Raw genomic sequence first — 57,671 nt, 5'->3', positions numbered from 1 at the left:
CAAGAAATTCTTCCTCAAATAAACACCGGACAAGCTAGTTTATTTGCTCAATTTCCACCCGGTACACCATTAGAAACTAACCAAAAAGTTATGCAAGTTGTAGATGACATTTTGCGTCAGCAACCAGAAACAGAATATGTCTTTTCTACAGTTGGTGGTTTTCTGTTTGGTGGTAATAGTAATCCTAATCCTTTGCGAAGTTCTAGTACCATTACCCTCAAACCAAACTCAGATATAGAGACTTATATTGAGCGTGTAACTAAAGAATTTAGCAAACTGAATTTAGTAGATATTCGACTGCGTTTAGCACCTGGAAGAGTGCGGGGTTTATTTCTTAATAACTCTCCTATTCGTGGTGCTGATGTTGATATAATTTTGCAGGGAAATGATACCAATACTTTAGAAAAAGCAGGACGAGAACTACTAGCAACTTTAGACGAGAAAATTACTTCAGTCAGATTCCGTCCAGATACAGATCCACGTCAACCTGAAATTCAGATTGTACCTGACTGGGAACGAGTGGCCAATGTGGGTTTAAATACTCAAGATATTGGCGAAACAATTAAAACCGCAATTACAGGTACTGTACCCACCCAATTACAACGGAATAACCGCTTGGTAGATGTGCGAGTAGAATTAAATGAAGAAGCGGTAAAAACAACTTCTCAGCTAGAAAGATTACCCTTATTTGTAGAAGGTAATCAACAAATTAGATTGAGTGATGTAGCGACAATTGTTGAAGGAAAAGCACCCGGAGAAATTCAAAGAATTAACCAGCGTCAAGTCTTTTTAATTGCAGGTAATTTAGCAGAAGGAGCAAGTCTGGGTCAAGCATTAGAGCAAGTAGATGAAGTAATTAAAAATGCCAATTTTCCTGAAGGTGTAAGTCCTTTACCCAGTGCAGCAGCAGAATCAAATCAACAATTACAAAACTCGTTGCAACTTCTAGGAGGGTTAGCAATATTTTTAGTTTTTGTAGTGATGGCTGTACAATATAATTCTCTTGTTGATCCTTTAGTAATTCTGTTTACTATTCCTCTTGCTTTAGCTGGGGGGATTTTTGGACTTTACATCACCGAAACTGCCATTGGTGCAACAGTAATTGTGGGTGCAGTTTTATTAGTAGGTATTGTGGTAAATAACGCCATTATCATGGTAGAATTAGCAAATCAAATTCAGGAACGCGAACAAGTTGATCGTCGCACCGCAATTTTAAAAGCTGCACCTCAACGTTTACGTCCGATTTTAATGACAACAATTACCACAGTTTTAGGGATGTTTCCCCTAGCTTTAGGAGTTGGGGAAGGTTCAGAATTTCTGCAACCATTAGGTGTAGTAGTCTTTTCCGGCTTGTCTTTAGCAACACTGCTCACCTTGTTTATTATTCCTTGTTTTTACACTCTATTGCATGATTTAATTGGTGGCAGTTGGGCAAAACCAGTATTTATCAAGTTGCGGATCTGGAAAAAAAATTTCAAGAAAGCATAATTCGTAATTTGTAGGAGAGAAAATATCCCCGATCTCTTTAAGAAGTCAGGGATCTAAATTTAACCCACATTCCGCACCCTAAACTGTCACACGACGAAGATTGGTCGTTTGGGGATTTGAGATTGGCGAACTGCTTGCAGCAGCGCTTCGCTATCGCCATCTAAGATTTCGACCTTTTTGTATCAAAATTATCCTCAACTTGGCTTAAAAACCGAAATTACCGATTGTGACACTGGGGGTGCGGAATGTGGGATTTAATGCAGTAGTTTGTAAGTAGGTCAACATAATTAAACGTAAAATAGGAAGTGGATAGATCCCCGACTTCTTTAACAAGTCGGGGGTCTGGGTATTACGTTTTTTTAGGTTGAGTTACTTAAGCATTCAAATTCTTGCTGACTGCTGAATGATTACACTAATTCTTGATACACGGCTAAAGTTTCTTGATGCACACGGGTAACATTGAGAGATTCTAAATTTTTCTGTGCGCGATATTTCCACATTTTCAAAGTATCTGCGTTACTTAATAAATTTGCTAATGCTTCAGCTAAAGCTAGACTATTTTGAGCAGGAACTAAAAGCCCAGCTTGTCCATGATCCAAAGCTTCTGGGATACCGTCTACCTGTGTAGCGACAATAGCAGTACCAGCTTCTCTAGCTTCTGAAATTACTAAAGGACATGGATCACGGTGAGAAGCAAGGACAAAAATATCACAAGCTAGAAGGTAGCGTTGCGGTTGTGGTTGAAAACCTTCAAAATGAATACGATCAGCTACGGTAGTTGATTTTGCTTGTTCTTCAAATATCTCTCTATCTGGACCATTTCCCACTAAATAAAGATGTGCTGTAGGAAAGTCTAAGGCAATTTTCTCAAAAGCAGTAATTAACTCAGTGATACCTTTACGTTTATACATTCCTGCTACAGTAGCGATCGCTGGATGTTGTAATTTTAAAGGTTGATAATCTGATATGTTACCAGTTCGTGGACTTCCCAAAGTTCCATTGCGTACTACCCGCAATTTATTTTCAGGTATACCACGTCGCACCATCGAAATTTGCACAGCTTTACTAACAGCTATTACCCTTTCAGATAAACCCATCAATAAACTAGCACTCTGGAATTCATTGTGTACAGTGGAAACTAAAGTATACTGATTTCTGAATTTCAAAATTCTTGCTAAAACTATTCCCGTCATCATGTGGGCATGAAGAATATCTGGATGGAATTCTTGCACAATTTTTCGATAACCCACGGCAGCTTTGAGAATATTTATCGGTTGGCGATTCTGGTCTAATTTGTAGTGTTTAACACCAAATTTTTCCAATAATGTTTCATATTCTCCTCCACCGGAAATTACTGCTACATCATATCCAGTTTTTGCTTGTAAACAAGCCAGATCCACAGCCACATTAACGATTCCATTTCCAATTTTCTGAACGTGATTTAATATATGTATAATCCTCATGAGCTTAAAAAATATTCAAATTTGACAGTTTTTTTTACACTGTGGGAGACAGCAGGAAAAGGAAACACAATAAACTCAATATCAATCCAGCATAGAGAATTCAAAAATCAATCTGAATTCATCAATAAAACAGGCTTAATGTTCCGTTTTTAATCTAAATTCTGTAATTCATGTCGCCACAATATATGAACAATACTATTTCTAGTGTTGATGCTCTGTTGTTTATAATTTTTATGTTCTGAACAGCGATATTTCTTCTCAACGATATACAGCATCATAAGATTTTTTATCTTTCCCCAGAAATATATTTTGATTAAATGCAAATTTCAGAGGATGTTTAAAAAAATGTGTTGCAATTCTAGATATTTTCTGCAAATAATGTCTCAAATTTACAAGGGGTCAGTAGGAGGCAGGGAAAGAAAAATTAATTTTTTTCTCCTGATAGGGCAGCTTGGCATCAGCCATACTTCTGATAGTGGAGCTTGGCTTAAGCCTGACTTCTGCCTTCTGACTGCTGACTCCCAGAAATTCTCACCAGGAACTTACATTAAATATCTGGACTATCAGGCAGTTATAGATTTATGATTGATGATCGTGGGTTTTTTTCAAAAAATAACTAGAATATGAACGTGCAAGAAGTAATCCGCTCTATAGAAGCGGAACACCTAAAATCCGATCTACCCGAAATTTATGTAGGTGATACAGTGCGGGTAGGAGTGAAAATTAAAGAAGGCGATAAATACCGAGTCCAACCATACGAGGGAGTGGTAATAGGTAAACGCAATGGCGGAATTAACGAAACAATTACCGTGCGTCGTGTATTTCAAGGTGTAGGCGTTGAGCGAGTATTTTTGCTGCACTCACCCCGCATTGATAACATCAAAGTAGTGCGTCGTGGTAAAGTCAGACGCGCTAAACTATACTACTTGCGTCAATTATCTGGTAAAGCTACCCGGATTAAACAACGGTTTGACCGCGCCCTGTGATGCAGTTAGTCCTGGGAAAAAACCAGGAAACTCAAGCCAAAAGCGGCATCTGCCGCTGACTTGACTTTCTGAAAAAATTAAGTTACACTAAAAAAGGAATTGTGTTAAACTAAAAAAAGTTCAGCGCAATCCCTGAAACAAAGATAGCTTGTGCGCTCTTAGTTCAGTTGGTAGAACGCAGGTCTCCAAAACCTGATGTCGGGGGTTCAAGTCCTCCAGGGCGCGCTCAAAAGCAAAAAATATAGCCCGAAACAAAAACGCATCTGCTAAAATAGCAGCCAGCGTTGATTATTTCGGGTCTAATTATTTTTTACTGATAGCTGAATTTGTTTACTGTAAATTGGGTCGAAGCTGTGAATAATTGTCAGCCTTGGTGCAAAATAACAAGGTGAAACGATGTAAGAAACGGGGGGTATAACGACCGTGGCCAAAAAAAACGAAGCAGAAATGCCAGAAGCAGGCAATGGTTTTAGCTTAAACAACTTCTTCCAAGGAACAAAAGAAGAACTGGACAAAGTAGTTTGGCCAAGTCGGAAGCAGTTGGTGAGTGAATCAGCAGCTGTGTTATTAATGGTGACACTTTCCGCGTCTTTGATATATTTGGTCGATGGATTGTTTGCTTGGGCAGCAAAACAGGTATTCTGATGACTTCTGCAACAGACGAACCACGGGATTTGCAGACAGAGGAAGCACTAGGAACAGCGCAAAAAGAAGCCCGCTGGTATGCAGTGCAAGTAGCCTCTGGCTGTGAGAAGCGCGTGAAAACAAATTTAGAGCAACGTATCCAAACTTTTGATGTAGCTGATAAAATTATCCAAGTGGAAATACCCCATACACCAACGGTAAAGATCCGCAAAGACGGGAAACGTCAGCCATCAGAAGAGAAGGTTTTTCCGGGTTATGTTTTAGTTCGGATGGTAATGAGTGACGATACATGGCAAGTGGTAAGAAACACAACCCATGTAATTAACTTTGTCGGTGCAGAGCAAAAACGAGGCAGCGGCCGTGGTCGTGGTCACGTCAAGCCAGTACCTTTAAGTCATTCAGAAGTAGAACGTATATTCAAACAAACGACAGAACAAGAACCAGTAGTCAAAATTGATATGGCTACAGGTGATAAGATAATGGTGCTTTCTGGTCCGTTCAAGGATTTTGAAGGCGAGGTGATCGAAGTTTCGCCAGAACGGAGTAAACTAAAAGCTCTACTCTCGATTTTCGGACGAGATACACCAGTAGAATTGGAATTTAATCAGGTACAAAAACAGAGCTAAATCCAAATGGCGAAGAAAGTAGTAGCGGTCATTAAATTGGCCTTAAACGCTGGAAAAGCCAACCCAGCACCACCAGTTGGTCCCGCACTGGGTCAACATGGTGTTAACATCATGATGTTCTGCAAAGAGTACAACGCTAAAACAGCAGACCAAGCTGGAATGGTGATTCCTGTAGAAATTTCCGTGTTTGAAGACCGGAGTTTTACATTTGTACTCAAAACACCCCCAGCATCAGTTTTAATTCGCAAGGCAGCGAAAATTGAACGCGGTTCTGAACAACCCAACAAGAAAAAAGTTGGCAGTATTACCAAAGCGCAGTTACGGGAAATCGCCCAAACTAAACTGCCTGACCTCAATGCTAACGACATTGATGCAGCAATGAATATTGTGGCTGGAACAGCCAAAAACATGGGTGTTACCATCACAGATTAATAGGTGACAGGTGACAGGTGACAGGTGACAGTAAAAAAGAGTAATGAAACCTGATAACTAGCAGCCGACCTATAACAAAATCTAAAATCCAAAATCTAAAATCTAAAATTGTATCGGGGGAGAAGTGAGAAACTTCGAGAACACCCCAGGAGCAAAAAATGGGCAAGAAAATATCACGCCGTTTACAGGCGTTGCTAGAAAAAGTAGAAGATAGGGATTACGCTCCCTTAGATGCGTTAGCTCTGTTAAAAGAAACAGCAACAGCAAAATTTCCCGAAGCCGCAGAAGCGCATATCCGGCTAGGGATTGACCCCAAGTATACAGACCAACAACTGCGGACAACGGTAGCACTGCCCAAAGGTACGGGTCAGGTAGTGCGTGTAGCAGTAATCGCCAGAGGCGAAAAAGTAACAGAAGCCACTAATGCTGGTGCGGATATCGCTGGTTCTGAAGAACTGATTGACGAGATTCAGAAAGGCATGATGGACTTTGACAAACTCATTGCTACTCCTGATGTAATGCCACAGGTAGCAAAACTGGGTAAATTGCTTGGTCCTCGTGGCTTGATGCCATCACCCAAAGGTGGTACAGTAACATTTGACGTTGCCAGTGCGATCGCCGAATTTAAAGCTGGTAAATTAGAATTTCGTGCTGATCGGACAGGCATTGTTCATGTTATGTTTGGTAAAGCATCATTTACCCCTGAAGATTTGTTAGTCAACCTCAAAGCATTGCAAGAGACAATTGATCGTAACCGTCCTTCAGGAGCAAAAGGCCGTTATTGGCGTACATTCTACGTCTCTGCTACAATGGGTCCTTCAATTAAAGTTGATATCAACGCCCTCAGAGATTTAAAAGTAACTGACGCTGCATAATTAGGTAATTGGTAATGGGTAATTGGGAATAGGTGAATATAAACCAATGACCAATGACTAAATACCAATGACCCTGAAACGAGACGCAAGCCCCTGACTTTTAGACATGGGGATAAGTCGATAGCGACCTTAGTCGCATTAAAACGATTGACTGGCTTTAGCCACAGTGGTATAATAGTGAAAAAGTGAGTAAAAAAACCATCTACGTGAAGAAACATCCTAGTGCGGAGAAATCCCGGCAACGGACATATCCAACTTGATTTGGAATAGTTAAAGGGCAAATAATGGCAGGATGTTGAGCGTACCTAACTGGCATTGTGATGGACTCACCAAAGCAAAAAAAAGTAAGCGCAATTGCAATACCTTTTGTCCTGGTAGTTGTTTTGAGCGTGTAGGGTGTTTTTGCCAGCACCATTGAAAGTCAGTTTATGGACTCTTCAAGAATCCCCCGGCTTTAGACGTGGGGAGTGTCAATAAAATTTAATAAAGCCGGAGACAGCAGGTGCTAATAGCTTAAATATCCTGCCGAGGTTGTAATTTTAAGTGACTGAAGTTTGCTCAAAAAAAGTTTGAGAACTACAGCATTAAAAATACTACTGTGAAACCCCGGCAAAGATAGCTGGGGTTTGTTGTTTTTGGCGCGTCAGTAAACAGGGGACTGGTGACTGGTGACTGGGGACTGGTGACTGGTGACTGGTGACTGGGGAGATAAGAAGATGAGGACATGGGGAGATGGGGAAGAAATATTGACCTTCTGACTCCTGACTCCTGACTCCTGACTCCTGCCTTTTGCCAATGTTCACTAATTAAGATTTTGCCCTTGGAGGTGAGATAAGCATGGGTAGAACGTTAGAAAACAAGAAAGAAATAGTAGCTGACCTGAAAGGGACTTTAAACGAGTCAACTTTAGCACTCGTAATTGACTACCAAGGTCTAACAGTTGCCGAAATTACAGACTTAAGGCGGCGTTTACGTCCTAGTGGCGCTGTTTGTAAGGTGACTAAAAACACCTTTATGGGCATTGCCATTCAGGAAGATGAGCAATGGAAACCAATGTCAGAACTGCTCAAAGGTTCTTCAGCCTTTGTGTTAGTTAAAGATGATTTATCAGCAATTAAAGCCTACCAGGAATTCCAAAAAGCCACCAAGAAGACAGAACTTCGTGGCGGTGTCATGGAAGGGCGCTTGTTGAAAGAAGCGGATGTCAAGGCCTTAGGAGACTTGCCATCTAAGGAACAACTTATGGCGCAAATTGCTGGAGCTATCAACGCTTTGGCTACCAAGGTGGCTGTGGGTATCAACGAAGTTCCAAGTTCTTTGGCTCGTGCTATTCAAGCTGTCTCTGATAAAGACAAAGACGGCGCTGAAGCTGCTGCTGAATAACAATTTTTCATTAGTTAAATGCTGTTAGTTAAAACCAGTATCTAATAACTAATGACAACTGACAAAAAACAAATCAAAATTCTTTAGGAGTTCTATCAATGTCTACTGCAACCGATCAAATTTTAGAACAGTTAAAATCTTTGACTTTATTAGAAGCTGCGGAATTAGTTAAGCAAATTGAAGAAGCTTTTGGTGTAAGTGCTGCTGCTCCTGCTGGCGGCATGATGATGATGGCTGCTCCTGGTGCTGCTGCTCCTGCTGAAGCTGTTGAAGAGAAGACCGAATTTGATGCTATTCTCGAATCTGTACCCGCTGACAAGAAAATTGCAGTTCTCAAGATTGTCCGTGAAATCACTGGTTTGGGTCTAAAAGAAGCTAAAGACTTAGTGGAAGCTGCTCCTAAACCCGTCAAAGAAGGTGTTAATAAGGAAGCTGCTGAAGACATCAAGAAACGCATTGCTGAAGCTGGTGGTACTGTAACCATCAAGTAATTTGTAATTGTAAATTATTTAGGGTGAGCTATTCTTTTAGCTTGCCCTAACAACTGGTTAAAAATTATTCTATGTTTTGTCTGTCAAAATTATTAGGCTGTTATTAATGTTCTTGCTTGCGTATAGTTAGGGTTTGCTGAAAAAGTTATCTGTGAAGGACCAGTGACAGGTGACAGGTGCTACGCCACGGTGACAGTTTCAATAGTTGGATAGGAACGATTTTTTCTTTAAGTAGGAATTAAGTGCAAGGTTTTTCAGTTGCCACCTCATAAAAGCTGGCACTTTTTGAAAGCACTTCGGCTTACTTCGACTTACTTCGACTGCGCCCTTCGACTGCGCCCTTCGACACCGCCCTTCGACACCGCCCTTCGACACCGCCCTTCGACACCGCCCTTCGACACCGCCCTTCGACACCGCCCTTCGACACCGCTCAGGACAGGCTCAGGACAGGCTCAGGACAGGCTCAGGACAGGCTCAGTACAAGTCGCTCAGTACAAGTCGCTCAGTACAAGTCAAAATAGCTAAAACCCTTTACCTGTAAAGTTTTCGGATTTATATGGCTAACGCCACGCTACGCTATCAGCAAACCCTACATAACCAACCATCATCAAGTAACATCCTGTAAATCCTCAAATCCTGGACATCCTAATTCTGGCAAAAAATTGAGAGTATTTTAGAGGTAATTGTTAAATTGGTTTAACATTGTTTAGCCGTTGCAGGATCAACAAAATCATGTAAATCTGCTTCCCAAACACTAATATAAATTGAATCGCAATTTTGCCTGATTATTTGCCCTTTAACTCCACCTTTTTTGAAGGTAAAATTGTCTGTCTGACGTTGTTGAATTTGTTGTAGTCCTTGTTGAATTTCTGCGGTTGCTTTTCCTGCTAATAAACCATTTAAAGTTGTTTGCATGATTTGATGATCTACAGTTCCCGCAAAACCGACTTCTGTTTGTCTGAGTCTACCAGTGTCACGGTCAAATAAATAACCCAGGTCTATTTTATCGGGTACTACTTCATAGATAACTGCACGGGTATTAGGCCATAATCCCCTTAAATCTCTTCTGGGTTTGCCTAATGCGGCTTCTACCGTGCTTCTGGATGTACCTGTAGTAAATATTGGTACACTTGTCCTGATATTGGTGGCATTTAATTGGCCTGTTGACTTAGGTTTATTCTTTTCGGGCTTTTTCTGGGTATCTGAAAATACCTCTGATTTGGGCAATACTTCTGGTTGAGTAGGCGGTTGTTCTGGCTGTTTCCGAGAATCAGATAATACCTCTGCTGAGGGAACTGCTTCTGGCTGTGGTTGCTGTTGTTGTATTTCCGCTTGGGGTGTGGATGTGACTGGAGGAATGGAAGTATTTTCAATTACAGGCTTATCCGCTGGTGGTGGTGTTATTTCTGGAGAAGAATTGCTTTCTGGTATGGGATTAGAAATGATTTCAGGTTGAATAGGGGGAGTTGGTGTAATTACTGGTGTGGGTGAAACTTCCAAAACCGGGGAATTTGTAGGTAAAACAGAGGGAGTTTGTGCTTCTGTTGTTACTGTGGAGTTGGTGGACGCTGAAGTTGAAGGTTGTGGCTGACGGTTAGAAGCTGTTACTAAACCAATTACAATACCAATTGCTACACCACCAAAAATGATAGCGGGTTTCTGCCAGTTATTAGGATTGTTGACTTGTTTGATAACTGGAGTTTTTGCGGGTGAATATGTGGGTTGAGTTGGCTGGTTAAGGATTTTTGTGGCGCTGGTGGTGGGAGAATGGGAGGGTTTGTAATTCTTATAATTATTTTGACCAGATTTTAAAGCATAGAGCATTTTACTGGCTGTGGTGTAGCGATCGCCAGGACGTGGTTCAATAGCTTGTGTAAGTATCTGTACCATTACTGGGGATATTCCCGCAGCATATTGTTGCCACAATATTTGCCCTGTTTGCGGGTGAGTTTCTAATTCTTGGGGGTGTTTACCTGTGAGTAAATAAATGGCAGTTAAGCCTAAACTATAAATATCAGTAGCATAAACTGGACGACCGATCGCTTGCTCACTGGGCATATAACCAGGAGTACCGATAACTATGGATTGTACAGGATTGCTTGAAGGATTGATCACGGTACGGATAGTTTCTTTCACTGCACCGAAATCAATTAACACTGGTTTATTATCCTGGGAGCGAAGGATGATATTATCTGGTTTTATATCTCGATGAATAATACCTTTGCTGTGGACATAATCTAAAACTGACAGCAAACTGACAAGAATTTCTCTAACAACTGTTTCATTTAACTTGCCTTTTGATTGGATAATATTGCTGAGGGTTTGTCCTTCAATCCATTCTTGCACTAAGTAAAATTTGCTATTTTCGGGAAAATAGGCGTAAAGTTTGGGAATTTGATCGCTGGTTTCCCCTAGATTTTCTAATATCGCGGCTTCTCTCTCAAATCTTTGTTGAATGAGTTGAGAAGTTCCAGGATCGTGGTTAATAGGTTTTAGTTCTTTAATGACGAAGCGACGACGGGAAGGAAGGTGGATGTCTTCTGCGAGGGAAGTTTCCCCAAACCCACCAGCACCGAGTACCTGGATAACTTGATAGCGGTTGTTTAACAGTTTTGTTGTCATGAAACGTTACACGCGAGATCCTTCCCAATGTATATCAGATACTTTGACGATGTAACTATAGGATGTTTCCTGAAGTCAGGAGTCAGGAGTCAGGAGTGAGGAGGGGTTGATTTAATTTCTGGTTAATTTTATTAATACAGCACTTTCCTTTGTAATGAGGTACACTCTGGGCGGGCAAGATGCCCACCTCACAGGGGTAGGTTTTTAATATTATCTGTGAAGGCAGGACAAGGAAGGCAAGGAGGGAAAGTAGACAAGGAAGATTTTAGACAAGAAATGTACTTCGGCTTCGCTCAGTACAAGGTCTGTTGAGCGTCAGTTTTTGTTACCAATCGTACATCATTTGTACGGCTTTCCTCCCTTGTCCACTGTCCTTCCTTGTCCCCCAAGTCTTGCCCTCACAACAATGTAAAATACCTACCCTTGTGAGAAGATGCCCACCCCACAAGAGTTTCATGATTATGATTTGTACCTCATAAGAATGAAATCTGCTGTATAACCGATTTATCTGAAATAGCGTAAATTGTTCTGATCTTGATATTGATTAATAAATTCTGCGTTTTCAACTTCTATTTTTGACAACAAATCAACAGGAAATTCTTGGGGTGAATATTGGGGATTATACCACGATTGCTGATTAAAATATGCTTGTAACTCAGGAGTATTAAACCTGCGTCCGTGAACTGCAAATATTGTGTTTCTCATAATATCTAATTCATAACCACTTTTACCAGATAAATCTGCTGCTGTCACCCGTCTTTGCGAAAGCCAAAAATAATTATTATTGATATTTGTGTTATTTACTGGTGATGTATCAGATATGGAAACCTTAAAAATTTCCTTGAAATATACACGATCAGGTGATGTATTAGCGTCTTTACTCGCAAGCACACAATAAGCATCTGAATTAACTTGTCCATAGGTTTTTAGAAAGTTGATACAATTCGTGCGATCGCTAAACCAATTTGCGTATACTTGATATAAACGCTTTCCTGATAGATTTGGATAATCTGGTATCCAAAACATTCCAGCTTGAGAATAACCTCTAACTTGTAAAGTTCTAACTTGTTGAGTAGCAGTTGGTAAATCTTTAAAGGCAGAATCAGCTACAAAATAAAATGAATTATTGACTACAGATTCATCTGCTAATGGGGGATTAACTTGAGTCTGTGTTGCGTCAGTAGATTGAGGTGAAGTATTTTTAGATGATTCTGTTTTTTGTTCTTCCTGAGTTGGTGATGAAGATTCTACTGAATTTTTATTTGAGGAAGATAGAGTTGTATTTGTGTTATTGGCAGATTCAACAGGTGGAGAAGATTTATTAATCGCCAATCCAATAATAATAGAACCACCTATCAAACTACTAGCGATAATACTAGGTAGAATCATTCCTGTTTGTTTATTATTCTGATTAACTGGTTGATTTGTATTCCCTGGACTAACTGTAACTGTATTTTGCAGTGGAGGAGCAATTATTGTTTGAGTAACTGGTGATTGACTATTAATAACTGACTTTATTTGCAAAGCATCCAACATTTCCTGAGCAGAAGTAAATCTTTCTCTGGGATGATAAGCAATAGATTTATCAATGACTTTTGCTAAATGAGGATTTATATTACTAGCAAAATTTTGCCAAATTATTTTCCCTGTTTGCGGATCTGTTTCCAAGGTTTGAGGCGGTTTACCAGTTAATAAATAAATTGCTGTTAAACCTAAACTATATAAATCACTAGAATAAACTGGTCTTCCTGCTGCTTGTTCACTGGACATAAATCCCGGTGTACCAATAATAATAGAACTGGTAGGATTTCCTTGCGAATTTAACACCGTTCCCATTGATTCACGCACTGCACCAAAATCAATTAAGACTGGTTTATTGTCATGATGACGAATAATAATATTATCAGGTTTAATATCCCGATGTACTATATGTTGGGAATGAATATACTTCAAAACAGGCAATATATTAACTAATAATTCCTCAATAGCATTTTCAGTAAATAATCCCTGCTTTTGCATTTTCGCTGTTAAAGTATCTCCTTCTATCCACTCCTGAACTAAGTAAAATTCACCCCCTGTAGAAAAATAAGCATATAAAGCAGGAATTTGATCAGATGCACTACCAAGGGTTTCTAAAATAGCTGCTTCTCGTTGGAATCTTTCTTGTACTATTTGATAAATTTGTGGATTATTGTGAATTGGTTTTAATTGTTTTACCACACAAAGGCGCTGTGATGGCATATTGGTATCTTGAGCGAGAAAGGTTTCACCAAACCCACCAGATCCCAGGGTGCGAATGACTTGATAGCGGTTGTTTAGCAGCATTGTTTTTATTAATGATTAAGTACGATATCTCTAATACCCATATTTTCGTTTTTTATTTGCAGATTGACTAGCTCTTGATTCTAAGGTAAATACTGGTATTTCCTCTAATTCATCTTCAGTTAAATTATACTGTTCACAAACTAAACTGAGGCGATTTCCAGGAGTTTTCACAGCGTTAACAGAATGGGTTAAATCTCCTTGAAAGTAAACCAGGGTATTAGTTTGAGGTTTAACTTGTCCCACTTGGCGTTTAGTTGATTTTAACACCAATTCTCCCCCTTCCATGTTTTCTGGTACTCGCACATAAAGAACACTAACTAGGTTGGGTGGTTCAATTGTTTTACAATAAGAACGCAAAGAACGATCTATGTGTGGATCAACGCGAGAACCTTCTTTTAATAGTAAGGGATTGAGATAAAAAGCATTACAATTAGGTTGCAATGCTAAATCTAAATAAGGTTTAAAAAAGGGAAACTTTTCTATAACTTTGGGTAATCCCTGACGCTGAAAAACCACAGAAAATCCTTTGGTGTTGATAAAATCACGATTAAGATTGTTGATAGCAAAGTAAGGACTAGATTGAATTTCACCCCACAAGTCATTGAGGTAATTATTAGGTAAAACGTTGGTTTGTAGTTGATAGTATTTCATGTTTTTAGTTCATAATTTTATTTGATAAATTAACTACCCAGATACCCGAACTATAAATTATAACTTATAAATTATAAATTATGAGTAATTTACAAAATAAACAAAAAGTCGGGTATCTTATTTTTAAATTTACAAATTCTGCAAAATTCGCTCAATCATCCCGTTTGCTTGGGAAGCATAACCACCACCAAATAAATTAAAATGATTTAAAATGTGATATAAATTATAAAGGGTTTTCCGTTGTTCATAACCCTGATCTAAAGGTAATATTTCTTGATAACCTTGATAAAAAGCTGGTGGAAAACCACCAAATAATTCTGTCATGGCAATATCAACTTCGCGATCGCCAAAGTAAGTTGCTGGATCAAAAATTACCGGTTCACCATCAACTGTAAATCCGGCATTTCCTCCCCATAAATCACCGTGTACTAAAGCTGGTTCAACATGATGATTTGCTAATAATTCGGGAATAGCTGCTAATAATTTTTCTGCTAAAGGAAATCTTCCTCCCTTTCTTTTTGCTAGTTGAAATTGATAACCTAAACGATGTTCTGTATAAAATTCTCTCCAGTCAGATTTCCAAGTATTAATTTGGGGTGTAGAACCAATAGTATTATTCAGATCCCAACCGAAACCTTTTTTACTAATGGTTTTGTGCATTTCTGCTAGGTTTCGTCCCATTTGTTGCCAAGATTTGTTATTACCACCGTTCATTTCTAGCCATTCTAATACTATATAACTAGAATTATTTGTATTTCCCCAACATACAGGTTTAGGAACACGGATAGTTTTGGTTTCATACATTTGTTGTAAACCCAGCATTTCTGCTGCAAACATTTCTCCCTGAGTAGCTTTGTTGAGTTTCACGAAGTAGGTGATTTTATCATTACTAATGGCATAACCTTGATTAATACAACCACCGCTTACAGATGAATGTTGAGAGGTTTGAAATTTTTGTCCTGTTACTTGACTTATATGGTGATCTATTTCTTGCCAAATCATGGTTTTTTATTGGTTATAGGTTATAGGTTATTAGTTACGCAAAAGGCAACGAAAGTAGGGGTAATACCCTTCGGGAAGCAAGCTACATGAATTACCCCTACGCAAGAATAAGGTTTTTAGTCATATCTTGCGTAAGTCCTATAGGTATTGGTTATTAGTAAGAAGTAAAAGTTATAGAATAGTATATTACCAATTACCAATCACCAATTACCCATGACTAATTTGGTTTGATGACAACTACACCATAAGCTGAGGGTGAAAGATATTTTTGTGCAGCTTGCATTAAATGATTTTCGTCTTGGTTTTGGATATATTGGGGATAATTAAATGCTGGTTCTAACTCACCTATTAAAGATTGATAATAACCATATAAACCAGAGCGATCGCTTGGTGTTTCATTGCCAAATATAAACCTATTTGCTACTCGTCTTTGCACACGAGCAATTTCTGATTCTTTAACTAATTCTGTGTGTAGTTTTTCCAAATGTTCAATGATTGCTGTTTCTACTGCTGGTAAATTTTCTACATCACATTTAGCAGAAATAGTAAATACTCCTTGGAGTTTATAATTACTATTACTCACAGAAATTGAAGAAACTAAACCTCTTTCTTCCCGCAGATCATGGACTAATCTAGATGTCCTTCCATGTCCTAAAATTCCCGCTATCACATCTAAAGCATAAGTGTCATTTAAATCAATCAATCCAGGTACTCGCCATAATATTATTAACCGGGCTTGTTGCAGACTTTCATCAATAAATTCCCGACGCACAATTTCTGTAAATGCTGGTTCTGTAACACCTGTTAAATGTTGATTTTTTGATGTTAAGCTTTTTGATGTTAAGCTTTGTGATTTTTGACTGTTTTTTTCAAATCCCTCAGCGACAATTTCTATTAATTCTTCCACTGGTAAATTACCCACAGCAACCGCAGTTATGGAAGATGGTTGATACCAAGTTTGATGAAATTCTCGCATCTGTTGGGGTGTAACTTGGGATATTACCGCTTCTGGACCGAGTACCGGACGACGATAGGGTAAAACATCAAAAGCGGTTTCCATTGTGTGCCGATAAATGCGCCTTCTGGGATTATCTTCTGAACGTCTAATTTCTTCTAAAACTACTAATCTTTCTCTTTCAAAAGCTTCTTTAGGAATGCTAGGATTACACACTACATCTATTTGCAGTGGTGCTAATTCTGCAAAATCTTTAGGGGCGGTAGTGATATAAAAATGTGTATAATCTTGGCTGGTAGCCGCATTTGTTACTGCACCTCTTTCTTCAATGCGACGTTCAAACTCACCACTGGCTAATTGTTCTGTACCTTTAAATACAATGTGTTCTAAAAAGTGAGCCATGCCGTTGATAGCATCTGACTCCACAGCAGAACCGATTTTTACCCATACATTCAGGTTAACTGCTTCTACGGGCATTTGCTCGGCAATAATGGTTAAACCGTTGGGTAGAGGATGCACCTTGGGCGCGTGAAGGCGTGGAGATTTTAACAGAGTTGATGTCATTGGTGGTGAGGGCTATGTTACTGCTTATATCTTACAATGCCTTTGATGGTGTTAGCAGTGGTCTGGGTTGTGGAAGTTGTGGGGGATGTTTTTATCTAAATAAATCTAATTGTCAAATTTAAGCAATTAATATAAATCATCAATGCGAGCAAATTTAGCATAACTTTGACTGCGTTTACTTATTTCTTTAATCATATCTATTGCTTCTGAAATCTCTAAATGGTGAGCAAGGTAAGGAATAATATAAAAAAGAGCAAAAGCACTATATTCTTTATCTAATTTACAATATTCTTTCAGTATATCTATTGCCTCTTGATTACCATCTGTAGCATATTTCAGGAATATTAATAATTTTTTCACCTGATCACTCCGATGTTCCCTTAAATCTTTTCTATTAAGTTCAAATATTTCTTCAACAACTTTTCCACGTCCATCTTTTCCATAAATACTAGCTAATTTAGTATTCGCATCCCAATAAAAATCAAGATGTTGATATATATCAGAATTTTCATCCGTAGGATCAATTAATAAGGGAGCATCATCACAATCTAAAGGAAATTTTTCTCCTTTATGTCGCTTATTATTGCAAACTTCACAAGAGTAGAGAAAATTATTCCAGTCAAAAGTTAAATTAACATATTGAGATTTAGGTTTAAAATGCTCAATATGTCCTGTTGAAATCTCAACTTTGCGTTCACAGAAAGCACATTTACCAGCAAACATATCATACAGTGGTTGCTTAACGGGATTTATCCCACTTTTTTTGTCTTTACCTGGATTATATTTATTTTGGGCATTTTCTACTTTTTTCTGTGCTGCTTGAATGTCTTGGGGGTTTGGTTTAGGATTACTTTTGACTTGTTCAAGATTAGTAATTGCTGCTTGTAGTTCTTTTAACCATGTCTGAGATTTTTGTTTCAGAATATTTGGTTCATTTGTTCTTTGTACTGGAATCATTTAAGATTTTCCTCTAAAAACCTATTAATTTTATCGTCTAAACTACCGGGTTCTGGTTTACCTCCTATTGGTTTAAATTCTTTCATAAATTGTCTTAATTCTTCGTATTCTTGTATTTCTTCTACCGTTAAATTATTTCTCTGGCCTGTAAGATAATCATAACGATCAATTTTATCTTGTACATCTGGAGAATGTGTTGAAACCAAACCAAAAGCAGGACTTCTTAAAATATAATCAAAATCATAAGCTGCTATGTTCTTAACTTCCTCTATTTGAACTTCTCCATTGATCATTTTTAGTTTTAGAGTCAGTGCATCATCTCCAGCACCAGCAGTAATAAAAGGACTATGAGTAGCCACAAAAAACTGTATATTAGGAAAAACAGTTCTAAGCTTTTTAGCAATCAACCTTTGCCAAACAGGATGTAAGTGAATATCTAATTCATCTATGAGTACAATACCTGATGCTTCTCTTGGATCTTTATCTTCAAGATGGGAAAATGTTTGCAGTAAACGCCAAATTAAATCTCCAGCTAAAGCAATAATACTACGAAACCCATCTGATAATTGGGTGATAGGAATTAGCTGATTTTCTAATGAAAAAATAATAATTCCATCATTGCTAACCTGATCTATTTTAATATTTCCAGGTAAAAGTTCTAGAATAGCATCTTCCCCTAATCTTCTCATTTCTTTAGATTGAGAATCATCAGGATTTTTAGCAATGCGATAATCTAAAAAAACCATCCATTCTTCAAAAGTGCTTAAACTATCATTTTCATTAAACTGCGTGTTGAAATTAGTTTCACGATTTTTTCTTTTAAGTTCTCCTAATCTTACTGGATATCTTTCAGTACGTGAAAGGCGACGAAATGGACCATAACCAGCAGCGAACCAACCCTGAGAATCTAAAGTAAAAGCATTTGTTCTTAACCATTCAATGGTTTCTGAGTTTTTAGCATTTAGTGTATTTGCTGGATAATTGTCTTTACCAATTCTAGTATTTTTATCACCTATAAAAAAGTAAGAATAATCATAGGAAAATTTATTCCTACCTCTATTTTGCATCATACCTTCATCATCATTATTTTTCTGTATATTTGCTGTTAACTGACCATATTGTGAATCATTTCTTACCCAACTTTGTGGTAACGACATCAATTTCTTTGCTGCATCTGGTCCAGCTAATAGCAAGGCTATTGCTTGCATTAGTGTACTTTTTCCTACTCCATTTTCACCTAATAAAGTAATCCATTTATATGGTTTATTTCTATTTTCAAAGGATATTGTTTGATGTGAAAATCCTTTTATATTTTTGAGTTCAATACTTTTTAGCCACATTATAATGTACCTCTTTGAATCAAAATCAAGTCTAAATTAATTCCAATTTATGCTTGATAATAATTTTATCCTCACTCTCTCAAATAGTATATCCTATTTTTGTGGTTTCATTTATTTCAGGCGGGCAAGATGCCCACCCCACAATTATTAAACAGCTACATTATCAGCTTTTCGCCATTGTCGGAAAAACAGAAATGTTTTTTGGAGCTTCAGAAGAAGTTAAAAAATTCTCTACTAACAATTTTTGGAAAGTACCTACTGACACTTGCCAGTTAGTAATTATTTGCTGCAAATCTTTAAGTTTCTCCGCTGCTGTATTTCCTGATAAAGAATAGTTGAAGTTACCAGAAAATAAAATTGCTGCCGCTACTTTATCAGGAAACTGTACATTTGCTTGGTTAATACTTAAATTTAGTATTCCCCGTTTCAAAGGATAACTTAACTGCAAGGCAGCATTCACTTTTGCACCTTCAAATTCTTGCCATGAACCAGGTGCTAAAAGTTTACCATTAATGTATTGATATGCTTCTGCATCTGAGTTAAAAACTACGAATCCTCTGGGGTTAATTCCTACTCTTTGATACTCAACTTGGGAGAGTTTTTCTACTAACTGATGAGTAATTTTGGGTATTTGAATTTCTGCCTGTTGTTTTGCACCTATGGACTCAACTACTGTAACATTATTGGGCTGGGCTACAATTCCTACACCACTTTTGTAAAAAATCTGCACGACAAAATTGTTAAAAACTGGCTCTCTCGCTAATTCCCAATCTGTGGGAACAATTCCAGTATATTTCAAAAAATCAGGGGTTATGACTGTGGGATTCAGATTTTTAGCAGTGATAGCGATCGCTAATTCTTGAATTTCAAAATTTTTACTCATGTTTAATTTTGTCTATTATTATCGCAGCAGAAATACTGTATCACAAAGTCATAGGTGATAGGTGATGGGTGACAGGTGACAGAAATATATTCCACATCACCAGACTGAATTGAAAATTATGTAAAATTATGAGTAGTAATATTAAGAATTGTAAAACAGGTATTCATGCCTAGTCTATCCCTGAACAAAAACCAAACCCGTGTGATCGTCGTCGGTGCGGGAATAGGTGGACTAACCACCGCAGCATTATTAGCACATAGAGGTTATAGCGTTTTAACCCTAGATCAAGCTTTAGTTCCCGGTGGTTGTGCTTCCACCTTTAAACGTCAGGGTTTTACTTTTGATGTCGGTGCAACTCAAGTTGCAGGGTTAGAACCTGGGGGTATACATCACCGCATTTTCTCAGAATTGAATATAGAATTACCTGAAGCAACTCCTTGTGATCCTGCTTGTGCGGTATTTTTACCAGGAGAAAATACACCTATTAATGTTTGGCGAGATCCGGAAAAATGGCAAGAAGAACGCCAAAAACAATTTCCTGGAAGTGAAGGTTTCTGGCAATTATTAGCGACTTTATTTAATGCAAGTTGGGAATTTCAAGGACGTGATCCGGTGTTACCACCCCGAAATTTCTGGGATATTTTACAGTTAACAAAAGCTGTTCGTCCGAGTACATTTATTACTGCACCTTTTACCTTATTTACTGTTGGGGATGCTTTAAGATTATATGGTTTAGGAAATGATAAAAGACTGCGGACATTTTTAGATTTACAACTAAAATTATATTCCCAAGTGAATGCCGAAGAAACCGCTTTACTTTATGCAGCTACAGCATTGAGTGTATCCCAATCGCCCCAAGGATTATATCATTTACAAGGAAGTATGCAAATATTGAGCGATCGCCTTGTAGAATCTTTAGAAAGAGACAATGGTAAATTATTAATGCGTCACACCGTAGAAAAAATAAATGTAGAAAATGGCAAAGCTAACGGTGTAGTAATTAGAAATCAAAAAACTGGCGAAGTTTGGACAGAAAAAGCAGATCATGTAATTGCTAACGTCACTGTACAAGACTTAGTAAGATTATTAGGAGAAAAAGCACCATCGGGATATAAACATAGAGTAGAAAAATTACCACCTGCTTCCGGTGCTTTTGTCGTTTATATCGGTGTTGATCAAAGTGCTATTCCTGATGATTGTCCGCCCCATCTCCAATTTATGTATGATATTAATGGACCAATTGGGGAAAATAACTCCTTATTTGTATCTGTCAGTCATGAAGGAGATGGACGCGCACCAACAGGAAAAGCGACAATTATTGCATCTTCTTTTGTTGATTTTACCCAATGGTGGAACACAGAAAACTATCAAGAATTAAAAGAAAAATTTACCCAAGATGCAATTTCCAAACTTGCTCAATATTTCTATTTAAAACCAGAAACCATCATTTATGTAGAAGCTGCCACACCTAAAACCTTTGCCCATTATACAGGTAGAGAAAAGGGAATTGTCGGGGGAATTGGGCAAAGAATACCAACATTTGGACCCTTTGGTTTTGCCAATCGTACACCTATTAATAATTTGTGGTTAGTGGGTGACTCAACCCATCCAGGAGAAGGTACAGCAGGGGTAAGTTATTCAGCATTGACAGTAGTTAGGCAAATTCAAGCGCAAGAAAAGCGTTAGAGGCTAAATGAAGATAACAAAATTAAAGTAAACAGAAAATTTTGTTATATTCAAATCTATCACCCGTGAGAAAAAGAAACTATGGTAACAACAGCAACACCCGCAGAAACCAGAGTTTTACTAGAAAACATCTCCTGGCAGACATTTAAAACCATGCTAGTAGAAATGGGTTCAGAACGCGCAAATAGAATTTCTTACCATCAGGGAAATATAGAAATTATGACTCCACAAAAACCTCATGAAAACGCAAATCGGTTAATTGAGGTTTTTGTCGGGGTATTGTGTGAAGAATTTAGTTTAGAAGTTGATCGCGTTGGTTCACTCACATTAACTAGAGATGATTTAGAATATGGTGCAGAACCAGACAGTGGTTATTATATCCAGAATGAATTATTAGTCAGAGGAAAAGAGAATATTGATTTAGCCTTTGATCCACCACCAGACTTAGTGCTAGAAGTGGAATATTCACGACCTAAAATAGATAAATTGAAGCTTTATGCTGCAATGGGAATTTCTGAATTTTGGCGTTACAACGGAACTTCATTAAGAATCTACATTCTGACAAATGGGCAATATTCAGAAACTCAAATCAGCCCCACTTTTGCACCTATCCAAATCACAGAAATTCCTCGATTTATTGCGGAAAGTAAAAAAATTGGACAAATGTCCGCAACTCGCGCTTTTCGTAATTGGGTGAAACTGGCACTAAATGATTGACACTATCCTGCCTAAAGGCGTTCGCACTGTCAACTTCACCAATCACCCATTACCCATTACCCATTACAAACCATCACCAGTTGATGATGGAGATGGTTCAGCTTCAGGTGATGGAGTAGGTAATGACTCCAGCGATGATGTAGGTAATGTTGTAGGTGATGTACGAGGAATGAGGAATTGTCTCCAAGTTCTAATTTGTAGTTGGGCATCTCTGTAAGCAGAACTACCACGAGGAATCAATCTAGCAGTTTCAATACTTCTAGGAATATCAAACTCGCTTTGAGAACGTGCCATTTGTAATATTTGCTGACCCCATTGATCAATAGCCACGTTAACATCCATGCGTAAAATGTTACGGTTGGAAACTCGATCAGCTATGCGGATGGCCTCAGCTAAAGCTTCTGGTGTGCCAGCAATAGCCACTTCTCTGGCTTTTTTCCAGTTTTCTCTCGCCCTAATTTGTTCTTGCCAAGTATCCACTGATGCTTGTGCTTCACTAGCCAGCGCCCTTCCTGATGAAGCGATTTTTTGTGCTTCCCTAATCGCAGTAGTTAAATCACCACTTTCAGCAATAATTCGTGCTTGGTCTAAATAAGGTTGGTCTTGAATACGCTGAATTTTAGCCGTCCAATGGCGGATTTTTTTCCGTGCTTCTGGATATAATGCACGACCAGAGCGAATTTGACTAGCTTCTGCGATCGCAGTTTGCAAGGAAGTAATATCTTCTAACAAAGCTATTTGTTCAGCACGGTCTAAATAAGGTCTGTCTTCAATAGTTTCTACTTGGGACTGCCAGCGATTCATCTCCTGTCTAGCTTCTGAAGCGCGGGGGTTGCTATTGGGAATCATCTGAGCTTCAGAAATGGCTGCTGTTAAATCATTGATTGTACCTTGACTAGCTAGGGTTCGCGCTTTTTCTAAACGAGTCACATCTTCTATTTCTAGTTGCCAGCGGGCAATTAATTCTTGTGCTTTAATATACACTTCCCTAGAAGCATCAATTTGTTGAGCTTGGGAAATGGCGCTCTCTAAACCAGCAACCGTACCTATCCAAGCACTTCTTTGGGCTTCACCCAAAACAATAAAATCATCAATTTCTGATTGTAATTCAGCAATAGGCGGAATTTTTCTAGCAATTTCTAATGCTGTATCCGCATCTTGCCTATCCATGCGAGATTGTGCCAATTGCAGTATCTTGCGCCCAAATTCAGGAATTAATTCCTGAGCTTTTTGATATACGTAACTCTCCGACTTAATCGACTCTACCAGCTTGATAGCTGCTAGAATATCATCCACTGAGGCACGTTTTGCTAAACCTTCAGCTTTGTCAAGTTTATCACCATCTTCCCTTGCTGTGACAATGATGCGATTTAGTTCATCATACTTGGTAGTTGACCAATATTGATTGTTGATGCGGAGCAGTTTAGATGACAGCATAAAAGCTGACTGCCAGCGTCTTTCTCCCAGTTCTTTTAATGTTTCGTCATAGATTTCTTCTGCCTTAGACCAGGTAGACTGCCATTTAGTAATTTGCTCTTCTACAATATTACGAGCTTCTAAGTCTTCAGGAATTTGTCGAGCCGTGGCGATCGCTTCTTCTAAATTCCCGGATTGGAAACTTTCCTCAGCCAGCTTTAAAATATCCCTTGACCATTCCTCCAACAAACCATTAATCTGTCCCCTGAGTGGGTGATTTTCTGGTAAGTCTCTCACCAGTGCGATCGCTTGCAGTAAGTCGTTCACATTCTGCTTAGAAGCAGCCAGGGAAGCACAGTGTAAACGTACAGACGCACTAGCTAAAGGCCAAAATATTTTTGGGCAATTTGGCGCTGATGGAAGTTTTAGCAGCATCGACATTGATATAAACCCGATACCGCTAGGAATCAATGTTAATAAAATTGACCACATCACCCAGCTTTTCATCCAGCTTGGCAATTTTACCCATTTTTTATCAGTATCAAAAGATTCCTTTGAATAGTTTTCTATAGGTAATCCTTCTGAATTGTTATCTTGTTGCTGCGTCACTGATTTAAAGTTAGAACCAGTAGGAGGGACACCAGATGATTGAGTTGTCCCGACTTCTGGAGTTCGGGACAATCTTGTATTAGGATCTGGTTTTCTGGCTCTGGTTGGAGAACAACTGTCTGAAATATCCCGATCTGTCATCTCTCACACCAAAGTAATTGAATAGCAGTTCTGATGAAACTGATTATTCCATTTTTGCCATAGTAACTTTCTTTCTCATCATTAAAAAGCTATTTTTTTCATTTTTTATCTTCCTCCACAAATACCATTTATATGTTTGGGCTTTAGTAGTATTTCACACTTATTCTGAAACAGAAGTTTCCCTTTGTAAATCAACTATTAATTGTGCTAGATTATCACCATTTGCTTGATAAACATTGCCACAAAAATCACAAGTAGCTTCCGCACCATCGTCTTTGAGAATCATATCTTGCAGTTCTGCTGCTCCTAGCATTTTCAAAGCTCCCAACACCCGATCAAAAGAGCAACCACAGTGGAAGCGCAACATTTGACTTTCTGGAAAAATCTTCAGATCCATATCTCCCAGCAAATCATGAAAAATCTCTGTTAACGTCTTCCCAGCTTGCATCAACGGTGTAAACCCTGATAAAGCAGATACTCGTGATTCCAGGGTTGTGACTAAAGCTTCATCTCTAGCAGCTTTAGGCAAAACTTGGATTAATATCCCTCCTGCCGCAGTCACTCCTTCTGCTCCTACAAACACACCCACAACCAAAGCCGAAGGAGTTTGTTCTGAATTTACCAGGTAATGAGCCACATCATCACCAATTTCTCCCGAAACAAGTTCTACTGTACTAGAGTAAGGATATCCATAGCCGATATCTCGAACTACATAGAGATAACCACTACCTACAGCACCCCCCACATCTAACTTACCTTTAGCATTGGGAGGCAATTCTACAGATGGATTTCCTACATAGCCCCTGACTGTCCCATCTAACCCGGCATCTACCAATATACCACCCAAAGGACCATCACCCCTGACCCGGACATTGACCCTAGAGCCTGGACGCTTCATACTAGAAGCCATCAGTAAACCTGCTGACATTGTTCTTCCCAGTGCTGCTGTAGCTACATAGGAAAGCTTATGGCGTACTCGTGCCTCCTCTGTTAAGCGTGTGGTAATCACTCCCACCGCTCGAATACCCCCATCCGCTGCTGTAGCCCGTATTAATTTATCTGCCATGAAAACTTTTACAATTTTTAACAAGATGACTTTATATATTGTAAGTTTTTCAGGGAACAGGGAACAGGTGACAGGTGACAGGTGACAGTAAGAAGGCAAGAGGCAAAAGGCAAAAGGCAACAGTTTATTTTTTCTTCCCAATTACCAATTACCAATTACCAATTACCAATTACCAATCACCATGCTAGGTACTTTTCAACAAAGCCAACTGCGAATTGAAATTGAAGCATCCGCTGATGCTATTCACGATAGTCTATTAATTCCTGCACAACTGGAAAAATGGCTACCAGGTCAAAGTTTTTCTCCGGGAATGCCAGAAAAGTTAACTTCGGGTTTTGATTTTACTACTTCCACTGGACCTGTGAAAATTCATCATCATGTAGATGTAGCGAAAAATAATTGTTTGCGCTTGTTACTTAGTGGTGGAATTGATGGTTTTCATGAGTGGTACTGGGGGGAAGGTTGGGTACAGTCTCGTTTGGAAGGTGTGTCAATTTTACCTTTGAATTTGGGTCAGACTGTATCTTTACTCAAGTTGCGGGAGTTTTTGCGGGGTAAAAAGGGGTAAGAAAGTTTTTTATGTTCACGCAGAGGCGCAGAGTCGCAGAGAGTTAAAGGAGAAGTTTTTTGTGGGGTGAGTCAAACGCTATCTGACTCACTCCGTTAGCAATTACAATTTTGATTATCGGATATAATTAAAAGCGAATAATTTCTTTTTGATGAACTTATTCAAAATACATATCTATTCCATGCGATGCGATCGCTCTTGGTTTTTAGATAAGTTTCAGTTATTTAAAACTAAAAATAGTTTAGTATTTTATAACTTTCAAAATTTCTTCCTTTATATTTTTTTAATAATTAATTGAGAATTATTTTTATTTACTAACGGTATTGCAATACTTTTAGCGATCTGCTATGATTTAGAAGAAATTGTAATTTGCATTATTGTGCCTATTTTTAAGACGGCGTTTACAACAGCAGATTGAAAGTCTTTACCCAGTAACTATTTCAGAACTCTCATAACTGAATATCTGCAAAAAATCTGAGCAAATCATCAAGGTTTCCTGACAAGAGAATTGAGAATTTTTGATGTTGTTATTTGCTGGTTATAATTTTGGGTATTGACAAAAAAATATTTTGTGATATCTGAGCTGTTTAAGGAGGATGAAAAGATTTATTTTATGTAGCTTGAATATCATCTACTTGATATCATTTTAATTATTAGCCCAGAGGCTAATTTCTGGGCTAGTGAAATTCATATTTTATTCAAGTAAAGCCTTTCTTTGAGTATATTCTTCCTCATTAATTAAACCACGTTCCAGAGCAATTTTGAGACTATACAATTTCTCAAAATTATTGACTCTTTTATTTAATTTCACTTGAGCAATTTCAAATTCCTCTTCATCCATAACTCCTAAAGATTTAAGTTCCTCTAACTTTTTCAACTCTGTTTCTACTTCTTTCTTTGTTCTCAATAAAGCATCAGCTTTGTCTTGTTCAGCTTGTTTAGCTTTTACTTCTTTGATTTTTTCTAAAATCTCGGATTTCTCAGCATCTAATTTTTGAATCGGATGGAATAATTTTCCTACAGCATCTTTACTAATTGATTCAGATTTACGCAGATTATCCGCCACTAACTGACCTAATAAAGTATACTGTTTTTCAAGTTTAATGTCTATTTCCTTGATTTGAGTTTCTAATTTGTTAATTTCGCTTTGTCTCTGAGAATCAACTGAGCTTTTAGTCGAAGCTTCTGCTATTCCTTCACTAAAAGTTTGAGTAAAAGTTTTAAAAAATCCTGTCATGATTCGAGTCTCCTGGTAATTTAATGTGGTAAATGTATACTAGATTGATTCCAGAATCTTTTGTTTCTGAAGTTTAAATTCTTCTTCGGAAATTTCATTTGCTTCATATCTTTCCTTTAATTCTTTAAGCAATGCAACTGCTTTAGTATCGGTCTTATAACTTAAAGAGGATTGATTAGAAGCATCCAAATTAGAAATGGGTGATGATGTGGTTTTTCCTCCTTGTCTCTGACGTGCTGACTTGACAGCAATTACTTGTTCTGCTGTAATTGCACTTACACCTAAAAGAGAAATAAAACTGCTAGGATTTTCTTCACTGTTAGATGAACCGATATTAACTAAAACACCCAAAACAATGGTATAACCCAAGATTTTCAGTGGGTTAATTGCTCTATTTAAGTAGATTAATCCAGCAGGAAAAAAGATAAAACTTAAAATTCCTGCTACAATTTCATTTTTTTGAGCTAATTCACTACTGCGATTTATATCTCTTTGGGTAGGGATAAAAGGATTCCAAAGAGATATATTTTCCTTGTTCATACAATTAATAAACCGGGATTACATGAGATTCAAACGATTAGGCAAATTTAAGGATTTGTCAAATAGGAAGATCATTAGACATATCCACTAGATTTGCGTAGAATAAACTTTCTATAAGTCACATAGAACTGATTTACATCTCGCTGTTGAAACTATTTATTTGTTTATTCAAACTCTGGGACAATTCACTACGCTGTTTTAATTATAACAAACGCTTAAATAACAAAAATCTCAAAATATCTTATTTTATCTTGAATTTTTTTATAAAAATTTAAATCAAATTGTCATAAAATGTTATATTTTATCCGAAAAAGCTTGCTAAAATAAATTAGGTGCTAATACTGTTGATCTTTGTTTATTTTATGGATATAGCGGAAGTTTTACAAATTGCTGATAATTTGGTGTTTGCGGAAACGGGAAAGCATTTAGATGATCTTCAAGAAACCGTCATCAAGGGAGTATGGGAGGGTAAAAGCTATGATAAAATCGCTGAAAATTCCCATTGCAGTGAAAGTTATATTAGAAATATCGGTTACAAACTGTGGAGAATCTTTTCTCAACATTTAGATCAGGATATTCATAAAAGTAATTTCCGTTCTACTTTATCTCGATTAAAGTTAACATCTTCACCAATTGTTATTCAACAGAATAAAAATATTAGTTTTAATTTTTGTCCTTCATATCCTCAACTTAACGCAAATAAACAGTCAAATCATGATCAACAATCATGTAAATATGATTTACAATCATCTCCGCAAATTATGTGTTTTTATGGAAGAGAGGAAGAATTAGAAACTTTATATAATTGGATCTTAAATCAAAACTCTCGTCTTGTTTCAGTATTAGGATTAGGTGGAATTGGTAAAACTACTTTAGTCAAAAGATTTATTGATTTCAACTTAGAAAAATTTGAAGTAATTATTTGGAAAAGTTTAAAATTTCCTAAATCTCTAGATTTATTGATTGACGACTGCTTAAATATTCTTGAGAAAGAAAGTCCAAAAAGTACAGATGATAAATTAAGAAAATTCTTAGATGTTCTCAATGATAAAAAATGTTTAATTGTTATTGATGATGTGGAAAATATATTTGCTAGTGGTAAATATGCTGGAATTTATCTAGATGAATATAAAAATTATCAAAATCTTTTCACTATGATCGCAGAAATTAAGCATCAAAGTAGTTTAATCTTAATCAGTCGTGAAAAATGTCCTGAAATGGAATTTTCAGATTCCAAATTATCTGCAATTAAATATTTAGAATTGTTTGGTTTAAAGAATGTCGAAGTTTTTAAAAACCAAGGTTTACAAGATGAGGATAGCTGGTTTAATTTAATTAATTTATATGAAGGTAATCCACTTTATTTAAAAGATATTGCTGTTTTAATACAAGATATTTTTGCAGGTTACGTGACTGAGTTTCTCGGTGACAATAACTTAGTTATTACTAAAAATATGCAAGTTTCATTCCATCAAATATTTAACAGATTATCACCCATAGAACAGCAAATAGTATTAGAATTAAGTAAATCTCATCAACCTGTATCTAGGGAAGATGTCAGACAAGGTTTAAACCTATCATCAAACTTATCGTCAATGGAATTGATTAACGGTCTACAATCTTTAAAACAAAGGTATTTACTGACAACAATTGTACAGGAGAAAGTTTTGTTTCAATTATCTTCTGTGTTTAAAGAATATTTGAGAATAATATAAAAATCCAAAATCAAGTACAGCTTAACATATCAAAAAATGGGTGAACCCGAAAACAGCAACACCAATTTTAACGCAGCTATCCAAATGTAAGAAGAAATGGAAGCACCCAAACAAGTTGAGAAAGTGGAAAAAGCGAAAGGATGAAATATTGATCCACAAAATGTAGGGATTTAGGCTAAATCCCTACTACATTCTTAATTATGAATTATGAATAACTACAAATTACTTCCCCGGTTTCACCACCAACACTGAACAATGCGCTTCTTCCATTACCTGAGTGCTAACAGAACCCTGAACAATTCTATTCATCCCCGTTAACCCGCGACTACCAATAACCACCAGATCAGCTTTGTAAATATTGGCCAGTCTAATAATTTCCTCCGCAGGTTCACCAGTTACTAATTCTAACTCGCTTTGAACTGGTAATTTTTCCTGGTAGGATTGCAACTGCTTTTCTATCTGGAAATAAGACAACTTTGGTGAGTCTGGATGAGGACGATCAGCGGGTAATTCTATTTCTGCCTCTGGTGCGGGAAATACATGACAAAGAACAACTTTGGTGTTTGCGGACAGCACCAAATCACCTAAAGTTTCAATTACTCGTTCCGCAATTTCCGAACCATCCAGAGCTACTAAAATAGTTTTTAACACCGCTTTTGTCTCCTCAAAAGTAGACCCCTTAAATTGTCACATTAAGAATTTTCTTGGTTTGAACACCAACAATTTTCTTAATTTGACACTCTGCGGTCTAAAGACACGCAGATTCTTTAAGACTTGCTCAAAAGGGATAGTCAATTATCCCCCTACGCGCTCAAAACAACTACCAGTACGACAGGTATTGCAATTGCGCTTACTTTTATGTTTTTTTGCTTTCCGAGTCCATCAAATTTTGGCGGTATTACACTCCATATTTGCCTTTGCTTGTTTACCCAGGCTGCGGTCAAATGCCGAGACGAGATAAATCAGGGGTTTCTCCTTATCAAAATACTTCTTCGTGTAGATGGTTGTTCCTACTCGCAGTCCAATCGTATCATATTCGCGGCGAATAAATTCGCCGTTGGCACTTCCTCCACTGTAAGACAGCCAAGTGGCTTCCGTGCCTTTGAGCGATTTTCTTGTGAACTTTAGTTTGCTAAAATTACAAACTTTCTATTTTTAATTATGGAGTAGCTGCCGTCAACCGCACTCAGTAAAAAAATAAGCGTTCTCAATTACTCTTCTTCCTGTACTCGCCTTCGTACTGAATCAGCATGGGAAGGCAAACCTTCCGCTTTCGCTAAAGTCTCAATTGCACCGGCGACTTTCTCCAGTGCGGTTGGTGAGTATTGGATAATACTAGAGTGTTTAAGAAAAGTTTCTACACCCAAGGCAGAAGCATAACGAGCAGCACCGGAAGTAGGTAAGGTATGGTTTGGACCTGCTAAATAGTCACCTACAGCTTCTGGTGTGGAATTACCCAGGAAAATAGCCCCGGCATGACGAATGTGAGAAATTAAAGTCCAAGGATCTTCAACTTCCAATTCTAGATGTTCAGGTGCAAATTCATTGGAAAATTCTGCCGCTGCTTCTAAAGATTCGACAACAACAATTAACCCATAGTGAGCGATCGCTTTTTCTGTATCTATCCGTCTGGGATGATCTACCAGTTGTCTATCTACTGCTGCCTGGACTTTTTTCGCTAAACCCGCATCTGTGGTTAACAAAATCGCCGCCGCCATTGGATCATGTTCTGCCTGAGCTAACATATCCGCAGCAACATGGGCAGGATTAGCCGTTTCATCGGCAATAATTAGCACTTCGCTCGGTCCTGCTAAGGAATCAATGCCCACAGTGCCGTAAACTAGTTTTTTGGCCAAGGTGACATAAATGTTACCTGGTCCGCTAATGACATTCACTTTAGGAATTGTTTCCGTACCGTAGGCTAAAGCAGCGATCGCTTGAGCGCCACCAATCCGATAAATTTCTTCTACTCCAGCTTCTTGGGCAGCCACCAAGACTGCTGGATTGATTCCTTTACCTGCTCCTGGTGGTGTTACCATCACTATACGCGGTACACCTGCTACTTTAGCTGGTATCGCATTCATTAGCACTGTACTGGGGTAAGAAGCTCTACCTCCAGGGACGTATAAACCTGCCCGATCTACAGGAGTATAGCGTTTACCCAGTACCACTTCATCATCGCCAAAGTGTACCCAGCTTTTTGGTACTCGCTGACGGTGAAACGCTTCAATTTGGCGACAAGCCCGCTGAATAGCTGCCAACAAATCTTTTGATACCTGTTGGTAAGCTGCATCCAGTTCTGAACCTGTCACCCTCAGTTCTTCTGGTTGCAAGGTTTGATGGTCAAATTCGGCAGTGTAGTGCAGTACAGCTTTGTCGCCTTGGCGCTTGACTGCTTGCAACACTTCACGTACCGTTGCTTCTTTGTGAAGCACCTGTTCATCGTGAGTACGATCGCAGATACGTTGTAGTTCGGATATAACGTCTGCCTGCTGAGTAATAATTCGCAGCATGGAGTAGTAAGGACAATGCCAAAATTAGAATTTTCCTGTTTGATCATTAGTCTGGCTTTTTACCCTGAGGATATCAAGCTTTTCCTAACTCTCTTCTCTAGCTTAACCTGCATTCTTTTGATACTCCCAGGATGGCTACAGATATTTTACTTGCATAATAAGAATTTAATGATTTTATACTCACTAAAAAGCAGGTTAGATGCTGGGAGTAGTTGCGTTGGCAATTTAATTTATTTATAGGTAACTTATTCTAACCTATTTCCCCGTCATGAATATACATCCAGGCCTATTATTTTCCTACTCGGAGGCAGGAGGCAGGAGTCAGGAGGCAGGAGTCCGTTTTTATCAGGTTGATTTATACCCGCTACCAAAACTTTTGCCCTTCAAAAGCGTTAGCATAGCGGGACGAAGTGCGGTTTGAGATCCGATTGTTTCGATAAATGAGACGGCAGCGTAAGTGGCCAGTTATGGTTTTAAAGGTTAGAAAATGGGAATTACCAGAAGCTAAGCAGATATAGATACAAAAATCCCATATATTTCACTGGAAATTGATTGTTTATCCTGACTCCTGACTCCTGACTCCTGAACTTCTGCCTCCTGCCTCCTGCCTTCTGCCCCCTGCCTCCTGCCCTAACATCCCACCGGAAAATTTTTCTGTGAAATTATAACATTGGCAAATTTTGTGCTATATTAGTAAGTCTAGTAGTGTGTGTACATATTAATTAATAGTTTTTTTGGAACTGACTGTGGCGAATACAAAATCAGCACTTAAACGCGCCCAAATCGCAGAACGCAACCGACTGCGTAACAAAGCATATAAATCAGCAGTAAAGACGCTGATGAAGAAATATTTGGCTGCGGTGGAAGCCTATGCAGCTAATCCTACTCCTGAATCAAAACAGGTAGTAGATACTCGGATGTCAGAGGCTTACAGCAAAATTGACAAAGCTGTCAAGCGTGGTGTGCTGCATCCCAACAACGGAGCTAGAAAAAAATCAAGGTTAGCACAAAAACTCAAACCACTGACACAAACAGCATAGAAGTCATTAGTCATCAGTCATTAGTCATTAGTCATGAACTAAGAGATTAATGACTTAACCAAACCCCATCAATGGTTTCTGACTCCATCATGCAATTAATAGACACCCACGTACATCTGAACTTTGACCTTTTTCAACCAGATTTAGCAGCAGTGCGATCGCGTTGGCAACAAGCCGGAGTAGTGCGTTTAGTCCATTCCTGTGTTCACCCAGAAGAGTTTGCCAGCATTCAAGCATTGGCACATGAATTTCCTGAAATCAGCTTTGCAGTGGGTTTACATCCTTTAGATGCACATAAATGGCAGGATCAGACAGCAGAGAAAATCAAAACTCTAGCCAGTGCTGATCCTCAAGTAGTAGCGATTGGGGAAATGGGGCTGGATTTTTACAAGGCCAATAACCAGGAACAACAGTACAAGGTATTTGAGGCACAATTAGCGATCGCCGCAGAACTGAACTTACCAGTGATCATCCATTGTCGGGATGCCGCACCACAGGTCAGAGAAATACTGCAAAAATGGCGGGAAACACAAGGGGAAAAAGTACGGGGAGTAATGCACTGTTGGGGAGGAACACCAGAAGAAACTCAATGGTTTCTGGATTTGGGCTTTTACATCAGTTTCAGTGGCACTGTCACCTTTAAAAGCGCGAAAACAATCCAAGCATCAGCGGCCATGGTGAGTAGCGATCGCTTGCTCATAGAAACAGATTGTCCATTTCTAGCACCCACACCCAAAAGAGGCGAAAAACGCAACGAACCAGCTTATGTAGGTTATGTAGCTGAACAAATAGCCAAAATTAGGGGAGAAACAGTAGAGGCGATCGCCCATCAAACCACTGCAAATGCTTGTAGGTTATTCGGACTGTCAATAACATAAAATTAGCTATCAGTCAGTCGCCAAAATTCAGAAAAACTGAAAACTGATAAAAAACCAAAATTCAGACTTTCGGAGGACAAAACTGTGCTAATATTATTCCCTCAAAAACATTTTACTTGCGTCATAATGATAAATGATAAAGGAAGGGAATTTTTAACTAGCTGCTGAAAATTACTGTTAAATGCTAGGTATAAAATATATCTAGTCGATTACATGGTGGTGAATGTTGATCAACACAAAATTCAAGGACATCTAAGAAATATCTCTACAAGCAGATGCTCTCAATAAATAACAAACCCTGGAAGCCTAGTTTGATATGGAATTGTACACAGCAGCGGATTTTTGTGTATTGAAATATAGAAAATTATTAAATTTTTAGACTTAAAAGCCTTGTGACAAAAAAACAGCAAAAGAAATCCATCCTGATTCCCAGCCAACACTCGCGGATTCTTCATTGTTTTTGGGTTCTTACTGTGAGTATAGATGAGGTCCCTAAAAGATACAACAGTATGGATGCGGAATTAATGAACAGGCTGTGTGAAAGAACTGGAGAGAGAAAAACCAAGAAAAATCAGCAAGATATAGACCATCTAATCTTGTTTCAAGATTTAGCACACAGACTTTTTCCATCCTTACTGATACTCAGAGGCGCTTAACCACTTGTCAAAAACACCAATTACAGATTTAATGACTGCAAAACAGTAAAGAGTTGGCAGCGTCAGGAGAAGTTACTCAACAACTTGCTCCCCACAAAGTGAGAGTCGGAACACCACAGCAGGGTTTCCCTGCTCGATCCAAGCGAAAGTTTAACCAGGTTGACAAAGGTAGAGGCATGACAAACGAAACATACATGGAACCAGCCTTTCTGTTGCCAGACTTGATTGAAATCCAGCGTTCAAGCTTTCGCTGGTTTTTAGAAGAAGGGCTAATAGAAGAGTTGAACTCATTTAGTCCGATTACAGACTACACAGGAAAACTAGAACTGCACTTTATCGGACAGAACTATAAACTCAAAGAGCCTAAGTATAGCGTTGAAGAATCCAAACGTCGGGACAGCACCTATGCAGTACAAATGTATGTCCCTACCAGACTGTTAAACAAAGAAACAGGTGATATTAAAGAACAAGAAGTATTTATAGGTGATTTGCCCTTAATGACAGATCGGGGAACGTTTATTATTAACGGAGCCGAACGGGTTATAGTCAACCAAATCGTGCGATCGCCAGGAGTTTATTACAAATCAGAAATTGACAAAAACGGGAGAAGAACCTATTCTGCCAGTTTAATCCCCAACCGGGGGGCATGGCTAAAATTTGAAACAGACCGTAACGATTTAGTGTGGGTACGCATCGACAAAACCCGCAAACTATCAGCACAGGTACTGCTCAAAGCATTAGGATTATCAGACAACGAAATCTTTGATGCCCTACGCCACCCAGAATACTTCCAAAAAACCATAGAAAAAGAAGGGCAGTTTTCCGAAGAAGAAGCCCTGATGGAGTTATACCGCAAACTACGTCCCGGTGAACCACCCACAGTCTTAGGAGGACAACAACTCTTAGACTCCCGCTTCTTCGACCCCAAACGTTACGACTTAGGCAGAGTTGGTAGATACAAACTCAACAAAAAACTTCGCCTTTCCGTACCCGACACCATGCGCGTCCTCACTCCTGGGGATATCCTAGCCGCAGTCGATTACCTGATCAACCTAGAATACGACATTGGTAGTATTGACGACATTGATCACCTTGGAAATCGCCGAGTTAGAAGCGTAGGTGAACTCTTGCAAAACCAAGTCAGAGTAGGATTGAACCGTTTAGAGCGCATCATTCGGGAACGGATGACCGTATCAGATGCTGAAGTTTTAACACCAGCATCCCTAGTTAACCCCAAACCCTTAGTAGCAGCAATCAAAGAATTCTTTGGTTCTAGCCAACTGAGTCAGTTCATGGATCAAACCAACCCCCTAGCGGAACTGACCCATAAACGCCGACTCAGTGCTTTAGGTCCTGGTGGTTTAACCAGAGAAAGAGCCGGCTTTGCTGTACGGGATATTCACCCTAGCCACTATGGACGTATCTGCCCCATCGAAACCCCAGAAGGACCAAACGCAGGGTTAATTGGTTCATTGGCTACCCATGCCCGTGTTAACCAATATGGATTCTTAGAAACACCATTTAGACCAGTAGAAAACGGACGAGTGTGCTATGAAAAAGCCGCCGTCTACATGACAGCAGACGAAGAAGACGATCTACGGGTAGCACCAGGAGACATTCCCGTTGATGAAAATGGCCACATCATTGGACCCCAAGTACCGGTACGCTATCGCCAAGAATTTTCCACCACCACACCAGAACAAGTAGACTACGTAGCAGTTTCCCCAGTGCAGATTGTTTCCGTAGCAACCAGCATGATTCCTTTCTTGGAACACGACGACGCGAACCGGGCATTGATGGGTTCTAATATGCAACGGCAAGCAGTACCTTTACTGAAACCAGAGCGTCCTTTGGTGGGAACAGGTTTAGAAGCTCAAGCTGCTAGAGACTCTGGAATGGTAATTGTTTCTCGCACCGATGGCGATGTAGTGTATGCAGATGCTAACGAAATTCGCGTCAGAGTCCGAGAGAGAACAGGTGACAGGTTACAGGTGACAGGTGACAGCGAAGAAACTTCCTCTTTCCCAGTTTCTAAACCCCAGGAAATTAAATATGTCCTGTCTAAATATCAACGTTCTAACCAAGATACCTGTTTAAACCAAAAACCCCTGGTTCGCATTGGCGAGAAAGTGGTAGCCGGACAGGTGTTGGCAGATGGTTCTTCTACAGAAGGGGGAGAACTAGCACTAGGACAAAACATTGTTGTTGCTTATATGCCTTGGGAGGGCTATAACTACGAAGACGCAATTTTGATTTCTGAACGGTTGGTACAGGATGATGTTTACACCTCTATTCACATTGAAAAATATGAAATTGAGGCCAGACAAACTAAACTTGGACCAGAGGAAATTACCAGAGAAATTCCCAACGTGGGGGAAGATGCTCTCAGGCAATTAGATGAACAGGGAATTATTAGAATTGGCGCTTGGGTAGAATCTGGTGACATTCTAGTGGGAAAAGTGACTCCTAAAGGTGAATCGGACCAACCACCAGAAGAAAAACTGCTACGGGCGATATTTGGTGAAAAAGCCCGTGATGTACGCGATAACTCCCTGAGAGTTCCCAATGGAGAAAAAGGGCGGGTGGTAGATGTGCGTTTATTCACCAGAGAACAAGGTGATGAATTGCCACCAGGGGCAAATATGGTAGTGCGGGTGTATGTAGCACAAAAACGCAAAATCCAAGTTGGGGACAAAATGGCAGGAAGACATGGGAATAAGGGGATTATTTCCCGCATCCTGCCAGCAGAAGATATGCCTTACTTGCCCGATGGTTCACCGGTGGATATTGTGCTGAACCCTTTGGGTGTACCTAGCCGGATGAATGTGGGGCAGGTGTTTGAATGTTTGTTAGGTTGGGCTGGTCAAAACTTGGGAGTGCGGTTTAAGATTACTCCTTTTGATGAAATGTATGGGGAAGAATCTTCTCGCCGCATTGTCCACGGCAAGTTGCAAGAAGCCAGAGATGAAACAGGGAAAACTTGGGTATATAACCCTAATGACTCTGGGAAAATTATGGTTTATGACGGACGCACTGGCGAACCTTTTGACCGTCCGGTAACGGTGGGTGTAGCTTATATGCTCAAGTTAGTGCATTTGGTGGATGATAAAATTCACGCCCGGTCTACTGGTCCTTATTCTCTCGTTACTCAACAGCCTTTGGGTGGAAAAGCTCAACAAGGTGGGCAAAGATTTGGAGAAATGGAAGTGTGGGCTTTAGAGGCTTTTGGCGCTGCTTATACTTTGCAGGAATTGTTAACAGTGAAATCTGATGATATGCAAGGTAGAAATGAGGCACTTAACGCCATTGTTAAGGGTAAAGCTATTCCCCGTCCAGGTACTCCTGAATCTTTCAAAGTGTTAATGCGAGAATTGCAATCTTTGGGTTTGGATATTGCTGTGCATAAGGTAGAAACCCAAGCAGATGGTAGTTCTTTGGATGTGGAAGTTGATTTAATGGCGGATCAAGGTTCTCGCCGTACTCCTCCCCGTCCTACCTATGAGTCACTTTCCCGTGAGTCTTTGGAAGAGGAAGAATAACAATTGTTGGCGATGAATTGGATAATTAACAATTGAAATTTATCGGTTGTTAATTATCAATTATCAATTATCAATTATCAATTAATTATGAGATCGATTCAATCTAATCAATTTGACTACGTAAAAATCGGTATAGCTTCACCAGAACGTATCCGTATTTGGGGTGAACGCACCTTACCTAATGGTCAAGTAGTGGGTGAGGTAACAAAACCAGAAACCATTAATTACCGGACTCTGAAACCGGAAATGGATGGTTTGTTTTGTGAACGAATTTTTGGACCGGCTAAGGACTGGGAATGTCATTGTGGTAAATATAAACGAGTGCGTCACAGAGGAATTGTTTGTGAACGCTGTGGTGTGGAGGTAACAGAGTCACGGGTGCGACGGCACAGAATGGGTTTTATTAAACTAGCCGCTCCTGTTGCCCATGTGTGGTATCTCAAGGGGATTCCTAGTTATATCGCCATTTTGCTGGATATGCCCCTGCGGGATGTGGAGCAAATTGTTTATTTCAATTCTTATGTGGTGTTAGCTCCTGGTAATGCAGATACTCTCACCTATAAACAATTGTTGACTGAAGATCAATGGCTGGAAATTGAAGATGCAATTTATAGCGAAGATTCCCAACTGGTGGGGGTAGAGGTAGGTATTGGGGCTGAGGCACTGCTGCGATTGTTGGCTGATATTAATTTGGAACAGGAAGCGGAAAATCTGCGGGAAGAAATTAATAACGCTAAGGGGCAAAAACGGGCGAAGTTAATTAAACGATTGCGGGTAATTGATAATTTTATTGCTACTGGTTCTAAGCCGGAGTGGATGGTAATGTCAGCTATTCCGGTGATTCCGCCGGATTTGCGCCCAATGGTGCAGTTGGATGGGGGAAGATTTGCTACTAGTGATTTAAATGATTTATATCGGCGGGTGATTAATCGGAATAATCGCTTGGCGAGGTTACAGGAAATTCTGGCACCGGAGATTATTGTCCGTAATGAAAAACGGATGTTGCAAGAGGCAGTAGACGCATTAATTGATAATGGTCGCCGGGGGCGGACAGTAGTAGGAGCAAATAACCGTCCTCTCAAATCTTTATCAGACATTATCGAAGGTAAGCAAGGACGTTTCCGGCAGAATTTGTTAGGTAAACGGGTGGACTATTCTGGACGTTCTGTGATTGTAGTAGGTCCAAAGTTGCAGATTCACCAGTGTGGACTACCCAGGGAAATGGCCATTGAACTGTTCCAGCCTTTTGTGATTAATCGGTTAATTCGTTCAGGGATGGTGAATAATATCAAGGCGGCGAAAAAGTTGATTTCTCGCAATGACCCCAGTGTGTGGGATGTGTTGGAAGAGGTGATTGAAGGGCATCCGGTGATGTTAAACCGAGCGCCTACGCTGCACAGATTAGGGATTCAAGCGTTTGAACCAATTTTAGTAGAAGGTAGAGCTATTCAACTCCATCCCTTAGTATGTCCAGCATTTAACGCCGACTTTGATGGCGACCAAATGGCGGTTCACGTGCCTTTGTCGTTGGAAAGTCAAGCAGAAGCCCGGTTATTAATGTTGGCATCCAATAACATTCTTTCCCCAGCAACCGGTAAACCTATTGTCACCCCTAGCCAAGATATGGTGTTAGGAGCATATTACCTGACAGCAGAAAATCCCAACGCTACTAAAGGTAAAAATAGTTTTTTTGCTTCTTTGGATGATGTGATTATGGCGTATCAGCAGGATCAAGTAGACCTACATTCTTATATTTACGTGCGGTTTGATGGAGAGATGGAAACCGGACAGCCGGATAATGAACCGCAGGAAGTTGTAGAAAATGAAGATGGCAGCCGGACTTTGTTGTATAAGTTCCGTCGTGTGCGTGAGGATGCCCAAGGAAATTTAATTTCTCAATATATTTACACTACTCCTGGAAGAGTAATTTATAACAAAGCGATTCAGGAAGCATTAGCAAGTTAATCAATTAACAATTGACAATTGACAATTCCCCATTGTCAATTGTCAATTATCAACTGTCAATTATCAACTGTCAATTATCAATTATTAAGATGACTGAAAAAATGATTTTTCGTAACCTTGTTGTTAATAAAGGTCAACTGAGAAACTTAATCGCATGGTCATTTACCCATTACGGGACGGCTCGGACTGCGGTAATGGCAGATAAACTTAAAGACCTGGGCTTTCGTTATGCCACCAAAGCCGGAGTTTCCATTAGTGTTGATGATTTAATGGTTCCCCCCTCTAAAAAATCCCTCCTAGAAGCAGCAGAAGCAGAAATTCTCAGCACCGAGGAAAGATTTAAACGAGGAGAAATCACAGAAGTTGAACGTTTCCAAAAAGTAATTGATACCTGGAACGGAACTTCCGAAAGTCTCAAAGATGAAGTAGTGACATACTTCAAAAAAACCAATCCCCTCAACTCCGTATATATGATGGCATTCTCAGGAGCTAGAGGGAATATCTCTCAAGTACGGCAATTAGTGGGAATGCGGGGACTAATGGCTGATCCCCAAGGGGAAATTATTGATTTACCGATTAAAACCAACTTCCGAGAAGGATTAACTGTTACAGAATATATTATTTCTAGTTATGGAGCGAGAAAGGGATTAGTTGATACAGCATTAAGAACCGCCGACTCTGGATATCTCACCCGGCGATTGGTGGATGTTTCCCAGGATGTGATTATTAGAGAATTTGACTGTGGCACCACCAGGGGTATTCCTCTACGGGATATGACAGATGGGGCTAAAGTATTAATTCCCATTGGGACAAGATTAATGGGGCGGGTAGTGGCTCAAGATGTAGTTCATCCGACCACAGGAGAAATGCTGGCACCCCGAAATACTCCGATTTCTGACGACTTAGCAGCAGAAATTCAAAAAGCAGGAGTGAAGGAGGTTATGGTGCGATCGCCCCTCACCTGTGAAGCAGCCCGTTCAGTATGTCAACACTGTTATGGTTGGAGTTTGGCACACGCCAAGATGGTGGACTTAGGGGAAGCGGTGGGAATTATCGCGGCTCAAAGTATTGGTGAACCAGGTACGCAGTTAACCATGCGGACTTTCCACACTGGGGGAGTATTTACCGGAGAAGTTGCCCAACAAGTGCGAGCAAAAGTTGAAGGTACAGTAAAATTTTCTCGTAAATTAAAAACCCGTCCCTATCGTACCCGTCACGGGGAAGATGCCCTATATGCGGAAACTAACGGCACTATGGTTTTAGAAACCAAGGGAGATAGAGAAAATCAAGAAATTTCCATTACCCAAGGTTCAACCTTATATATTAACCCTGGACAACAGGTAAAAATTGCCCAATTAATAGCAGAAGTAGCTTTAGGCGGTAAAACCACCAGAGCAAACACAGAAAAAGCCGTTAAAGACGTAGCAACCGACCTAGCCGGAGAAGTACAATTTGCCGACGTAGTAGCAGAACAAAAAACCGACCGACAAGGTAACACTACCACCACAGCAGCCAGAGGAGGATTAATTTGGATTTTATCTGGAGAAGTGTATAACCTACCACCAGGAGCAGAATTAGTAGTAAAAAATGGAGATGCGATCGCCTCCAATGGAGTTTTAGCAGAAACCAAATTAACCACCGTACATGGTGGAGTAGTGCGACTGCCAGAAGCTATCCCCGGAAAAGCCACCAGAGAAATTGAAATCATCACCGCTTCCGTAATATTAGATCAAGCAACAGTAACAGTTCACAGTTCCCAAGGGAAAAATAATTACCTAATTCATACAGGCGACAGGTTACAGGTGCTACACCACAGTGACAATGAAGAATCACCAAACACCAAATCTCAAACCTTTAACCTCCGTGCTACCCCCGGAACAAAAGTCCAAAATGGTCAAGTAGTAGCAGAATTAATTGACGACCGTTATCGCACCACCACAGGCGGCTTCTTAAAATTTGCCGGCATCGAAGTTCAGAAAAAAGGTAAAGCCAAATTAGGCTATGAAGTAGTAACAGGAGGAACCCTATTATGGATACCAGAAGAAAGCCATGAAGTAAACAAAGATATTTCTTTGTTGTTAGTAGAAGATGGGCAATTTGTAGAAGCTGGAACAGAAGTAGTCAAAGACATTTTCTGTCAAACCAGCGGCGTGATAGAAGTTACCCAGAAAAACGACATTTTGCGGGAAATAGTCATCAAACCTGGTGAACTGTTAATGGTCGATGATCCAGAAACAGTAATTGGTAGAGATAACACCTTTATCCAGCCCGGTGAAGAATTTATGGGAACAGTAGCCACAGAACTGCGATATATTCAGTATGTAGAATCCCCCGAAGGACCAGCCCTACTAAGTCGACCAGTAATAGAATTTGACGTACCAGCCCACCCTGACGTACCCTCCACAACCTCCATCAGTCAACAAACAGGCAGATCCATTCAACTACGGGCATTACAGCGTTTACCCTACAAAGATGGAGAACGAGTAAAATCCGTCGAAGGAGTCGAACTACTGCGGACCCAATTAGTATTAGAAATTGAACAAGAAGGAGAACAAGACCATACTTCACCCCTAGCAGCAGACATTGAACTAGTAGCAGATAGTGAAAACGCCGACATTCAAAGATTGCAACTAGTAATTTTAGAATCCTTAGTAATTCGCCGAGATATTGCCGCAGATGCCACCCAAGGCAGTACCCATACTACCCTAGAAGTAGAAGATGGCATCACCATAGCACCAGGAGCAGTAGTAGCAAGAACACAGATATTGTGTAAAGAAGGGGGAACAGTACGCGGTGTCAAGAGAGATACAGAAGCAGTGCGTCGTTGTTTAGTCCTGCGAGAAACTGACATGATCACCGTAGAAACTACCACAGCGCCAAAAGTGAAAAAAGGTGATTTGTTAGTAGAAGGAACAGAAATTGCCCCAGAGGTACTAGCACCAGAATCAGGACAAGTAATTTCAATCAAAGCAGGTGACAGTAAAAGTGACAGTTCCCAATCACCCATCACCAATCACCCATCACCAATCACCAATCACCCATCACCATACACCATTACCATTCGCGTTGGCCGTCCTTACCGAGTCAGTCCCGGAGCAGTATTGCAAATTGAAGATGGGGGACTGGTGCAACGAGGTGATAACCTAGTCTTGTTAGTGTTTGAGCGAGCGAAAACCGGAGACATCATCCAAGGTTTGCCAAGAATTGAAGAATTATTAGAAGCTCGAAAACCCAAAGAAGCTTGTATTTTATGCCGTCGTCCAGGAGAAGTAAAAGTCGTTTATGGAGATGGAGACGAAGCATTAGGAAGAGAAGCTTACGCTATTAAAATTTTAGAAGCCGGTGGTAGCGTTACCGATTATCCCCTTGGACCAGGGCAAAATCTGATAGTTCCCGATGGTATTCATGTAGAAGCTGGACAACCCTTAACCGATGGACCATCTAACCCCCATGAGATATTAGAAATATTCTTTAGCTTAGGTTCAGAAGATGGAATCTATGCCTGTGCTAGTCATGCCTTACAAAAAGTACAAAGCTTTTTAGTAAATGAAGTGCAAATGGTGTACCAGTCCCAAGGCATTGATATTGCAGATAAGCACATTGAAGTAATTGTCCGGCAGATGACCAACAAAGTCCGCATTGACGATGGTGGAGACACCACCATGTTGCCCGGGGAATTAGTAGAATTGCGCCAAGTAGAACAAGTAAACGAAGCAATGTCCATCACAGGCGGTGCAAAAGCACAGTATACTCCAGTATTGTTAGGAATTACCAAAGCATCCTTAAATACTGACAGCTTTATTTCAGCAGCCTCCTTCCAAGAAACTACCAGAGTGTTAACAGAAGCAGCGATTGAGGGTAAATCTGATTGGTTACGGGGTTTGAAAGAAAATGTAATCATTGGGCGATTGATTCCTGCTGGCACTGGTTACAACACCTATGAAGAAACCACCACCATTGAAGACTATGGTACTGATTTAGGTACTGGGGTTTTAGATGAAGTAGATGATTCACTGGACATGGTTTTAGACGACCGCACCGCTAAATTATACAGCTTAGATTCTTCTGACTTAAGTGATAGTAGTTACAGCAGTAGACGGGGTGACAGGCCTATTTATGACGACGACGACGATTTAATTGCTGATGAAGTGATTGCAGATGTTGAAGAAGAAGAAGAAGAAGAATACGAAGAAGAAGACGATGATTATGATGAAGAATAAAACCGAAAGGTAATTTTTAGAAAAAGCAAATGTAGGGGTTTAGCAATACTAAACCCTTTCTTTATTTCCAAGACTTACGCAAAATATCTCTCAAACCCTCTTTCCTTCCTGTCCTTCGTTCCTACCCCTGCGAAGAACACCTCCAGCGAACGTAATTCATTCCTCCATAACTTGTGCGTAAATCCGAATTTCTTTTGCATTTTTCCTTAGCTTTTAAGCCAACCAAGACCTTTAAAACATCCTCTAAAACTATCCCCTATCCCCAATTCCCAATTCCCTGATGCTTGACTGTTTGCACACTTGCTGCTTTACTAAATTAGTAAATCATACATTTAATAAAGATGACTACAGAAATTGATATTCCCGCTTTAAATACTTTAGAATATGTCACTTACATTGACGAAAATGGAGAATTACCAGCACATTTTCAGGGTAAAATAGGAGCCTATGCCATTTTTGACAAAGATAAAATTCTGCAATTCGTTAGTTATTCCCGTGATGTTTATCTTAGTTGCAAGCAGCATTTAGTCCGTCAACCAGAAAAATGTTATTGGTTAAAAGTTCACACAATTGAACGCCCTAACCGCACAATTTTAGAAAAGATTGAAAATACTTGGATTGTTGAAAATGGTAGCCTTCCCTTAGGGAATGGAGAAAACAAAGAAAAATGGACTAATCCTATAAATACTCAAGCATTAATGACAGATGAAGAAAAAGCTAATTATCAAAATCCACTAATTGATGAATCGTCGAAAAGTAAAATCATCAAAAATGTAGCTCGGCGAATTGAATCAGAAATTTTAGCAGTTTTAGAATCAAGAGGATTAAAAACTCAAATGCGTTTTCATCCTAAATTAAAAGAAGAAGGTTTACTAGATTTAAAATAATTGATAATTATCAATTATCAATTATCAATTATCAATTATTTCCCCTATGAACTACGAAATAGCGCGAAAGTTACTTATAGACCAAACAGCAAATGAAGAAAACCCAGATGCTTTGTTAAATCGTCTCAAACAAGGAAAACCACCAGTACCAGGTCAAATTACCTCTGTTTTATTAGCCTTAAAAATTGTGTTTGAAGCTCTAAAAGATGCTCATAGCTTAGATAAAGAACTAGCATTAGCTTTATATAAATTAGGTATTAGAGCTTTGCAATTATTTGCTACAGGATCTAAATCTGGAGTTCAATGGCCACCACTGCTAAAAGAAGATTTACAACGCATTTCCCGATCCGCTGAAAGTATCTTTTCCGGTAAATGGGAAACTATTTAAGGTTTGCTAAATAAATGTAAAACCCAGATAGAACAAAGGTTACAGGTAGTCAGTGAGCTTGTCGAAGTGCTAATAAAGAGGAAAAAAGCGCCAGGGTTTTCAAAGGTATACCTGAAAAAGTGTGCATTTTTTTAGATTTCGAGAGATAGCAAATAAATTTTCCCACCTCCTCCTGACTCCTGACTCCTGACTCCTGACTCCTGACTCCTGACTCCTGACTCCTGACTCCTGACTCCTGACTCCTGACTCCTGACTCCTTACACATAATCAAGGGTTTTCTGGGAACGTCTGCACCTTACCATCGGGACTAAAGACAACTCTGAGTCTGAGGTTTTGTCCAGCTTGATTAGTAGAAACAAAGGGTTTACCAATTTCTGGTATACCAGTGTCATTAATATATTCTCTAGCGGCTCGGTTCAAGGGTAAAATGCGTTCAATAGTACCGTCAACACCCAAAATCAGACTATATTCTAGTGTCTGGGAAAATCCCGTAGGTGGCCGCCAATTCTTTTGTAAATAAGCTCTAGCTTCTGCTGCTTGAGGTACATCAAATAATTTGTTTTCCTCAGCAGCAACCTGTGTTGGGAATGGTCTTTGTCTTGCTGATCGCAATTTTTCTATTAAATCATTATCGGGAGATTTGGTTGCAGAAGCAGCTTGATCTAATTGCTGTGAATTTGGTGTAGAGGATTGTTGTCCAGAAATCTGACTCTGCACATCATTAGGTAAGGTAGCAATAGATCCAGATATAGAAGAGATACTACTTGTATTTCCAGAAGGCAAATTTTGACCAGTGACAGGAGGAATACCACCTTGGTTAATCACTCCTGTAGAGTTTTGTTGGGAACTGGGTATTGGTGCTGTTCCTGGAATTTGTAGACTGCTAGGAGGGACTGGCTGTGTCTGTGGAGGTATTGTCAGTCCATTATTTGGCAATGTTCTAGCTGTGGGAGGCACGGTAGCATCAGGAAAAGTCAGAGGTTTTGGATCTAGAGTAGAATCAGCGGGTATCACGGGAGTCTCTAAATCAGGCGGCTTTATAGTATCACCACTACTAGGGGGAGATGGTAAACCAGCAAAGGAAGTCCATTCTGGTTGAGGAGTGGTTAAGTTCAGAGATGGTGCAGTTACAGTAGTTGCTGGTTGTGTGTCAGAAGTAGTCTTTTTAGCTGTTTGCTGCTGATTTTGCCTCATGCTGCTGGCATATTGCCAGGTTAAGGGAGCTAAACCCAAAGCTAGTGCTATTACTGCGGCTATAGGTGTCCAAGTAGGCAAACTGGGAATTATTGATTTCTCACTGTTGAGATTTGGTAATATTATGACATCAGTGGAATATTCTTCTAAGGCCGTGGCCAGATCAAATAGTTGTAATAGAGTAAGTTGAATTATCGGTCCTGACGTTTGATTAGCAAGGGAACCGAGATATAGTTTATGAGTTAAATTGTCACTAGATTCTAAATAAATTGTTGCCTCTAAAATTCCCATACTAGAGGGATTTGGGGTTTTAGGCGACGATGATGATGATGGGGTAACATCTTGTACTTCTGGTTGATCAGATGTTTTGCTTGATGGTTGGGATTCTAAGGAAGTGAGACAAAAGTTATCTGCTGATTTTTGTAGAAGTGCCTGAACGTAGTTAGTAACAGCATTACACAAGGCTTCTAGTTGATCACGATCGCCCTGAATAGGTACTCTCAGTTCTTCTGGTAGTGTTGGATCATCAAAGTGCAGTTGAAAACGAAGTTGATTCAGGACTGTTTGCCCTATCCAACGAGATAAAGGTGAGCTTTGCGCCAAGATTTCCAGTGTACAAGTGGGGGGAGTGTAGCGACGAATGACAGAATTTGATCCAGGCATAGCAAGAATGGCAAGGGGGACAAAAAAGAATTTTCGATTTTGGATCAGTGATTTCAAATCTAAAATCTAAAATCTAAAATCTAAAATCTAAAATCTAAAATCTAAAATCTAAAATCTAAAATTGTTTTGTGGATCGATCCAACAATGTTAACCACAGGCGGCGGTGTCCAGTAGGGGCGCTATAAAATAGTAAATCTACCAGCAGTTTTATTGCTAAGTTGGTTAGTAAATCTGTGGAGATTTGTTCATCTTCTTCCATCCGTTCTTGGTAGGTGTTACAGAAAGCATCTATATAATCTCCAAGTAAAGCATTTTGATGAGGTTCTTGATTTTTGGCAGCTATTGTTTCTAATAATCCAACAGCACGCCGGATTAATTCTTGGTGTTGTTTGGCAAGATAGCAGGTAATCAGAACCAGCGATCGCGCTTCATCTACATCTAGTTTTTTCCGCCCTCCTTGACCTTTGCGTATGGGGTTAGATTGGCGCAGTCGCCACAAGGCCACCCTATCTGGTACTTTTGACTCTAACTGGAGATTAATCGCCGCAGATAGCATAGCATCAGAACCAATGCCAGTTAAAGTTTCTAGTGCTAATAACACCAAATCTAACTGGGTTTTAATATTTTCCCATTGAACGGTATTGGGGTTCGGAAACTGGCTTAAATCCTCCCACTGGGAATTCGGTGTTGCTGAATTGGCGGCCGATTGCATAACTTTTAGCATAGTTGATCAGGCGAATAAAGGCTGTTGCTGTTACTCTTTTTGAAACAGACCATCAAGTATGAAAATTGGTTTCTCTTCATGTAGCTGTAAATAAGTTTAGTAAACAGCTGTTGTTTTGGTTTTACTTTAGATGAAAATTTCTTGTTTAAATATGAGAAATTCATGATGCTTTGGTTAAGATTGGTGATTGGTAATTGGTAATTGGTAATTGGTAATTGGGTAATAGTTTTTCCCAATGCCCAATGCCCTAATCTACATGAGCAATAGTGACACCAGTACCACCATCTGCTTGTTCTGCTGGTTCATAATGGCTGACTCTGGGGTGTTGCTGCAAGAATGCGTGAACTCCTTGCTTTAATTTACCAGTTCCGTGTCCATGAATGATCCATATTTGTCCAACAGCTTCAGAAATAGCTTTATCCAATATATATTCGGCATCTGCTACCCGTTTTCCGCGCAAATCAACAGTATTTTTTGATGTGCGAATGGCTACGGTTGGTGTTGGTGACGGGGTAACGGCTGGTGCTGGTTTGGTTTTGACTATGGGTTCTGGTTTTTGACCATCTAAAGATTCTACGTCTTGTAATTTCACTGTCATTTTCATGATCCCAAAGCGCACACTTAACTCCCCATCTGCATCCGGGGCGGTTATGACTTCGGCGGTTTGCCCTAGTTTGGGTATACGAATGCGATCGCCTATTTTGGGCATAAAACCGGGTTTGGGTTTGGGTGCTGGTGCTGGTTGATATTTTTCTGAAATATCACTTAACGCTTTTGTTGCTTTTTGTGCATCCTGAGCCGTTGGTTTACCCTGTTGTAACCGACGAATAACTTGGGCAATTTCTCCTTTCGCTTCTTGAATTGCTTTTTGTACGGCTATTTCTTGGGAGGCTCGCAAGTCTTTTTCTCTTTCCTGTAAAGCTGCGGCTCTTTGGGAAACTTCTTTATATAATTTCTCCGCTTGCTTTAATATTTTTTGTGCTTCTGCTGCTTTGGTTTCTTGACTGCGCCTTTGAGCTTCTAACCCGGCTATTACTTGGTTAACTTCGTCCGTTGTTTCTCCCACTTGACTTTTTGCAGCTTCTATGACTTCTGGTTTTAAGCCTAAGCGTAAGGCAATGGTTAAGGCGTTGGAACGTCCAGGAATACCCCACAATAACCGATAGGTAGGTGAAAGGGTGGCTTCGTTAAATTCGACTGATGCGTTTTCAAACCGAATATCGTCATATTTTAAAGCTTTTAATTCTCCAAAGTGAGTAGTAGCAATGGTTAACTGAGCATGATCCGCCAGATATTTGAGGAGAGCGATCGCTAATGCACTACCTTCCACCGGATCTGTACCTGCGCCCACTTCATCCAGTAAAACTAGGGATTGGTGACTGGTGACTGGTGATTGGTGATTGGTGATTGGGGAAAAGTCTTCTCCCCTGCACCCTGCACCCTGCTCCCCTGCTTCTTCTCCTGTTCCCTGTTCCCCGCGATGCACTGAGCTTGTCGAAGTGTTCCCTGTTCCCTCGCTAATGGCATTCAAAATTCGACTAATGCGGCGAATATGCCCGGAAAATGTCGATAAGCTTTGTTGTAATGATTGTTCATCCCCAATATCGGCTAAAATCTGACTAAACCAAGGAATTTCTACTGGTTCACGGGCGGGAACAAATAAACCCACCTTGGACATTAAAGCCGCTAACCCCAACGTTTTTAAAGTTACTGTTTTACCACCCGTATTTGGTCCAGTAATTGTGACTACTTTAATATAAGGACTAATCAACAAATCCACGGGAACTACAGGATGTCCTTGTTCATGTTGTTGTTGCCAAATTAACAAAGGATGCCGTAATTGCCGCAGAGTAATTATTTCTTGCTCTTGGGGATTAATAAAGCGGGGCGGGTTTGCACCTAACCAGAAACTATACCTGGCTTTGGCTGTAGCTAAATCCAGAATTGTAACAATGGCTAATAACTTTTCTAAGTCGGTTTTAAATTCTGCTACTTGTGTAGTTAAATTCCTGCGTATGGCTTCTTCTTCTACCTGTTCTCTTTTCACAGCTTGGCGTAATTGGTTGCCCATTTGCACAATGCTGTTAGGCTCAATATATAAAGTTGCTCCGCTGGTAGATGTGTCGTGAACAATACCAGGAATTGCGTCTTTTTGTGGAGCTTTTACAGGGAGAACATAGCGATCGCCTCTTTGAGTAATAATCAACTCTTGCAGGGCATTAGATTTAACTTGGATGATATTTTGCAGTTTTTGGGTAATTTGACTGCGTAACCTGCGTAAATCTTCCCGAATTTCTCCTAATTTCTGACTAGCGCGATCTGTCACTTGCGCTCGTTCATCAATACAACGGTGAATTTCTTGCTCTAATTCTGGGTAAGTCCGTAATTCGGCGACTAACTCAGTTAAAATAGGTACATCTTCCTGGTTATCAATTAACCGCCGTAAATTTCTCGCACCAGCAAGGGTGGTAGCGATCGCTAACAGTTCCTCACCTGATAAAATTCCTTGTAATTCCGCACGTTCTAAGGAGTCACCAATATCTTGAATGCCCTCAAAGGATAACCCTGGTGTCAGTCGGCTTTCCAATTGATAGACTTCTTTGGTTTGTGCCAACAACTCTTTACTTTCCTCCAGAGTTGATGGAATTGGCAAGGCACGGGCAACTATCGCCCCTAACTTAGTTGCCGCAAAGGTGGAAAGGTGCTGGCAGAGGCGATGCCATTCTAGTAGTTCTAAGGTTTCAGACTGAATCAAGGCTTCAATATCTAATCTGAAACTATGGTAACAATTCTGGTAACAAGAAAGCTAAGTCTTTCAGGATGAAATTTTCTCCACCACCACCTACTCCCACCAATATACATCCAGGTTTTAATACTTGTTAGCTGCTTTACTCATGCTTAGTTGAATAGTTACATTACATTATATGATGTAACCCACAAGCTAAACAATTGTTAGCTGAATTTGAATCTAGGTTTGATTGGGTTTGATCACTGGGAAAAATCTGTATCAGGATTTGCCTAAATTGCTATAAAAAATAATTTTAAGTGATTCATTCATTGCCGCCACCCTAAGTTATCAAGGTATTCACACTAAAAATATCTAATTTGTTAATATTATTAATAATAAATGTCTAATTTGTTAATATTATTAATAATAAATCATCTATTTTGTTAAATATCTCAATAAATAATCAAAAAATAAATTTTAATCTTGACATTGAATAGAAGAAGAGAATAAGATGGATTCAAACGAAAATATAAAAAACCTGCTGAATATTTTGCAGGAGCAAATATGCTGTTTAGTCCAGCAAACTTACCTTATTGGATTTTCCTGATTACAGGAATACTGCTTTTCCTGTTCATGATTATGCTAGGAGGAGAATCGGAATTAGATGCTGATGCAGATTTAGATATAGATATAGAAACCAACATTGATTTAAGCTTTGGACGATTTCTGGAATGGGCTGGTATTGGTAAAGTTCCATTAATATTGATGTTGGCAACAGATTTGAGTCTGTGGGGTGTCATTGGTTGGATGTTAAATGTGTGGCTGGGAGGTATTAATCAAAATCAACAACTGCCTTTAATGGGGATAATTATCTTGTTAATTTCCCTAATTATTAGTTTATTCATTGGCAGATTGATAGCTGAACCCATTAGTAAAATGTTTGCGGAATTTAGTGAAGATGCAAGTGGCGATCGCCTAGTTGGTTGTATTGGTACTGTAACTTCTGTTTATATTCCTGCTGAAAACATCAACAAAATTGGCCAGGTAGATATTTTCGATCCAAAAGGTAACTTTTTAACTATTAATGCTGTGATCCCAGATTGGGCAACTATCGCACCACAAAGAGGGGAAAAAGTGATAGTAATTGAACTTAAACAGCAAATCTATTTAGTAATTGCCAAAGACAGTGTAGACGAAGAAAATTGGTTAAATAGTTCCGACTCTAAAAATCAGAATTAGTGAAAGGACAAGAAAATGCTTTTTTGGTTAACATTTATTCAGGCTCTACCAAGTGTTAATGTATCGGAGTTATTAACATTTCAACTGCAATCAAAACAGGAATATAGAATATCAAATTCTCCCACATTTCCGCTGACAACTCAGCCAACTTTAGCTCAAATTAATGGGGGAATAGTATTTCCTGGTTTGATTGTAACTTTAGTTATATTACTTTTATTAAGCTTGTTTGCTTATACCAGGGTTTATGTTGTCACACCCAACAACGAAGCTTTTGTGAGAACGGGGGGATTATTTACTAAAAAGAAATCAGTAATTCTTTATGGTGGTTGCATTGTTTTACCAGGATTTCATCAATTAACCCGTGTACCTTTGCGAGAAATGTCTATTGATGTAGAAAGAACTGGAAAACTGGCAGTAAGAACAAAAGATTACCTGAGAGCAGATATTAGAGTCACATTTTATGTATGTATTAATGCTTCCGAAGAAGATGTTTTAACGGCAGCAGCAAGACTATCTCAAAATGGCAGTAGAATTACTCCTGAAGACATCAAAGAAGCTTTAGAAAAAAGGGCTGATGATGCTATTAGGGCGGCAGCTAAAACTAAAGATTTAGCAGAAATTGATTCTGATAAATTGGGTTTTGCTCAGGAAGTTTTGAATTTAGTAGGTACAGATTTGAAAAAGGTGGGATTAACTTTAAATAACATTGCCATTTCGGAAATATTAGAAAGTGTTACTTATGATCCTGATAACTTCTTTGATGCTCAAGGTGTGCGGTTGCGGACGGAAATTATTCAACGTTCAATTCAACAAAAACGGGAAGTTGAGTTAGCAACCCAAGTCGCTATTGAACAAAAAGAACTAGATGCACAAAAGCGATCGCTACAAATTGCCCAAGAGCAAGAAAGTGCTAAACTAGCTCAAAAATTGCAAGTTGAAGCACTGAAAGCACAGAGAGAAAGGGAAATTCAAGAAGCAAAAGATAGAGAAGCTGCAATGGTAAGACGTACCAAAATTTTGCAGGAAAAATCAGTGGAAGAGGAAGAAATTCGTAAAAAATTAGCTTTACAAGAAAGTCAAATTGAAGCTGATATTGCTTTAGAAGAACGGAATAAACAACTAAAAGTAGCACAAGCATTGCAAAAACAAGAAGCGGAAATTGCTGAAATTTCTCGCCAACAAAGTGTAGAATCAGGAAAGTTGCAAGCGCAAGTAAAGATAGTTGAATCAGAAAGATTAGCAAAACTAGCGCAGGAAGATGTCGCAATAGCAATTGCTAATAAAAAACGTGAAAGTTTTGTTGCACAAGCAGAACAAGCGAAAGCAGAAGAAGCGGTAAAAACTGCCAGTGAAATTGAAAAAGCGGAACGCCAAAAACGTTTATCTATAATCATCGCAGAAAGGGAAGCACAAGAAAGGAGTATTAGCGATCGCAACGTTGTAGAAATTGATGCTTTCCGTCGTCGTCGTCAAGCGGAAATTGCCCAAGAAGCAGCAGAATTAGAAGCAGAAGCCATTCGTACTCTTGCAGATGCTAACCGTGATAAAGCTTTAGCTGAAGCTGAAGGTATTCAAGCCAAAATTACAGCAGAAAATACCATTAGCAATGCTAATTTAAGTGCGAAAATTCTCACAACTATCTGGCCAGAATTAGCGGATAAACTACCAGAAATTGTTACTGCTTTAGCACCACAACCAGGAGTTTTAGGAGACACTCGCATTTATTCCTTCCCTGGTGCAAATGGTAGTAATGGCAGTCAAGATATTAACAAGTTACTATTATCTACTAGCGGACTTTCCTTAATAAATACCTTGTTAGATGAAGGTAAATTAGGTGATTTAATTGGGCAAGTTAGCCAAATAGTAAGTAGTAACAACTCTGTGAAACTACCAAGCTTGAATCACCAAGAAAAAGAAAGTAATTAATAATTTGCAATTCATAATTCATAATTTTTTCAATTATCAATAATGAATTATGAATTATGAATTATGAGTTGTTAAACAACAGCTTTTTCTTGCACTAAAACGTAAGGTTCAACAATTAAAGCGTTAAACCTCTTAGTCCGATCGCCATTCCAATTTCCTAATTGTTCTGGTGAAGGTTTGGCCAGCAATTGTTCATCAATCCAATTTTGCACAGAGGGAATATTATCAGTTGCGATCGCTTCTCCCACATCCAGCAAATCTAACCCATCTGCTACCACAATTATCACATCTCTTTGTGCATGGGGAACTAGCCAATCCCATTCCGCTTCATCCAGATTTTCTTTTAATTTTTCTCTTAAATCAGACATAATTTTTCACAGTTTTGTTAGGATCTCAATTGTACATAATTTGCAATTCATTAGTCATTAGTCACTAGTCATTAGTCATTAGTTAAATTTCACCCAATCACCTATCTTCCTAAATCGTGCATTTCATTAATTACATCTGCACATTTACGAGTTATAGCTTCTAATTCTTCCTTATTTGTAGAAGTTGGCGCATCAATCAATTTACCAATTCTAATAGTCATCGGGACTTTACGAGGAATAGGTGTACCTTTTTGGACAACGTTTTCACTCCCCCACAAACTCACCGGTAATAAAGGCGCTTTGGCTTTTGCAGCTAACAGTGCTGCACCTCTTTTGGGATCATGAATACGACCATCTGGGGTGCGAGTTCCTTCTAAAAACACACCTACAGCCCAACCATTCTCTAAATATTCTAAAGCCGCACGAATAGCCGCACGATCAGCAGTACCCCTACGGACGGGATAAGCACCGTATAATTTAATAGCTTGGGCTAAAACAGGCACTTTAAATAATTCTTCCTTGGCCATGTATGCAACTGGCCGACATACACAGTTAGAAACTATGGGAGGATCAAAATAACTTGCATGGTTGCTAACTACCACCAATGGTCCAGTTTTGGGAACATTTTCCACCCCATAAATTTTACCCCCGAAGTAAGCGTGTAGCATGGGGCTAAGCACTGACCACTTGAAAGCGTGGTAAAGTGCCAAACTAATAAAAGGTTCGCGTTCTCTGGTCACGGAAGATATTTTAAATAAGACTATTATTTAGAATAAGCTATGGCGATCGCTTTTCGTCCATGAACAAAGGTAGATTTAGCATATTTACAGATGAAAGCGTTTTCAAGGGTGCATTTTATATCCGGCTAATTACTTTTAATTGTTTTATCTTCCCTATTCCCTATTACCTATTCCCTATCCTCAAAGATATGCTCAATATTCAACATAAACATCAAAATAAGATGCAACCGCAGGTAGAGAATATATGGAGAGAACACTAATAGCCTAGATATTAAACGACCAATTATTATATAGAGGTTAGGTTATGGCAGTATCAGCAATTGATATTTCCAGAAGTCTTAGTGGCATAGATTTTCCTGCAAATAAAGAAGATTTGGTTAACCATGCCAGACAGAAAAATGCAAGTCAGGAAGTAATTGACGTTCTCCGACAAATGCCAGAGCGTGAATATGAAAACATGGCAGACGTGGAACACGAATTTGGTCAAGTTAGATAATTTTTGAATAAGTTTCCGTTCTTGTCTGTCTAGTTCATGTCTAGTTCATTAGCTACTTTTTGGCATTTGATATATAGTGGGATTTAGGCAAAAAATACTGATAATTTATGTTTAAATCCCACTATTCATTACTATTTCTTCAGCTAAGAATAGCAGCGGTACTCTTATAATATCTACAATAAAAAGCTTCAAGGAATAAAAATTCTACCTGCTCCCATATAATTTTCAATATCTAATATAATCTCCACTAGGCGAGCAGCACATTTTTCTCGATAAATGCGCTCATCAAATCGATCAGGATTTCCAATAGTAATAATTGGTAGTGAAGTATCTGTATTCTCCTCTCGAATTGTTTGCTCTAATGAATCAGTTCCTTTCATATTTCTATTAGCTGTGATCAGAATCATTTGGTTTGCTTGAGCAAATTGCCATACAATTTTGTCACTGCTATCTGTCTCTAATCCAGCTTGTTTAAAGGTAAAAAAACGAATTGATAACAGATCAATCCAACCTTCAGCCGCAAGTGTTCCCCAAAATAAAACCGAGTCCCCTGTTAAGTTATAATCAATGAGAAAATTCATAATGGGGATGTGATGCGTTCTTGCCAAGATTGCAGTTTTGCGCGTAAATCTTCCTGGCCAACTTTAGCAGGTTGAGTTGCTATTTTGGCAAATCGTTCACGGTTTTTTTCTTGCCAATATTGGCGAATTTCTGCTGATTTTTGCAGAAACTCTTGATATTCAGCTTCTATTTCCACAGCATGATTTTCTATGTAGTCTAAAGCCACATTCACCTGTGCATCACTTAGTCCCAGTTTTTCACGAATTAACTTAGGTGGATACTGAGCTTTTACATAGTCCATCACATCACACAAAGTAATCCGAGTTCCGGCTATAATTAGTCCCCGTTCTGTGCGAATGATACCTGATTGTCCATTATATACAGTTTTCATATCCATCAACTCCTAAAGGTTGTATCTGCTCAACCTAATTTAATTGTGAATTAATTTCCCCTAACTTGGCAACTCCCCAGTATTACGAATATTCTTCAATTCCATACCTTCAACAGTCCGCTTAATCAAACCAGTTAAAACATTACCTGGTCCAATTTCTACTACTTTGGTAATCCCATTTTTTGGTAATTGTAATGCAATTTCTCGCCACCGTACTGAACCAGTCATTTGTTGAGTTAAACGTTGTTTTAAAATTTCTGCATCAGTAACAGGAACTGGATCAACATTAGAAGCAACGGGAACTTCTGCTGTTTGAAAAACTATACTATCTAATATTTCTTGAAATTCCTGTGATGCTGCTGCCATTAAATGGGAATGAAATGCACCGGAAACTTTTAAAGGTAATGCCCGTTTTGCTTTGACATTAGACATTACAATTTGTACAGCTTCGGGAGTTCCTGAAATTACGACTTGTGCGGGACTATTATCATTTGCTAACACTACATCCGGGGTTTCTGCAATTACTTTTTCTAATTGTTCGCGATCAAAATTAAGTAATGCTGCCATCATTCCCCCAGCAGTATTATCCATAATTTCTGCACGACGTTTGACTAATTGTAAACCTGTAGACCAGTCAAAAACACCAGCAACATAAAGAGCAATATATTCTCCTAAACTGTGACCGGCAACTAAATCTGGTTTTTCTCCTTTTTCTCGTAATAAGTCCGCGAGAATACTTTCGATCACATATAAACAAGGTTGGGTGTAAAGTGTACGTGATAATCTTGCTTCGTCATTTTGACAAATTTCACTCACAGACCACCCTAAAATTGCTTCAGCTTCCTCAAATTTTGCCTTAGCAGATGGTATATCTAGTAGATCAATTCCCATGTTTAAGGCTTGCGAACCTTGTCCGGGAAACACATAAGCAGTTTTTGTCATTTGATAATTGGGAATTGGGAATTGGGAATTGGTAATTGGTAATTGGGAATTGATAATTGGGAATTGGGAATTGGGAATTGGGAATTGGTAATTGGTAATTGGTAATTGGTAATTGGTAATTGGTAATTGGTGATTGGTAATTGGGAAAAATGAAATTGATTACCCAGTCACCAGTCACCTGTCACCAGTCACCTGTCACCTGTCACCTGTCACCTACCTTCCCCATTGAA

The 57,671-nt window shown here is 39.2% G+C and carries 48 protein-coding genes, 1 tRNA gene and 1 other annotated feature (2 of these 50 cut by a window edge); of the genes, 23 read left to right on the top strand and 26 right to left on the bottom strand.

What is annotated here, in order from left to right; translation table 11 throughout:
• Nucleotides 1–1,488 carry the 3' portion of an efflux RND transporter permease subunit gene (locus tag H6F45_RS02345; protein WP_190346353.1) on the top strand. It extends 1,731 nt beyond the left edge of the window, so 1,488 of the gene's 3,219 nt are visible here — the last part of the coding sequence; its start codon lies off the left edge, out of view; it ends in the stop codon at nt 1,486–1,488.
• A 407-nt stretch (nt 1,489–1,895) separates the two neighbouring features.
• Here the strand turns inward: H6F45_RS02345 and H6F45_RS02340 are convergent, their stop codons facing one another.
• Nucleotides 1,896–2,951 carry a glycosyltransferase gene (locus tag H6F45_RS02340; RefSeq protein WP_096566822.1) on the bottom strand — a complete coding sequence of 352 codons (1,056 nt, stop codon included), beginning with the start codon at nt 2,949–2,951 and terminating at the stop codon, nt 1,896–1,898.
• 623 nt (nt 2,952–3,574) lie between these two features.
• Between H6F45_RS02340 and rplS the strand changes: the two genes are divergently transcribed.
• The 6 genes from rplS (at nt 3,575) to rplA (ending at nt 6,515) form a co-directional block, all read left to right on the top strand.
• Nucleotides 3,575–3,937, top strand: coding sequence for a 50S ribosomal protein L19 (gene rplS, locus H6F45_RS02335; RefSeq protein ID WP_096566817.1), 363 nt, complete (start codon nt 3,575–3,577; stop codon nt 3,935–3,937).
• Between the two features lie 152 nt (nt 3,938–4,089).
• A tRNA-Trp gene (locus H6F45_RS02330) sits at nt 4,090–4,162 on the top strand.
• Nucleotides 4,163–4,360: 198 nt separating this feature from the next.
• Nucleotides 4,361–4,582 carry a preprotein translocase subunit SecE gene (gene secE, locus H6F45_RS02325; RefSeq protein WP_096566815.1) on the top strand — a complete coding sequence of 74 codons (222 nt, stop codon included), beginning with the start codon at nt 4,361–4,363 and terminating at the stop codon, nt 4,580–4,582.
• A complete protein-coding gene (nusG, locus tag H6F45_RS02320) occupies nt 4,582–5,208 on the top strand; it encodes a transcription termination/antitermination protein NusG (protein WP_096566813.1) in 627 nt (208 codons plus the stop codon). Before secE ends, nusG begins: the two co-directional genes overlap by 1 nt.
• 6 nt (nt 5,209–5,214) lie before the next feature.
• Nucleotides 5,215–5,640 (top strand): 50S ribosomal protein L11, encoded by a 426-nt coding sequence (gene rplK / locus H6F45_RS02315; RefSeq protein WP_096566811.1) that lies wholly within the window; start codon nt 5,215–5,217, stop codon nt 5,638–5,640.
• A gap of 158 nt (nt 5,641–5,798) precedes the next feature.
• The gene (gene rplA, locus H6F45_RS02310; protein ID WP_096566809.1) at nt 5,799–6,515 is read left to right on the top strand and encodes a 50S ribosomal protein L1; all 717 of its coding nucleotides are present in this window, start codon (nt 5,799–5,801) and stop codon (nt 6,513–6,515) included.
• A 471-nt stretch (nt 6,516–6,986) separates the two neighbouring features.
• Nucleotides 6,987–7,155 (top strand) — a sequence feature (ribosomal protein L10 leader region).
• Here the strand turns inward: rplA and H6F45_RS02305 are convergent.
• A complete protein-coding gene (locus H6F45_RS02305) occupies nt 7,109–7,318 on the bottom strand; it encodes a hypothetical protein (RefSeq protein ID WP_190346352.1) in 210 nt (69 codons plus the stop codon). (Overlaps the previous feature by 47 nt.)
• 34 nt (nt 7,319–7,352) lie before the next feature.
• Here H6F45_RS02305 and rplJ point away from each other — a divergent pair, with 34 nt between their 5' ends.
• Both rplJ and rplL read left to right on the top strand, forming a co-directional pair.
• Complete coding sequence (gene rplJ / locus H6F45_RS02300) at nt 7,353–7,898, top strand: 50S ribosomal protein L10 (protein ID WP_096566807.1); 546 nt, start codon at nt 7,353–7,355, stop codon at nt 7,896–7,898.
• A 98-nt stretch (nt 7,899–7,996) separates the two neighbouring features.
• Entirely contained in the window at nt 7,997–8,389 is a 393-nt protein-coding gene (gene rplL, locus H6F45_RS02295) for a 50S ribosomal protein L7/L12 (protein ID WP_096566805.1), read from the top strand.
• Between the two features lie 696 nt (nt 8,390–9,085).
• Here rplL and H6F45_RS02290 read toward each other — a convergent pair.
• From H6F45_RS02290 to H6F45_RS02255, 8 genes are all read right to left on the bottom strand, one after another.
• Nucleotides 9,086–11,011: a serine/threonine-protein kinase gene (locus tag H6F45_RS02290; protein WP_137666264.1), complete on the bottom strand. Its 1,926-nt coding sequence runs from the start codon at nt 11,009–11,011 to the stop codon at nt 9,086–9,088.
• 504 nt (nt 11,012–11,515) lie between these two features.
• Nucleotides 11,516–13,336, bottom strand: a complete 1,821-nt coding sequence (locus H6F45_RS02285; protein ID WP_190346351.1) for a YARHG domain-containing protein — start codon at nt 13,334–13,336, stop codon at nt 11,516–11,518.
• A 30-nt stretch (nt 13,337–13,366) separates the two neighbouring features.
• Nucleotides 13,367–13,987, bottom strand: a complete 621-nt coding sequence (locus H6F45_RS02280) for a 2OG-Fe(II) oxygenase (RefSeq protein ID WP_096566800.1) — start codon at nt 13,985–13,987, stop codon at nt 13,367–13,369.
• Nucleotides 13,988–14,116: 129 nt separating this feature from the next.
• Entirely contained in the window at nt 14,117–14,986 is an 870-nt protein-coding gene (locus tag H6F45_RS02275) for a fructosamine kinase family protein (RefSeq protein WP_096572616.1), read from the bottom strand.
• A gap of 220 nt (nt 14,987–15,206) precedes the next feature.
• Nucleotides 15,207–16,508: a pitrilysin family protein gene (locus H6F45_RS02270; protein ID WP_190346350.1), complete on the bottom strand. Its 1,302-nt coding sequence runs from the start codon at nt 16,506–16,508 to the stop codon at nt 15,207–15,209.
• Nucleotides 16,509–16,634: 126 nt separating this feature from the next.
• Entirely contained in the window at nt 16,635–17,465 is an 831-nt protein-coding gene (locus tag H6F45_RS02265) for a retron system putative HNH endonuclease (RefSeq protein ID WP_096566796.1), read from the bottom strand.
• Entirely contained in the window at nt 17,462–18,805 is a 1,344-nt protein-coding gene (locus tag H6F45_RS02260; RefSeq protein ID WP_190346349.1) for an AAA family ATPase, read from the bottom strand. The genes H6F45_RS02265 and H6F45_RS02260 overlap by 4 nt, the downstream gene beginning before the upstream one ends.
• 163 nt (nt 18,806–18,968) lie before the next feature.
• Nucleotides 18,969–19,688, bottom strand: a complete 720-nt coding sequence (locus H6F45_RS02255; RefSeq protein ID WP_190346348.1) for a hypothetical protein — start codon at nt 19,686–19,688, stop codon at nt 18,969–18,971.
• Nucleotides 19,689–19,853: 165 nt separating this feature from the next.
• Here H6F45_RS02255 and crtD point away from each other — a divergent pair, with 165 nt between their 5' ends.
• Together crtD and H6F45_RS02245 are read left to right on the top strand one after the other, a co-directional pair.
• Complete coding sequence (gene crtD / locus H6F45_RS02250; RefSeq protein ID WP_190346347.1) at nt 19,854–21,374, top strand: C-3',4' desaturase CrtD; 1,521 nt, start codon at nt 19,854–19,856, stop codon at nt 21,372–21,374.
• A gap of 81 nt (nt 21,375–21,455) precedes the next feature.
• Nucleotides 21,456–22,091 carry a Uma2 family endonuclease gene (locus H6F45_RS02245; protein WP_190346346.1) on the top strand — a complete coding sequence of 212 codons (636 nt, stop codon included), beginning with the start codon at nt 21,456–21,458 and terminating at the stop codon, nt 22,089–22,091.
• 63 nt (nt 22,092–22,154) lie between these two features.
• Here the strand turns inward: H6F45_RS02245 and H6F45_RS02240 are convergent, their stop codons facing one another.
• Together H6F45_RS02240 and hslO are read right to left on the bottom strand one after the other, a co-directional pair.
• Nucleotides 22,155–24,257: a chromosome segregation ATPase gene (locus H6F45_RS02240; RefSeq protein ID WP_190346345.1), complete on the bottom strand. Its 2,103-nt coding sequence runs from the start codon at nt 24,255–24,257 to the stop codon at nt 22,155–22,157.
• A gap of 160 nt (nt 24,258–24,417) precedes the next feature.
• Nucleotides 24,418–25,323 carry an Hsp33 family molecular chaperone HslO gene (gene hslO, locus H6F45_RS02235; RefSeq protein ID WP_096566784.1) on the bottom strand — a complete coding sequence of 302 codons (906 nt, stop codon included), beginning with the start codon at nt 25,321–25,323 and terminating at the stop codon, nt 24,418–24,420.
• A gap of 181 nt (nt 25,324–25,504) precedes the next feature.
• Here hslO and H6F45_RS02230 point away from each other — a divergent pair, with 181 nt between their 5' ends.
• Nucleotides 25,505–25,891, top strand: a complete 387-nt coding sequence (locus H6F45_RS02230; protein ID WP_096572615.1) for a hypothetical protein — start codon at nt 25,505–25,507, stop codon at nt 25,889–25,891.
• A 694-nt stretch (nt 25,892–26,585) separates the two neighbouring features.
• On the opposite strand, the gene H6F45_RS02225 is transcribed toward H6F45_RS02230, so the two are convergent.
• Together H6F45_RS02225 and H6F45_RS02220 are read right to left on the bottom strand one after the other, a co-directional pair.
• On the bottom strand, nt 26,586–27,128 hold the full coding sequence (locus H6F45_RS02225; protein WP_096566782.1) for an SHOCT domain-containing protein: 543 nt from the start codon (nt 27,126–27,128) through the stop codon (nt 26,586–26,588).
• Between the two features lie 39 nt (nt 27,129–27,167).
• Nucleotides 27,168–27,668 carry an SHOCT domain-containing protein gene (locus H6F45_RS02220; RefSeq protein WP_096566780.1) on the bottom strand — a complete coding sequence of 167 codons (501 nt, stop codon included), beginning with the start codon at nt 27,666–27,668 and terminating at the stop codon, nt 27,168–27,170.
• A gap of 344 nt (nt 27,669–28,012) precedes the next feature.
• Between H6F45_RS02220 and H6F45_RS02215 the strand changes: the two genes are divergently transcribed.
• Complete coding sequence (locus tag H6F45_RS02215; RefSeq protein WP_242052545.1) at nt 28,013–29,383, top strand: NB-ARC domain-containing protein; 1,371 nt, start codon at nt 28,013–28,015, stop codon at nt 29,381–29,383.
• 222 nt (nt 29,384–29,605) lie between these two features.
• On the opposite strand, the gene H6F45_RS02210 is transcribed toward H6F45_RS02215, so the two are convergent.
• Both H6F45_RS02210 and hisD read right to left on the bottom strand, forming a co-directional pair.
• Nucleotides 29,606–30,034 (bottom strand): universal stress protein, encoded by a 429-nt coding sequence (locus H6F45_RS02210; protein ID WP_137666252.1) that lies wholly within the window; start codon nt 30,032–30,034, stop codon nt 29,606–29,608.
• 560 nt (nt 30,035–30,594) lie between these two features.
• Nucleotides 30,595–31,896, bottom strand: a complete 1,302-nt coding sequence (gene hisD, locus H6F45_RS02205) for a histidinol dehydrogenase (protein WP_190346344.1) — start codon at nt 31,894–31,896, stop codon at nt 30,595–30,597.
• 746 nt (nt 31,897–32,642) lie between these two features.
• Here hisD and rpsT point away from each other — a divergent pair.
• The 7 genes from rpsT (at nt 32,643) to H6F45_RS02170 (ending at nt 45,469) form a co-directional block, all read left to right on the top strand.
• Nucleotides 32,643–32,936: a 30S ribosomal protein S20 gene (gene rpsT, locus H6F45_RS02200; RefSeq protein ID WP_096566773.1), complete on the top strand. Its 294-nt coding sequence runs from the start codon at nt 32,643–32,645 to the stop codon at nt 32,934–32,936.
• Between the two features lie 89 nt (nt 32,937–33,025).
• Nucleotides 33,026–33,814 (top strand): TatD family hydrolase, encoded by a 789-nt coding sequence (locus H6F45_RS02195; protein ID WP_190346362.1) that lies wholly within the window; start codon nt 33,026–33,028, stop codon nt 33,812–33,814.
• A gap of 832 nt (nt 33,815–34,646) precedes the next feature.
• Nucleotides 34,647–38,009 carry a DNA-directed RNA polymerase subunit beta gene (rpoB, locus tag H6F45_RS02190; RefSeq protein ID WP_137666251.1) on the top strand — a complete coding sequence of 1,121 codons (3,363 nt, stop codon included), beginning with the start codon at nt 34,647–34,649 and terminating at the stop codon, nt 38,007–38,009.
• An 87-nt stretch (nt 38,010–38,096) separates the two neighbouring features.
• Nucleotides 38,097–39,974, top strand: a complete 1,878-nt coding sequence (locus tag H6F45_RS02185) for a DNA-directed RNA polymerase subunit gamma (RefSeq protein ID WP_137666250.1) — start codon at nt 38,097–38,099, stop codon at nt 39,972–39,974.
• 89 nt (nt 39,975–40,063) lie between these two features.
• Nucleotides 40,064–44,194, top strand: a complete 4,131-nt coding sequence (locus H6F45_RS02180) for a DNA-directed RNA polymerase subunit beta' (RefSeq protein WP_190346343.1) — start codon at nt 40,064–40,066, stop codon at nt 44,192–44,194.
• A gap of 341 nt (nt 44,195–44,535) precedes the next feature.
• The gene (locus H6F45_RS02175; protein ID WP_190346342.1) at nt 44,536–45,081 is read left to right on the top strand and encodes a GIY-YIG nuclease family protein; all 546 of its coding nucleotides are present in this window, start codon (nt 44,536–44,538) and stop codon (nt 45,079–45,081) included.
• A 46-nt stretch (nt 45,082–45,127) separates the two neighbouring features.
• The gene (locus H6F45_RS02170) at nt 45,128–45,469 is read left to right on the top strand and encodes a Dethiobiotin synthetase (protein WP_190346341.1); all 342 of its coding nucleotides are present in this window, start codon (nt 45,128–45,130) and stop codon (nt 45,467–45,469) included.
• Nucleotides 45,470–45,518: 49 nt separating this feature from the next.
• Here the strand turns inward: H6F45_RS02170 and H6F45_RS02165 are convergent, their stop codons facing one another.
• The 4 genes from H6F45_RS02165 to H6F45_RS02150 form a co-directional block, all read right to left on the bottom strand.
• Nucleotides 45,519–45,734 (bottom strand): hypothetical protein, encoded by a 216-nt coding sequence (locus H6F45_RS02165; protein ID WP_190346340.1) that lies wholly within the window; start codon nt 45,732–45,734, stop codon nt 45,519–45,521.
• Nucleotides 45,735–45,736: 2 nt separating this feature from the next.
• Nucleotides 45,737–47,326: a DUF4335 domain-containing protein gene (locus H6F45_RS02160; RefSeq protein WP_190346339.1), complete on the bottom strand. Its 1,590-nt coding sequence runs from the start codon at nt 47,324–47,326 to the stop codon at nt 45,737–45,739.
• Nucleotides 47,327–47,441: 115 nt separating this feature from the next.
• Complete coding sequence (locus tag H6F45_RS02155) at nt 47,442–48,050, bottom strand: DUF3038 domain-containing protein (protein WP_190346338.1); 609 nt, start codon at nt 48,048–48,050, stop codon at nt 47,442–47,444.
• Between the two features lie 247 nt (nt 48,051–48,297).
• Nucleotides 48,298–50,805, bottom strand: coding sequence for an endonuclease MutS2 (locus tag H6F45_RS02150; protein WP_190346337.1), 2,508 nt, complete (start codon nt 50,803–50,805; stop codon nt 48,298–48,300).
• A 537-nt stretch (nt 50,806–51,342) separates the two neighbouring features.
• Between H6F45_RS02150 and H6F45_RS02145 the strand changes: the two genes are divergently transcribed.
• Nucleotides 51,343–52,017 carry an OB-fold-containig protein gene (locus H6F45_RS02145; protein ID WP_096566759.1) on the top strand — a complete coding sequence of 225 codons (675 nt, stop codon included), beginning with the start codon at nt 51,343–51,345 and terminating at the stop codon, nt 52,015–52,017.
• A gap of 15 nt (nt 52,018–52,032) precedes the next feature.
• Complete coding sequence (locus H6F45_RS02140) at nt 52,033–53,943, top strand: flotillin family protein (protein WP_096566757.1); 1,911 nt, start codon at nt 52,033–52,035, stop codon at nt 53,941–53,943.
• 71 nt (nt 53,944–54,014) lie between these two features.
• On the opposite strand, the gene H6F45_RS02135 is transcribed toward H6F45_RS02140, so the two are convergent.
• Nucleotides 54,015–54,311, bottom strand: coding sequence for a DUF2288 domain-containing protein (locus tag H6F45_RS02135; protein WP_096566755.1), 297 nt, complete (start codon nt 54,309–54,311; stop codon nt 54,015–54,017).
• 101 nt (nt 54,312–54,412) lie between these two features.
• Nucleotides 54,413–55,051: a lysophospholipid acyltransferase family protein gene (locus tag H6F45_RS02130; protein ID WP_137669066.1), complete on the bottom strand. Its 639-nt coding sequence runs from the start codon at nt 55,049–55,051 to the stop codon at nt 54,413–54,415.
• A 304-nt stretch (nt 55,052–55,355) separates the two neighbouring features.
• On the opposite strand from H6F45_RS02130, the gene H6F45_RS02125 reads away from it, so the two are divergent.
• The gene (locus tag H6F45_RS02125) at nt 55,356–55,547 is read left to right on the top strand and encodes a DUF2795 domain-containing protein (protein WP_096566750.1); all 192 of its coding nucleotides are present in this window, start codon (nt 55,356–55,358) and stop codon (nt 55,545–55,547) included.
• 188 nt (nt 55,548–55,735) lie between these two features.
• On the opposite strand, the gene H6F45_RS02120 is transcribed toward H6F45_RS02125, so the two are convergent.
• From H6F45_RS02120 to H6F45_RS02105, 4 genes are all read right to left on the bottom strand, one after another.
• A complete protein-coding gene (locus H6F45_RS02120) occupies nt 55,736–56,128 on the bottom strand; it encodes a DUF5615 family PIN-like protein (protein ID WP_137669065.1) in 393 nt (130 codons plus the stop codon).
• Nucleotides 56,125–56,499 (bottom strand): DUF433 domain-containing protein, encoded by a 375-nt coding sequence (locus tag H6F45_RS02115; RefSeq protein ID WP_187040080.1) that lies wholly within the window; start codon nt 56,497–56,499, stop codon nt 56,125–56,127. Before H6F45_RS02115 ends, H6F45_RS02120 begins: the two co-directional genes overlap by 4 nt.
• 60 nt (nt 56,500–56,559) lie before the next feature.
• A complete protein-coding gene (gene fabD, locus H6F45_RS02110) occupies nt 56,560–57,441 on the bottom strand; it encodes an ACP S-malonyltransferase (protein WP_190346336.1) in 882 nt (293 codons plus the stop codon).
• Nucleotides 57,442–57,654: 213 nt separating this feature from the next.
• On the bottom strand, nt 57,655–57,671 hold the 3' portion of the coding sequence (locus H6F45_RS02105; RefSeq protein WP_190346361.1) for a beta-ketoacyl-ACP synthase III. It continues 985 nt past the right edge of the window; the window shows 17 of its 1,002 coding nt (coding positions 986–1,002); its start codon lies off the right edge, out of view; it ends in the stop codon at nt 57,655–57,657.

Source organism: Sphaerospermopsis sp. FACHB-1194, assembly GCF_014696235.1.
In the GTDB taxonomy this organism is placed as follows: domain Bacteria; phylum Cyanobacteriota; class Cyanobacteriia; order Cyanobacteriales; family Nostocaceae; genus Sphaerospermopsis; species Sphaerospermopsis kisseleviana.
This window is presented reverse-complemented; position numbering and strand designations above follow the sequence as displayed.

Coding starts and splice junctions, on each gene's coding strand:
- H6F45_RS02340 (WP_096566822.1), bottom strand. CDS start 2,951: ATGAGGATTATACATATATTAAATCACGTTCAGAAAATTGGAAATGGA.
- rplS (WP_096566817.1), top strand. CDS start 3,575: ATGAACGTGCAAGAAGTAATCCGCTCTATAGAAGCGGAACACCTAAAA.
- nusG (WP_096566813.1), top strand. CDS start 4,582: ATGACTTCTGCAACAGACGAACCACGGGATTTGCAGACAGAGGAAGCA.
- rplK (WP_096566811.1), top strand. CDS start 5,215: ATGGCGAAGAAAGTAGTAGCGGTCATTAAATTGGCCTTAAACGCTGGA.
- rplA (WP_096566809.1), top strand. CDS start 5,799: ATGGGCAAGAAAATATCACGCCGTTTACAGGCGTTGCTAGAAAAAGTA.
- rplJ (WP_096566807.1), top strand. CDS start 7,353: ATGGGTAGAACGTTAGAAAACAAGAAAGAAATAGTAGCTGACCTGAAA.
- rplL (WP_096566805.1), top strand. CDS start 7,997: ATGTCTACTGCAACCGATCAAATTTTAGAACAGTTAAAATCTTTGACT.
- H6F45_RS02290 (WP_137666264.1), bottom strand. CDS start 11,011: ATGACAACAAAACTGTTAAACAACCGCTATCAAGTTATCCAGGTACTC.
- H6F45_RS02285 (WP_190346351.1), bottom strand. CDS start 13,336: ATGCTGCTAAACAACCGCTATCAAGTCATTCGCACCCTGGGATCTGGT.
- H6F45_RS02280 (WP_096566800.1), bottom strand. CDS start 13,987: ATGAAATACTATCAACTACAAACCAACGTTTTACCTAATAATTACCTC.
- H6F45_RS02270 (WP_190346350.1), bottom strand. CDS start 16,508: ATGACATCAACTCTGTTAAAATCTCCACGCCTTCACGCGCCCAAGGTG.
- H6F45_RS02265 (WP_096566796.1), bottom strand. CDS start 17,465: ATGATTCCAGTACAAAGAACAAATGAACCAAATATTCTGAAACAAAAA.
- H6F45_RS02260 (WP_190346349.1), bottom strand. CDS start 18,805: ATGTGGCTAAAAAGTATTGAACTCAAAAATATAAAAGGATTTTCACAT.
- H6F45_RS02255 (WP_190346348.1), bottom strand. CDS start 19,688: ATGAGTAAAAATTTTGAAATTCAAGAATTAGCGATCGCTATCACTGCT.
- crtD (WP_190346347.1), top strand. CDS start 19,854: ATGCCTAGTCTATCCCTGAACAAAAACCAAACCCGTGTGATCGTCGTC.
- H6F45_RS02245 (WP_190346346.1), top strand. CDS start 21,456: ATGGTAACAACAGCAACACCCGCAGAAACCAGAGTTTTACTAGAAAAC.
- H6F45_RS02240 (WP_190346345.1), bottom strand. CDS start 24,257: ATGACAGATCGGGATATTTCAGACAGTTGTTCTCCAACCAGAGCCAGA.
- hslO (WP_096566784.1), bottom strand. CDS start 25,323: ATGGCAGATAAATTAATACGGGCTACAGCAGCGGATGGGGGTATTCGA.
- H6F45_RS02230 (WP_096572615.1), top strand. CDS start 25,505: ATGCTAGGTACTTTTCAACAAAGCCAACTGCGAATTGAAATTGAAGCA.
- H6F45_RS02225 (WP_096566782.1), bottom strand. CDS start 27,128: ATGACAGGATTTTTTAAAACTTTTACTCAAACTTTTAGTGAAGGAATA.
- H6F45_RS02220 (WP_096566780.1), bottom strand. CDS start 27,668: ATGAACAAGGAAAATATATCTCTTTGGAATCCTTTTATCCCTACCCAA.
- hisD (WP_190346344.1), bottom strand. CDS start 31,896: ATGCTGCGAATTATTACTCAGCAGGCAGACGTTATATCCGAACTACAA.
- H6F45_RS02195 (WP_190346362.1), top strand. CDS start 33,026: ATGCAATTAATAGACACCCACGTACATCTGAACTTTGACCTTTTTCAA.
- rpoB (WP_137666251.1), top strand. CDS start 34,647: ATGACAAACGAAACATACATGGAACCAGCCTTTCTGTTGCCAGACTTG.
- H6F45_RS02185 (WP_137666250.1), top strand. CDS start 38,097: ATGAGATCGATTCAATCTAATCAATTTGACTACGTAAAAATCGGTATA.
- H6F45_RS02180 (WP_190346343.1), top strand. CDS start 40,064: ATGACTGAAAAAATGATTTTTCGTAACCTTGTTGTTAATAAAGGTCAA.
- H6F45_RS02175 (WP_190346342.1), top strand. CDS start 44,536: ATGACTACAGAAATTGATATTCCCGCTTTAAATACTTTAGAATATGTC.
- H6F45_RS02170 (WP_190346341.1), top strand. CDS start 45,128: ATGAACTACGAAATAGCGCGAAAGTTACTTATAGACCAAACAGCAAAT.
- H6F45_RS02165 (WP_190346340.1), bottom strand. CDS start 45,734: ATGTGTAAGGAGTCAGGAGTCAGGAGTCAGGAGTCAGGAGTCAGGAGT.
- H6F45_RS02160 (WP_190346339.1), bottom strand. CDS start 47,326: ATGCCTGGATCAAATTCTGTCATTCGTCGCTACACTCCCCCCACTTGT.
- H6F45_RS02155 (WP_190346338.1), bottom strand. CDS start 48,050: ATGCTAAAAGTTATGCAATCGGCCGCCAATTCAGCAACACCGAATTCC.
- H6F45_RS02145 (WP_096566759.1), top strand. CDS start 51,343: ATGCTGTTTAGTCCAGCAAACTTACCTTATTGGATTTTCCTGATTACA.
- H6F45_RS02140 (WP_096566757.1), top strand. CDS start 52,033: ATGCTTTTTTGGTTAACATTTATTCAGGCTCTACCAAGTGTTAATGTA.
- H6F45_RS02135 (WP_096566755.1), bottom strand. CDS start 54,311: ATGTCTGATTTAAGAGAAAAATTAAAAGAAAATCTGGATGAAGCGGAA.
- H6F45_RS02125 (WP_096566750.1), top strand. CDS start 55,356: ATGGCAGTATCAGCAATTGATATTTCCAGAAGTCTTAGTGGCATAGAT.
- H6F45_RS02120 (WP_137669065.1), bottom strand. CDS start 56,128: ATGAATTTTCTCATTGATTATAACTTAACAGGGGACTCGGTTTTATTT.
- H6F45_RS02115 (WP_187040080.1), bottom strand. CDS start 56,499: ATGAAAACTGTATATAATGGACAATCAGGTATCATTCGCACAGAACGG.
- fabD (WP_190346336.1), bottom strand. CDS start 57,441: ATGACAAAAACTGCTTATGTGTTTCCCGGACAAGGTTCGCAAGCCTTA.